This window comes from Desulfonatronum thiosulfatophilum (assembly GCF_900104215.1).
Lineage (GTDB): Bacteria > Desulfobacterota > Desulfovibrionia > Desulfovibrionales > Desulfonatronaceae > Desulfonatronum > Desulfonatronum thiosulfatophilum.
This window is the reverse complement of the sequence record NZ_FMXO01000002.1, coordinates 1-57,671: the sequence shown is the minus strand read 5'-3', so window position 1 is coordinate 57,671 and position 57,671 is coordinate 1. Positions and strand designations below refer to the sequence as shown.

50 protein-coding genes and 1 tRNA gene are annotated in these 57,671 nt (G+C 57.1%); 33 read left to right on the top strand and 18 right to left on the bottom strand.

Annotation, left to right across the window (positions count from 1 at the left end; all coding sequences use genetic code 11):
- Positions 1-73 precede the first annotated feature (73 nt).
- The 11 genes from BLP93_RS16865 (at position 74) to BLP93_RS01745 (ending at position 12,158) form a co-directional block, all read left to right on the top strand.
- On the top strand, positions 74-220 hold the full coding sequence (locus tag BLP93_RS16865) for a hypothetical protein (protein ID WP_153304271.1): 147 nt from the start codon (positions 74-76) through the stop codon (positions 218-220).
- Positions 217-1,218 carry a virulence RhuM family protein gene (locus tag BLP93_RS01780; protein ID WP_092116623.1) on the top strand — a complete coding sequence of 334 codons (1,002 nt, stop codon included), beginning with the start codon at positions 217-219 and terminating at the stop codon, positions 1,216-1,218. The genes BLP93_RS16865 and BLP93_RS01780 overlap by 4 nt, the downstream gene beginning before the upstream one ends.
- Positions 1,215-1,376 carry a hypothetical protein gene (locus BLP93_RS16985; RefSeq protein ID WP_161946160.1) on the top strand — a complete coding sequence of 54 codons (162 nt, stop codon included), beginning with the start codon at positions 1,215-1,217 and terminating at the stop codon, positions 1,374-1,376. The genes BLP93_RS01780 and BLP93_RS16985 overlap by 4 nt, the downstream gene beginning before the upstream one ends.
- Complete coding sequence (locus BLP93_RS01775) at positions 1,373-2,734, top strand: restriction endonuclease subunit S (protein WP_161946159.1); 1,362 nt, start codon at positions 1,373-1,375, stop codon at positions 2,732-2,734. Before BLP93_RS16985 ends, BLP93_RS01775 begins: the two co-directional genes overlap by 4 nt.
- Positions 2,735-2,904: 170 nt before the next feature.
- A complete protein-coding gene (locus BLP93_RS01770; RefSeq protein WP_161946158.1) occupies positions 2,905-5,265 on the top strand; it encodes an ATP-binding protein in 2,361 nt (786 codons plus the stop codon).
- 121 nt (positions 5,266-5,386) lie between these two features.
- Positions 5,387-5,527: a hypothetical protein gene (locus BLP93_RS16860; protein WP_153304270.1), complete on the top strand. Its 141-nt coding sequence runs from the start codon at positions 5,387-5,389 to the stop codon at positions 5,525-5,527.
- 223 nt (positions 5,528-5,750) lie between these two features.
- Positions 5,751-6,110: a helix-turn-helix domain-containing protein gene (locus BLP93_RS01765; protein ID WP_208596542.1), complete on the top strand. Its 360-nt coding sequence runs from the start codon at positions 5,751-5,753 to the stop codon at positions 6,108-6,110.
- The gene (locus BLP93_RS01760) at positions 6,107-7,414 is read left to right on the top strand and encodes a type II toxin-antitoxin system HipA family toxin (RefSeq protein WP_092116617.1); all 1,308 of its coding nucleotides are present in this window, start codon (positions 6,107-6,109) and stop codon (positions 7,412-7,414) included. Before BLP93_RS01765 ends, BLP93_RS01760 begins: the two co-directional genes overlap by 4 nt.
- Before the next feature lie 239 nt (positions 7,415-7,653).
- Entirely contained in the window at positions 7,654-8,709 is a 1,056-nt protein-coding gene (locus tag BLP93_RS01755) for a virulence RhuM family protein (RefSeq protein ID WP_092116615.1), read from the top strand.
- Positions 8,706-11,657 (top strand): type I restriction endonuclease subunit R, encoded by a 2,952-nt coding sequence (locus tag BLP93_RS01750; protein ID WP_208596541.1) that lies wholly within the window; start codon positions 8,706-8,708, stop codon positions 11,655-11,657. The genes BLP93_RS01755 and BLP93_RS01750 overlap by 4 nt, the downstream gene beginning before the upstream one ends.
- 159 nt (positions 11,658-11,816) lie before the next feature.
- Complete coding sequence (locus BLP93_RS01745) at positions 11,817-12,158, top strand: M48 metallopeptidase family protein (protein ID WP_092116611.1); 342 nt, start codon at positions 11,817-11,819, stop codon at positions 12,156-12,158.
- Positions 12,159-12,170: 12 nt separating this feature from the next.
- On the opposite strand, the gene cbiQ is transcribed toward BLP93_RS01745, so the two are convergent.
- From cbiQ to BLP93_RS01725, 4 genes are all read right to left on the bottom strand, one after another.
- Positions 12,171-12,932 (bottom strand): cobalt ECF transporter T component CbiQ, encoded by a 762-nt coding sequence (gene cbiQ, locus BLP93_RS01740; protein WP_092116609.1) that lies wholly within the window; start codon positions 12,930-12,932, stop codon positions 12,171-12,173.
- Entirely contained in the window at positions 12,929-13,573 is a 645-nt protein-coding gene (gene cbiM / locus BLP93_RS01735) for a cobalt transporter CbiM (RefSeq protein ID WP_092116607.1), read from the bottom strand. The genes cbiQ and cbiM overlap by 4 nt, the downstream gene beginning before the upstream one ends.
- A complete protein-coding gene (locus BLP93_RS01730; protein ID WP_092116605.1) occupies positions 13,573-13,974 on the bottom strand; it encodes a hypothetical protein in 402 nt (133 codons plus the stop codon). The genes cbiM and BLP93_RS01730 overlap by 1 nt, the downstream gene beginning before the upstream one ends.
- Positions 13,975-14,131: 157 nt before the next feature.
- A complete protein-coding gene (locus BLP93_RS01725; protein ID WP_208596540.1) occupies positions 14,132-14,887 on the bottom strand; it encodes a hypothetical protein in 756 nt (251 codons plus the stop codon).
- A gap of 282 nt (positions 14,888-15,169) precedes the next feature.
- Here BLP93_RS01725 and BLP93_RS01720 point away from each other — a divergent pair, with 282 nt between their 5' ends.
- Positions 15,170-16,294: a KamA family radical SAM protein gene (locus BLP93_RS01720; RefSeq protein WP_092116603.1), complete on the top strand. Its 1,125-nt coding sequence runs from the start codon at positions 15,170-15,172 to the stop codon at positions 16,292-16,294.
- Positions 16,295-16,732: 438 nt separating this feature from the next.
- Here the strand turns inward: BLP93_RS01720 and BLP93_RS01715 are convergent, their stop codons facing one another.
- The 3 genes from BLP93_RS01715 to BLP93_RS01705 form a co-directional block, all read right to left on the bottom strand.
- Positions 16,733-18,736 carry an alpha-1,4-glucan--maltose-1-phosphate maltosyltransferase gene (locus BLP93_RS01715; protein WP_092116601.1) on the bottom strand — a complete coding sequence of 668 codons (2,004 nt, stop codon included), beginning with the start codon at positions 18,734-18,736 and terminating at the stop codon, positions 16,733-16,735.
- 292 nt (positions 18,737-19,028) lie between these two features.
- A complete protein-coding gene (locus BLP93_RS01710; protein WP_161946157.1) occupies positions 19,029-19,757 on the bottom strand; it encodes a HesA/MoeB/ThiF family protein in 729 nt (242 codons plus the stop codon).
- A gap of 4 nt (positions 19,758-19,761) precedes the next feature.
- A complete protein-coding gene (locus tag BLP93_RS01705; RefSeq protein WP_092116597.1) occupies positions 19,762-19,986 on the bottom strand; it encodes a MoaD/ThiS family protein in 225 nt (74 codons plus the stop codon).
- Positions 19,987-20,391: 405 nt separating this feature from the next.
- Here BLP93_RS01705 and BLP93_RS01700 point away from each other — a divergent pair, with 405 nt between their 5' ends.
- From BLP93_RS01700 to lptA, 4 genes are all read left to right on the top strand, one after another.
- A complete protein-coding gene (locus BLP93_RS01700; RefSeq protein ID WP_341844726.1) occupies positions 20,392-22,002 on the top strand; it encodes a DegT/DnrJ/EryC1/StrS family aminotransferase in 1,611 nt (536 codons plus the stop codon).
- A gap of 57 nt (positions 22,003-22,059) precedes the next feature.
- Entirely contained in the window at positions 22,060-23,061 is a 1,002-nt protein-coding gene (locus BLP93_RS01695) for a Gfo/Idh/MocA family protein (protein WP_092116595.1), read from the top strand.
- A 112-nt stretch (positions 23,062-23,173) separates the two neighbouring features.
- Positions 23,174-24,343, top strand: a complete 1,170-nt coding sequence (gene lpxB, locus BLP93_RS01690) for a lipid-A-disaccharide synthase (RefSeq protein ID WP_092116593.1) — start codon at positions 23,174-23,176, stop codon at positions 24,341-24,343.
- A 383-nt stretch (positions 24,344-24,726) separates the two neighbouring features.
- Positions 24,727-25,248 (top strand): lipopolysaccharide transport periplasmic protein LptA, encoded by a 522-nt coding sequence (gene lptA, locus BLP93_RS01685; RefSeq protein WP_092116591.1) that lies wholly within the window; start codon positions 24,727-24,729, stop codon positions 25,246-25,248.
- 318 nt (positions 25,249-25,566) lie between these two features.
- Here the strand turns inward: lptA and lptE are convergent, their stop codons facing one another.
- Together lptE and BLP93_RS01670 are read right to left on the bottom strand one after the other, a co-directional pair.
- Positions 25,567-26,064 (bottom strand): LPS assembly lipoprotein LptE, encoded by a 498-nt coding sequence (lptE, locus tag BLP93_RS01675; protein WP_092116587.1) that lies wholly within the window; start codon positions 26,062-26,064, stop codon positions 25,567-25,569.
- 102 nt (positions 26,065-26,166) lie between these two features.
- Complete coding sequence (locus tag BLP93_RS01670) at positions 26,167-28,578, bottom strand: LPS-assembly protein LptD (RefSeq protein ID WP_161946156.1); 2,412 nt, start codon at positions 28,576-28,578, stop codon at positions 26,167-26,169.
- Positions 28,579-29,335: 757 nt separating this feature from the next.
- On the opposite strand from BLP93_RS01670, the gene BLP93_RS01665 reads away from it, so the two are divergent.
- Entirely contained in the window at positions 29,336-29,779 is a 444-nt protein-coding gene (locus BLP93_RS01665; RefSeq protein ID WP_092116583.1) for a hypothetical protein, read from the top strand.
- A 174-nt stretch (positions 29,780-29,953) separates the two neighbouring features.
- On the opposite strand, the gene BLP93_RS01660 is transcribed toward BLP93_RS01665, so the two are convergent.
- The 3 genes from BLP93_RS01660 to BLP93_RS01650 form a co-directional block, all read right to left on the bottom strand.
- Complete coding sequence (locus BLP93_RS01660; protein WP_208596539.1) at positions 29,954-31,300, bottom strand: glutamine synthetase family protein; 1,347 nt, start codon at positions 31,298-31,300, stop codon at positions 29,954-29,956.
- 226 nt (positions 31,301-31,526) lie between these two features.
- Positions 31,527-32,156 carry a shikimate kinase gene (locus tag BLP93_RS01655; protein ID WP_092116581.1) on the bottom strand — a complete coding sequence of 210 codons (630 nt, stop codon included), beginning with the start codon at positions 32,154-32,156 and terminating at the stop codon, positions 31,527-31,529.
- Positions 32,153-35,350 (bottom strand): HAD-IA family hydrolase, encoded by a 3,198-nt coding sequence (locus BLP93_RS01650; RefSeq protein WP_161946155.1) that lies wholly within the window; start codon positions 35,348-35,350, stop codon positions 32,153-32,155. The genes BLP93_RS01655 and BLP93_RS01650 overlap by 4 nt, the downstream gene beginning before the upstream one ends.
- Positions 35,351-36,016: 666 nt before the next feature.
- Here BLP93_RS01650 and BLP93_RS01645 point away from each other — a divergent pair.
- Positions 36,017-37,252 carry a radical SAM family protein gene (locus BLP93_RS01645; RefSeq protein ID WP_092116577.1) on the top strand — a complete coding sequence of 412 codons (1,236 nt, stop codon included), beginning with the start codon at positions 36,017-36,019 and terminating at the stop codon, positions 37,250-37,252.
- Between the two features lie 52 nt (positions 37,253-37,304).
- On the opposite strand, the gene purM is transcribed toward BLP93_RS01645, so the two are convergent.
- Positions 37,305-38,354, bottom strand: coding sequence for a phosphoribosylformylglycinamidine cyclo-ligase (gene purM / locus BLP93_RS01640; protein WP_092116575.1), 1,050 nt, complete (start codon positions 38,352-38,354; stop codon positions 37,305-37,307).
- A 184-nt stretch (positions 38,355-38,538) separates the two neighbouring features.
- Here purM and BLP93_RS01635 point away from each other — a divergent pair, with 184 nt between their 5' ends.
- From BLP93_RS01635 to BLP93_RS01620, 4 genes are all read left to right on the top strand, one after another.
- Positions 38,539-38,916, top strand: a complete 378-nt coding sequence (locus BLP93_RS01635) for a hypothetical protein (RefSeq protein WP_139162884.1) — start codon at positions 38,539-38,541, stop codon at positions 38,914-38,916.
- A 19-nt stretch (positions 38,917-38,935) separates the two neighbouring features.
- Positions 38,936-39,991 carry an AmmeMemoRadiSam system radical SAM enzyme gene (amrS, locus tag BLP93_RS01630; protein ID WP_092116571.1) on the top strand — a complete coding sequence of 352 codons (1,056 nt, stop codon included), beginning with the start codon at positions 38,936-38,938 and terminating at the stop codon, positions 39,989-39,991.
- Positions 39,988-40,494: a cob(I)yrinic acid a,c-diamide adenosyltransferase gene (locus tag BLP93_RS01625; RefSeq protein WP_092116569.1), complete on the top strand. Its 507-nt coding sequence runs from the start codon at positions 39,988-39,990 to the stop codon at positions 40,492-40,494. Before amrS ends, BLP93_RS01625 begins: the two co-directional genes overlap by 4 nt.
- A gap of 115 nt (positions 40,495-40,609) precedes the next feature.
- A tRNA-Pro gene (locus BLP93_RS01620) sits at positions 40,610-40,686 on the top strand.
- A gap of 185 nt (positions 40,687-40,871) precedes the next feature.
- Here BLP93_RS01620 and era read toward each other — a convergent pair.
- Together era and BLP93_RS01610 are read right to left on the bottom strand one after the other, a co-directional pair.
- Entirely contained in the window at positions 40,872-41,855 is a 984-nt protein-coding gene (era, locus tag BLP93_RS01615) for a GTPase Era (protein WP_092116568.1), read from the bottom strand.
- Between the two features lie 59 nt (positions 41,856-41,914).
- A complete protein-coding gene (locus tag BLP93_RS01610) occupies positions 41,915-43,207 on the bottom strand; it encodes a biotin--protein ligase (protein WP_139162883.1) in 1,293 nt (430 codons plus the stop codon).
- Between the two features lie 362 nt (positions 43,208-43,569).
- Here BLP93_RS01610 and BLP93_RS01605 point away from each other — a divergent pair, with 362 nt between their 5' ends.
- The 6 genes from BLP93_RS01605 to BLP93_RS01580 all read left to right on the top strand — a co-directional run bounded on the left by BLP93_RS01605 (position 43,570) and on the right by BLP93_RS01580 (position 52,632).
- The gene (locus tag BLP93_RS01605; RefSeq protein ID WP_092116564.1) at positions 43,570-46,239 is read left to right on the top strand and encodes a valine--tRNA ligase; all 2,670 of its coding nucleotides are present in this window, start codon (positions 43,570-43,572) and stop codon (positions 46,237-46,239) included.
- A 75-nt stretch (positions 46,240-46,314) separates the two neighbouring features.
- A complete protein-coding gene (gene cobA / locus BLP93_RS01600) occupies positions 46,315-47,862 on the top strand; it encodes a uroporphyrinogen-III C-methyltransferase (RefSeq protein WP_092116562.1) in 1,548 nt (515 codons plus the stop codon).
- Complete coding sequence (purN, locus tag BLP93_RS01595) at positions 47,859-48,539, top strand: phosphoribosylglycinamide formyltransferase (RefSeq protein WP_092116560.1); 681 nt, start codon at positions 47,859-47,861, stop codon at positions 48,537-48,539. The genes cobA and purN overlap by 4 nt, the downstream gene beginning before the upstream one ends.
- A 277-nt stretch (positions 48,540-48,816) precedes the next feature.
- Positions 48,817-49,359, top strand: a complete 543-nt coding sequence (gene amrA / locus BLP93_RS01590; RefSeq protein WP_092116558.1) for an AmmeMemoRadiSam system protein A — start codon at positions 48,817-48,819, stop codon at positions 49,357-49,359.
- A 344-nt stretch (positions 49,360-49,703) separates the two neighbouring features.
- The gene (locus tag BLP93_RS01585; RefSeq protein ID WP_092116556.1) at positions 49,704-52,106 is read left to right on the top strand and encodes an EAL domain-containing protein; all 2,403 of its coding nucleotides are present in this window, start codon (positions 49,704-49,706) and stop codon (positions 52,104-52,106) included.
- A gap of 25 nt (positions 52,107-52,131) precedes the next feature.
- Positions 52,132-52,632, top strand: coding sequence for a C40 family peptidase (locus BLP93_RS01580; protein WP_092116554.1), 501 nt, complete (start codon positions 52,132-52,134; stop codon positions 52,630-52,632).
- A 73-nt stretch (positions 52,633-52,705) separates the two neighbouring features.
- Here BLP93_RS01580 and BLP93_RS01575 read toward each other — a convergent pair whose 3' ends face one another.
- Entirely contained in the window at positions 52,706-53,482 is a 777-nt protein-coding gene (locus BLP93_RS01575) for an RNA methyltransferase (RefSeq protein WP_092116552.1), read from the bottom strand.
- 18 nt (positions 53,483-53,500) lie between these two features.
- Positions 53,501-54,526, bottom strand: a complete 1,026-nt coding sequence (locus tag BLP93_RS01570; RefSeq protein WP_092116550.1) for a DUF933 domain-containing protein — start codon at positions 54,524-54,526, stop codon at positions 53,501-53,503.
- A gap of 443 nt (positions 54,527-54,969) precedes the next feature.
- Here BLP93_RS01570 and BLP93_RS01565 point away from each other — a divergent pair, with 443 nt between their 5' ends.
- From BLP93_RS01565 to BLP93_RS17325, 5 genes are all read left to right on the top strand, one after another.
- Positions 54,970-55,332, top strand: coding sequence for a diacylglycerol kinase (locus BLP93_RS01565; protein WP_092116548.1), 363 nt, complete (start codon positions 54,970-54,972; stop codon positions 55,330-55,332).
- A gap of 210 nt (positions 55,333-55,542) precedes the next feature.
- The gene (locus BLP93_RS01560) at positions 55,543-56,013 is read left to right on the top strand and encodes a YbhB/YbcL family Raf kinase inhibitor-like protein (protein ID WP_092116547.1); all 471 of its coding nucleotides are present in this window, start codon (positions 55,543-55,545) and stop codon (positions 56,011-56,013) included.
- Between the two features lie 134 nt (positions 56,014-56,147).
- The gene (locus tag BLP93_RS01555; RefSeq protein ID WP_092116545.1) at positions 56,148-56,426 is read left to right on the top strand and encodes a type II toxin-antitoxin system Phd/YefM family antitoxin; all 279 of its coding nucleotides are present in this window, start codon (positions 56,148-56,150) and stop codon (positions 56,424-56,426) included.
- Complete coding sequence (locus tag BLP93_RS01550; RefSeq protein WP_092116543.1) at positions 56,416-56,685, top strand: Txe/YoeB family addiction module toxin; 270 nt, start codon at positions 56,416-56,418, stop codon at positions 56,683-56,685. The genes BLP93_RS01555 and BLP93_RS01550 overlap by 11 nt, the downstream gene beginning before the upstream one ends.
- A gap of 625 nt (positions 56,686-57,310) precedes the next feature.
- Positions 57,311-57,487, top strand: a complete 177-nt coding sequence (locus tag BLP93_RS17325; protein WP_482156185.1) for an ATP-binding protein — start codon at positions 57,311-57,313, stop codon at positions 57,485-57,487.
- Here BLP93_RS17325 and BLP93_RS17140 read toward each other — a convergent pair.
- The coding region (locus BLP93_RS17140) for a hypothetical protein (protein WP_208596549.1) at positions 57,458-57,671 on the bottom strand (214 nt) is incomplete at its 5' end. The two genes, BLP93_RS17325 and BLP93_RS17140, sit on opposite strands and share 30 nt — an antisense overlap.

Genomic DNA, 57,671 nt, shown 5'->3' with positions numbered 1-57,671 from the left:
TTGTCCGGAAAACCCGGGCAACTGAAGCCAAAGAATTCATACAGAGGGGAGGCAAAGCGTGAAGATGGAAGATATGAAAACGCAGATAGCGCAGATGGACGCAGATTCAGACATTGAGAAAATCATCTGCGCAAATCTGCGCAATCTGCGGTTAAGCTACTCTCTGGCGCGGGCGACGGACAAGGCGTTGAAGAAGATTCTGGAGGAGATCGGGGTATGAGCGAAATGGTTCTTTACACTTCCGACGACGGGCGCACCCGGCTCGACCTGCGCATCGAAGGCCGGACGGTCTGGCTCACCCAGCTTGAAATCGCCGAGCTCTTCCAAATAACCAAGCAGAATGTCAGCCTTCATGCCAAGAACATATTTGAGGACGGAGAGTTAGCCGAAGACTCAGTTGTCAAGGAATCCTTGACAACTGCCGCCGACGGCAAGCGCTACCAGACCAGGCTCTACAACCTCGACCTCATTCTGGCGATCGGCTACCGCGTGCGCTCCCCGCGGGGCGTCCAGTTCCGCCAGTGGGCCAGCAGCCATCTCAAGGAATACCTGATCAAGGGCTTCGTCATGGACGACGAGCGCCTCAAGAACCCCGGCGGCCTGGACTACTTCGACGAACTCCTGGCCCGCATCCGCGACATCCGTGCTTCGGAAAAGCGTTTCTATCAGAAAGTCCGCGACCTCTTCGCCCTGAGCAGTGATTATCAGGCACGCGAAAAGGAAACCCAGCTCTTCTTTGCCGAAGTGCAGAACAAGCTGCTCTACGCCGCCACCCGCCAGACTGCTGCCGAGCTCATTGTCGACCGTGCTGATGCAAGCCAGCCCAACATGGCCCTCACCACCTGGAGTGGTTCCCGTGTCCGCAAGCACGACATCCTCGTCGCCAAGAACTACCTCACCGAAGACGAAGTCGACACCCTCAACCGTCTCGTCGTCATCTTCCTCGAACAAGCTGAACTCCGCGCCAAACAACAGAAGGATCTCACCCTCGACTTCTGGCGCAACAGCGTAGACCGCATGCTCGCCTCCAACGACCAGCCCCTGCTCGACGGCCCCGGTTCCGTTAGTCACGAGACCATGAAAACCATCGCCACCGAACGCTATGAAGACTTCGACGCCAAACGTCGGAAAAAGGAAGCCATCGCAGCCGATGCCGAGGATCTGGAAGCCATCGAGGAGTTGGAGAAGGAACTCAAACGGAAGGGAGAAAGGGTGTGAAGATGGAAGAGATGAAACCGCAGATGACGCAGATGGACGCAGATTCAGGCATTCAGAAAATCCTCTGCGCAAATCTGCGCAATCTGCGGTTAAATCACTCTCTGGCGAGGGCGATGGACAAGACCCTGCGGAAGGTTCTGGAGGAGATCGGGGTATGAAGATCCAACAGTTCCAATTTCCTTCCGATTGGAAGCTCGGTCCAGTCGCCGAGTCGTTTGACTTTACCGGCAAGCCTCGCGGTCTCGATCTTTCAAAGAATGGCGACGAAATCCCGTTTTTTCGGATGGATCAAATTCCCTTAGGTCGGATTCACGTGTCCGAATTCACGCCAAAGCCTTTGGCCCAGCTCGGAAGCGGCACCTATGTCGAAAACGGTGATCTCATGGTCGCAAAGATCACGCCGTCGTTCGAGAACGGGAAGCAGGCTATTGTCGATATCGAGACTGACTTTGCTTATGCCACAACCGAAGTGATCCCGATGCGTGGCCGGAAAGGACACTCAGATACGCTTTACTTGTTCTTTTATCTCTTGCATCCCGAAGTCCGCTCCGACCTTGCCGGCAAAATGGAGGGCAGCACGGGTCGTCAGCGTTTGAGCAAAACCGTTCTTGGCGACCGATTCATTCCGCTCCCCCCACTCCCCGAGCAGAAGAAGATCGCGCACATCCTTTCGACGGTGCAGCGGGCGATCGAAGCGCAGGAGCGGATCATTCAGGCCACCACCGAGCTGAAAAAGGCCCTCATGCACAAGCTCTTTACCGAAGGCCTCCGCAACGAACCCCAAAAACAAACCGAAATCGGCCCCGTCCCCGAAAGTTGGGAGGTGGTGAATTTGGCGACCAAGGCTGAATCCTTTCAATACGGCACATCCGTGAAATGCGGCTACGACATAGATGGGAAACCCGTCTTGAGAATTCCGAATGTTGTTGGTGGCCATATTGACCCTAAAGACCTAAAGTTCGGTAAACCCAAAAAGAGCGAACTTGGTAAGCTTTCACTCGAACTTGGTGATCTCCTTTTTGTTCGAACGAATGGCGTGAAGGAGAATGCTGGAAGATGCTCAAAATTCAATGGTGAATTGTCCGACTGTTATTTTGCATCGTATCTTATCCGAGTCCGCTTAGATCCGTCTGTCCTCAATCCCGATTTTCTCAACGAGTATTCGAGAACCGAAGTCGGGATGTCATTTCTCAGCGAAAAAGCAATCCGAACCGCCGACGGGAAGTTTAATATCAACTCGGGAACGCTGAAGACGATGCTCGTTCCGGTTCCAGCAATCGAGGAACAAGAGGAGATTGCACGAACACTGGCGCTCATCGACGATAAGGCGAACAACGCCATTTTGAAAAAGGCGACTCTCCAAAACCTCTTCCGCACCCTCCTTCACGAACTGATGACCGCGAAGACCCGCGTACACGCTTGGAATTTCAAAAATCACAATCAACGGAATAGATATGGAATCAACGACTCCGCAAGAGGCAGAAAAACCAGCACCGCAGCGAGATCTACGAGTTGAATTGTTCCAGAACCTCTCGGCGCAATTTACCGTCGCGCTCAGTTCGGCCGCTTCACTTCCCATCGCTGCGCAGGAGGCACTAGTCCGGTTGCTTGATTCAGAGACTCCTACAGCAGCCGAAGTTATCGCCGCCGCTTCGAAAAACGATTGTGTGGAAGATGAGGTGGGTAATGAATGAGAGAGTCCGGATGATCAAATTCGAGCATTTCCGAGGGCTCCCAGCGAATGAGTTTAAGCTCAAAGGCAAGAACCTTGTCATCCTCGGAACGAACGGAAAAGGTAAGAGCGCTTTTGTAGACGGAATTGAGTTCGTCTTTTCGGGACAGGTCGCCCGTTTTACGGGTGCCGGCACAGGTAGCATTTCTCACGACGACGCGGTTAAGAACGTCCGAACTGGCGGAGACCCGAAGGTGGTTATCGCCCTAAGCCCTTCTAACGGAGAAATCTCTCGAAAACTTTCCTCTGACACCCTCGAACTCACCAATCGGCAGCCGATCAATGATTTCTTTACACAGCACCCGAAGGTTGATGGGTTTGTTCTCCGTCGTGCGAAGATCTTGGACTTTGTTTGTGATCAAGATGCGGATCGATACCAGAAGTTTGTCCAACTCCTCGGGATCACAAAGGTGGATCGGTTTCAACGCAGTTTTGTCGAGGCTGAACGCCAAGCGAACATAGCAGTCGGTCGAACGAAGACCTCCCATCAAACAAATCTCGCGTTGTTCAAAGATCCGGTTTCTGGGTTCGTTCCCACCAATCTTGCACAAGTCTTTGCTCAGATTGCGAAGACGGTTAAGGCATTCGGTTTGGAGATCGAAAAGTGGGAAGATTTGGAATCTCGGCTTCCACTGCTCAAGGCCAAGAGGCCTCAGGCCAATCGAAAGAAAATAGATGCGATCACCCGTGCCCTAGTCAGCATTGAGACCCCGCTGGCAATTGTGCCTGACGCCGACGTAAAGACCGTCAACGAACTGCGAGGAAAAATCGCCGAATTGGCCGTTTCTTCTGCTGATGCCCCACGCAGCAGTATCATTGAGGAGGGCAGGTGCTACTTCGCTGGACACAACGACGAGACACATTGCCCTCTATGTGAAACCCAACTGGAGCAACCGCTGGACGCTCTGCTCGCCCGGCTCAAAGAGCGAGGCGAGGCGCTTCAAGAGTTGCGTAATGCAATGTCCAAGCGAGCGGCTGCATTTGGGCGCCTCAAACAATACGCGGTGTCGATTGCGGATCTGCTCAAGAAGGACCTCGCTCATTCGGGTTTGTTCGAGACGGCCACTCTTACGGAGTTAAGGGGTGCGCGTGCAAAGGCACTCCGGTTTACTCGATTCCTCGCCCGTGCCGAAAAGGATGACTTTGTCGAATACGTTGTGGTTCCCGAAGGTCTTCAAGCCATCGCTGAAATTCGGAAAGCGGTGGCAGTTGCGCTGAATAAGCAAAAAGATGCATTGGTCCCTCCAGACTCTGCGAAGCTGGAGGCTGCAATTGCCCTACTGGAACGCGGCATCGCCTCTTGGCAGGATGTGGAGAAGGCCGAATCTGCCTTCGCGGGCTCCAGAGAAATCCTTCGCCGGACGACCATCGCAAGGGAGTGTTTCTCCTCGGCTCGGGAAGGCGCGATTCAACAGGTCTTCACAAAGATTTCGGGCAAGGTTTTGGATTATTACAAGGTTCTGCATGACTTCGCCGATGGAGGAGAAGCCTCGGAATGCACAGCACTTGAATTCAAACCTACCTCCCGGGCAGCCACTGGAGGCCTGCGCCTTGCCATTCAGTTCTTGGGCCTCGCGAACTCGAAAGATCCACGCGCGTTCTTAAGCGAGGGACACCTTGATTCTCTTGGTCTTTGTCTGTTTCTGGCGGCAGTTCGCATTTTCAATCCTCCGGGAACCCTCCTCGTGCTGGATGATGTGCTGACGAGCATCGACAAGGAGCACAGGCGACGTGTCGGCGAGCTGTTGTTCACGGAATTCAAAGACTTCCAGATTATTCTGACAACCCATGATGACCATTGGAACGAGCTTCTGCAGAAGAGCGCCCGCGTGATGGGGCTGCAGAATCAATGGCAGTATATTCAGATCAACGGCTGGTCCGTGGACACAGGGCCGGTCATTTCAGTGTCAGAAAGCTCCTGGGAATTCATCACGGAAAATTTGACGGAAGCCAACTACCGAAATCTCGGTGGGCCGTTTCGTGTGGTTCTGGAGGACTTTCTCGCCCGCTCTGCTGCGAAGATTGAACTGAAAGTGAGGTTCAAGGCAGATGGGAAATACACCGCAGGCGACTTTGTTCTCGCCGGCATCGCAGACGAGTTGCGGAAGCTGCTGATTAATGCCGATTCAACCAAGGAAGGTGCGATTGGGATAGACCTCGCAAGAGTGCTGGGCCAAGGGGACCTAATCAACTTTCTTTGCCACAACAATCCGGGACGGCTGGAAGTGACATTTGATCAGGCCAGAGATTTTATCAGCGGGCTGCGCAGCCTGTTGACACGTTGCGAGGAGCACAAACTCATCAAGGGGAAATAGCATGCCCACCCCCTCCGAACATAAAACCGTCCAAGCCCGAATCCTTGCCTACGCCGAGGCCATCGGTTGGACATTCGTGTCCCGCGAGGAAGCCGAGTAGCGGAGCGGATTTGAACCGCAGATGAAAAAACTCCAAAAACTAATCTGCGCACATCTGCGAAATCTGCGGTTCGCCATAACTTCGGATGGCAAGGGGTTAACGCTGTTCTTCGACGACCTTCTCGACGCCAAGGTGCGGGAAATCAACCCCGCGCTACGCTGAGGCTGAGGGCCGTTGTTCGGGCAGTTCCGTGATCTGCACATCGAGATCTACGGCAACCGGGGCAAGCTCATAAAGCATGAAGTATATATCGTAAGAAATTATGACTAAGTATGAATAAAATTATTATATCGCCATTTATTGCGAATTGACTAAAGAAAATTACCAAGATATATATCGAAACAGTTGACGATTTATAGAGATTTAACCGACATATTCGTAATGTATGACGACTGTGGAAATCACCAGTTTACTCACAGATGACGCCGTGCTGGCCGAATTGGGGGCACGTATTGCCGCTCGCCGGGTTGAATTGGAGCTGACCCAGGCGGCAGTGGCCGAACAGGCAGGTATCGCCAAGCGCACCCTCGAGCGTATGGAGGCAGGACAAACGTCGCAGTTGACCACCCTGATTCGGGTGCTGCGGGTGCTGGACGCCGTATCTGGGCTGGATGGCCTGATTCCGGAGTCCGGGCCCAGGCCGATGGATTTATTAAAGCGGAAGGGCAAGGTCCGACAACGGGCTTCGGGTCGACGTGCCGCAAAGGCGACCGACAAACCCTGGCGCTGGGATGATAATTCATGAGCACGCTTGCCGAAGTCAGGCTGTGGGGTAAAACCATCGGCGCTGTCTCACTACAGGATGGGGAGGAAGTCGCCAGCTTTGAATACGATGCGGAATTCGCGCGAAGCGGTATTCAAGTCGCGCCGATTGTGATGCCGCTGTCCCGACGCGTGTACCGCTTCCCCGAGCTTTCTCGCCCGACATTTCTTGGGCTGCCCGGCCTGCTGGCCGACTCGCTGCCTGACAAATTTGGCAACGCGCTGCTTGATGCCTGGCTGGCATCGCAGGGGCGGCAACCGGATTCCTTCAACGCGGTTGAGCGGCTTTGCTATACTGGTGAACGCGGCATGGGTGCGCTGGAATTTGCCCCGGCCATCGGCCCCGAGGCAAAGCAGACCACGCCCATTGAGGTCAGCCGGTTGGTGATGCTTGCATCGGAGATATTGACCCACAGGAATAACCTCCAGGCGTCCTTTACGGCAGAAGGCAAAGAGGATGCGCTGAGGGATATTCTTCGCGTGGGCACATCCGCCGGTGGCGCGAGGGCGAAGGCGGTTATCGCATGGAACCCAAAAACTAATGAAGTGCGGTCTGGTCAGGTCAAAGCCGGCGAGGGGTTTGAATACTGGCTGTTGAAATTTGACGGCGTCAGCGGCAATAAGGATAAGGAACTGGAAGACTCAAAAGGCTACGGGCTGATCGAGTACGCATATTACCTGATGGCGCTTGAATGTGGCATTGAAATCAGTGAATGCAGGCTGTTCAAAGAGAATGGCCGGTCGCATTTCATGACGCGCCGCTTTGATCGTCTTGCTGCCGGCGAAAAACTTCACATGCAGTCACTCTGCGCCCTCGCACACTACGATTTCAATATGGCAGGCGCTTACAGCTACGAGCAGACGTTGCTGGTGATGCGGCAACTGCAGTTGCCAATGCAGGCCATCGAGCAACTGTTTCGGCGCATGGTCTTTAATATCGTGGCCCGCAATCAAGACGACCACGTGAAGAATATTGCCTTCCTGATGAATAAATCCGGTGAGTGGTCGCTGTCACCGGCCTTTGATATGACCTACAGCTTTAATCCCGCGGGTGCGTGGACGGCAAGCCATCAGATGATGATGAATGGAAAGCGCGACAATTTCACGCTGGAGGATTTCAAGGCCTGTGCAAGGACTGCTTCAATGAAACGGGGACGCGCCGCGAAAATCGTTGCCGATGTGCAGGCAACGGTGTCGAAATGGAGATCGTTTGCGGAAAAGGCAGGCGTTCCCGATGTTGTGCGCGAAAAAATTCAAACTACGTTGAATCTCCAACCCTATTCATGAAACTGATTTCTCGTTATATGTCGGCATCACGATTATATTTTCCTTGTAACTCAAAAATGTGAAGTAGCGAGTCGCAATTTATGGTCGTGTCTCACATATGAGTCGCAAAATCCGATGGCAAGGGGTTGGCGCTCTTCTTCGACGATCTGCTGGATCCCGAAATTGGAAAATCAGAACTCTGAGGGGTCGGGCTGATGTCTGATTTCAAGCCTTTACGTGCCGGAAGGAGGTGTCCAAGGATGAGTAAGAGCAAGTATCCGAAGGTCTCCGGAAAGATTGAGAAACCCCTCGTCCGTTCCTCGGCGGCGGAATATTTGACCTTTGTCGCGGCTAGCGGCACGGGCGGTGTGGAGGTGGTTTACGCCGGTGAAACCATCTGGCTGACACAGAAGATGATGGCCACGCTCTATGATGTGGATGTGCGAACCACCAACTATCACCTGAAAAAGATTTTCCGCGACAGTGAGTTACAGGAAGATTCAGTTATCCGAAATTTTCGGATAACTGCCGCCGATGGCAAAAGTTACAACACCAAGCACTACAACCTCGCCGCCATCATCGCCGTCGGCTACAAGGTCAACTCCGAACGTGCCGTGCAGTTCCGCAAATGGGCGACCACCATTATCGAGGAGTTCACCATCAAGGGCTACACGATGGATGACGAACGCCTGAAAAGTGGCGGCTCCGTCCTCAATAATCAATATTTTGAAGAGCAGTTAGAGCGCATTCGCGAGATTCGCCTCTCCGAACGCAAGTTCTACCAGAAAATCACCGACATCTACGCGACCTCCATTGACTATGACGTGACGGCCCAGGCCACCAAGCGATTTTTTTCCACTGTACAGAACAAGCTGCACTGGGCGATTCATGGGCAGACGGCGGCGGAGGTCATCCATACTCGTGCCGATGCCGAAAAAGAGCACATGGGCCTGACCACCTGGAAGGATGCACCGCGAGGTAAAATCCAGAAATTCGACGTCGTCGTGGCCAAGAACTACCTGACCGAACATGAAATGGCGCAACTGGTACGGCTGGTTTCGGCCTATCTGGATGTTGCGGAGGATATGGCGCTGCGCAAGATCCCCATGACCATGCAGGATTGGGAAACCCGATTGAACCGCTTCATTGCGGCGACCGACCGTAAGATTTTGCAGGACGCGGGAAAGGTGACGGCGGAGATCGCCAAGGCCCACGCCGAGAGCGAATTTGAGAAGTACCGCATCGTGCAGGATCGGCTGTTTGAAAGCGACTTCGACCGGATGGTGAAGCAGCTGGATACAAAACTGGATGAGTGACCAATAAAATGCCCAAACCCGGCGAACATAAAACCGTCCAAGCCCGCATCCTCGCCTACGCCGAGGCCATCGGCTGGACATTCGTGTCCCGCGAGGAGGCCGAGCGGCGGCGTGGGTTTGATCCTGTCGTGCCGACAGCCGATCGCGCCAAGAACCGCTCGCTCTTCTTCGACGACCTGCTCGACGCCAAGGTGCGGGAGTTCAACCCGCGCTATGCCGAGGCCGCGGGCGCGTTGCTCGGGCAGTTTCGCCACCTTCACGCCAACATCTTCGGCAATCGGGAATTCGTCGAGCATCTGCGCAACCGAGGCAAGTTTTTTGATCATGAGGAGAGGCGCGAGCGTGATCTGATCCTGATCGATTATGATGATCCGGAGAGGCAACCGAAGGCTCGCCGGAATGTTTACGAAGTCACCGAGGAGTGGGCCTTTCACAACGGCCACTACGGCACGCGGGAGGATGTGGTCTTTCTGATCAACGGCATCCCGGTGCTGGTGATCGAGTGCAAGAACGCCGGCAAGGATGAGGCGATTGCCCTGGGAGTGGACCAGATCCGCCGGTATCACCGCGAGACGCCCGAGCTGTTCGTATCCCAACAGCTCTTTACCGCCACCGACGCCATCGGCTTTTCCTACGGGGTCACCTGGAACACGGTGCGCCGAAACATCTTCAACTGGAAGGATGAGGAGGTCGGCAAGCTGGAGTCCAAGGTGATGAGCTTCTGCGCCATTGGGCAAGTGCTCGCCTTCCTGAAGGACTACATCGTCTTTGCCGAGAAGGACGAGGAGCTGAACAAATACATCTTGCGCCAGCACCAGACCGGCGCGGTGGAGGCGACCGTCAGCCGGGCACTCGATTCAAGGCGCTCCCGCGGGCTGGTCTGGCACACCCAGGGCAGCGGCAAGACCTTCACCATGATCAAGGCGGCGGAGCGGCTCTTTCGCGCACCCGAGGCGGACAAGCCGACGGTGCTGCTGATGATCGACCGCAACGAGCTGGAAGACCAGATGCTCAAGAATCTGGCCGCGCTGGGGCTGGGCAATCTGGAACATGCCGGCAGTATCACGCGGCTGAACAAGCTGTTGCGCGACGACTACCGGGGCATTATCGTCACGATGATCCACAAGTTCCGCGACATGCCGGCGAATATCAACACCCGATCGAATATCTACGTGCTGATCGATGAAGCGCACCGCACCACGGGCGGCGATTTGGGCAACTTCCTCATGGCTGGGTTGCCGAATGCCAGCTATATCGGCTTTACCGGCACGCCGGTGGACAAGACCGCCTACGGGCGCGGCACCTTCAAAACCTTCGGCTGCGAGGACGACAAGGGCTATCTCCACAAGTATTCCATTGCCGACAGCATCGGCGACGGCACCACGTTGCCGCTCTACTACAGCCTGGCCGAAAGCGAGCTGCTCGTGCCGCACGAAACCCTGGATAAGGAATTTCTCTCCCTGGCCGAAGCCGAGGGTGTGGCGGATATCGCGGAGCTGAACAAGATCCTGGAACGGGCGGTGAACCTGAAGAATTTTCTCAAGGGCACGGACCGCATCCAGAAGGTGGCGCAATTTGTCGCACGGCACTACCGCGAGAATGTCGAGCCGTTGGGGTACAAGGCCTTTCTGGTGGGCGTCGATCGCGAGGCCTGCGCCCTGTATAAGCATGCGCTGGATCAGTTTTTGCCGGCCGAATATTCCGAGGTGGTCTACACCGGCAACAACAACGACTCCGCGCTGCTCAAGGAGTTCCACCTCGACCCGAAGCGGGAGCGGCAGATCCGCAAGAGCTTCGGCAAGCTCGACCAGCAGCCGAAGATCCTGATCGTTACCGAGAAGCTGCTCACCGGTTTCGACGCGCCCGTGCTCTACGCTCTGTATCTCGACAAGCCCATGCGCGACCACACCTTGCTGCAGGCCATCGCCCGGGTGAACCGGCCTTTTGAGAACGAGCAGGCCGAGATGGTCAAGCCGCACGGCTTTGTGCTCGATTTCGTCGGCATCTTTGAGAAGCTGGAGAAGGCCCTGGCCTTTGACAGCGAAGAGATCAACGCCATCATCAAGGATCTGAAGCTGCTCAAAGTGCTGTTCAAGAACAAGATGGAGCAGCAGGCGCCGGAATACCTGGCGCTGATCGAGCGGAACTTTGACGACAAGGATGTCGATGCCCTGATCGAGCATTTTCGCGACCCGCAACGTCGCAAGGCGTTTTTCAAAGAATTCAAAGAGATCGAGATGCTCTACGAGATCATCTCCCCGGATGCCTTCCTGCGGCCCTTCATTGAAGATTACGGAACGCTCGCGGCGATCTACAACGTCGTGAGAAAGGCCTACACCAGGCGGATCCAGGTTGATCGCGATTTTCAGAAAAAGACTCGTGAGCTGGTCCAGAAGCATGTCGGGACCGGCTACATTCAGCCCGTGATCGATGTCATCGAAATCAATGAGAATACCGCACGATATATTGCCGAGAACAAAGGCGGGGACGGGAACAAGATCATCAACCTGGTCAAGAGCATTGAAAAAAAGGCCGAGGAGGAAAGCGACGACCCGTATCTCATCGCCATGGCCCAGCGGGCCCAGGCTGTACAGGAGAGTTTCGAGGATCGTCAGACCAGCACGGCTGATGCGCTGGATACGTTATTGCGGGAAGTGGAAGCGAATGAGGCGCGCAAAAGGGAGCAGGCGGAGAAGGGTTTTGATGGGCTGACCTACTTTGTCTATCGAACGCTCCTGGATGCGGGAATCACCAACGCGGAAGAGGTGAGCCGCAAGGTCAAGCATGCCTTTGTGGAATTTCCCAACTGGAGAAAGAGCGAAAACGCGCTGCGTGAGCTGCGCAAGAAAGTGACCTTCGCCGTTTACGCCAACAGTGACGACCTGGAGCGGGTGACGGCCCTGGTGGATCAGCTTTTCACACTGCTGGAAAAGGCGGACAGGATCTGACCAGCCCCCTGATAAACTCCCATTTGCTGCATCGACGCAAAAGTTCAAACTCTTACTGTATGAAAAGATATGCATCGAGCTTGAGCTTTTATTGCTTCTTGCACTGGGGGTTTTTGACCGAACTGCCGGATAAGGACTTTTCTACACTCAGGTTATGTGATGACAGAACCGGATCGAAAGCGCGCGTTTAAAGATCGAGTCCATCACTGGTCGGAAAAACTGGGCGTTGACGTGGTCTGGCTTGGCGTGCGCCCGATGCGGAATAAATGGGCCTCCTGCTCCACCAACGGATACCTCAACTTCAGCACGGATCTGCTCGGACTCAGGCAGGAATTGTGGGACTACGTCATCGTCCACGAGCTGCTCCACTTCTTTATTCCAAACCATGGAAAGCTCTGGAAAAGCCTGATGCGTGCCCATCTGGGTGAGTATGAGGCCCATGAAATCGAGTTAAAGAAAATAGTGCATGACTTTGCGCTGCAGCAGTCGCGTCAAAGATAAAGAACTCGGCCGCTAAAGCCGGAATTCCAGCAAGACCAGCATCAGGACCGCCGCGGATACGGCGCACAGGCAGGCGATGTCCGTGCGGGTGGCTTTGAATTCGTCGGGCCGGGCATCGACGTGTCCATAGCCGCGCAGCCGCATGGCTTTATAGACGCTCTGGGAGCGTTCATAACTGCGCAGGATCAGGCTTCCGGTCAACCAGGCCATGGTGCGCAGATTCTTCCAGGAGAAGGATTGCTCCGCATGGCCGCGAAGGCGCATGGAGATCCGCATCCGGCGCAGATCCGCCGACAGCACCTCAATGTAGCGCACCACCAGGAGGGCCATGTCCGCCATGATGTACGGCAGGCCCATGGCCTGGATGGCCTTGATGTTCACCAGGAGGGGAGTGGTGCCCAGAAAAACAACGGCCAGCGAGAGGATGCAGAAGAACCGCGTGGTCACGAGCAGCGCGGCCTGCAACCCTTCCGTGGTCACACGCAGGCCGCGCCATTCCAGCAGCGCAGTGTAACCGCTGATGAACGGCAGGAGCAGGACAAGGAAGAGAACGATCAGGGAAGGATAGCGCAGACGCCGCAGAAGCAGGCGGAGCGGATATCCGGACAGGAGAACGATTGCCAAGGTGATGCCGACCATTGCCGGCAGAACGCGAAGATTGTCGATAAAGGAAAAGGTAAAGGCCAGCAGGAGCAAGGCCACGAGCTTCAGCCTGGGGTCCCAGCGATGAAGAAAGGAGTGGTGGGCCGTGCCGGACATGGCCTGAGCGTTCATACGCCCTCCAGAATTGCGGGGCTGGCCCGGAGCAGGAAAACAGCCAGCAGGGCGGTCAGCGTGCCCTCGAGCAGCGCCAGCGGGATGTGCGCCAGAACCAGGGCCGTGATGGCCGTACGTTCGGCCTCCGCACTGAGGTGCGCCGGCATGTTCGTGAAGAGGATCATGGAAAAGATGAGCACGGACAGGCAGATGGCCGTGAATGCGGCCAAGAATCCGAATACGGCGGTCTTGCGGGGGCCGGCGGTCCGGGAATGGCCTTTGCGCAGATGGAAAATGGCGTAGGCGGCCAGTGCCGGCAGACCGAGGATGATGCCGTTGACGCCCAGGGTGGTCAGGCCGCCGTGGCCGAACATCACGGCCTGGAAGAAGAGGCCGATGAGGATTGCCGGAAACGCAAAGGGCCCAAGCAGTGCACCCAGCAGCCCGTTGAGCACCAGGTGTACGCTGGCCGGCGGGATGGGGATGTGGATCAGCGAAGCGACGAAGAAGGCCGCGGTGAGCAGGGCGGCCTTGGGAATGTCCTCGCGCGGATCCTCCCGTTGTTTGATCTTGCGGATACAGAGCCAGGCTATGGAAACGGAAACGGCATACCCCCCCAGAGTGACGGGCAGGGGGAGAATTCCGTCGGGAATATGCATCAGGTACGCCTCCGGCATGAAAAGAACAGGGCTGTACCGACACATCCCCAGACGATGGCTCCTGCCATAAGTCCCTTTTGGATGGGCGTAATTCCCTGTGAGGTCTGATTAAACTGCGGTGTTGTGGTGTTCACCATGGGGTCAGGAATGTCGCTCCGGGTCTCATCCGTAGAGATGTGGATTATCGCGCCGTGCCCCGCCTGTCTGGCCTGAACAGCCCAGGTTCCGGGGATGGCCGGATCCGGAACAAAAGCGAATCGTCCCTCCGGATCAGCCTGCCCCACCAGCCACGGCCGGGCCGGATTGTCAGGCGCATAGACCGTGATCTGCGCTTCGGACATGGGTTGGCCGTTGTCGTACTTGGCGTGAACGACAATGCCCGGCGCAGGTGTAAACTTCATGAGCGCACCATGGCCGTGGAGCAGATTGGGGCATTGCCCGATAAACAGGATTACAGCCAGGAGCGTAAGAGTCGACGTTCGGAATGATCGCATTGGACGGTATTCGGGGGCAAGAGAGGGAATGTGTCCTTTCCCTCTCTCGACTTCATTGAGTCAATTAATGCCACTCCACGGCACAGTGGCCTTCCCCGGCATGCCCGATGTGCAGTCTCCGGAGCTGGATGGCATATTTTTTCGAACCGTCGGCAAAAGGCGCGAAACCGAGAGCCTCAACGTTCATTTCATCGTCAGCGGGCTTGTCGGCCCGGCCGAAGATGTGATCCAGGTGAAACGTCAATTCCAGGTCCGCAGTGCCACCCTCTTCAAGAAAGCCCTTGCGCTCGTCGCCGACATATTCGCCGCAGCGGTAGGTCCGCTCTTCATTGGAGTAAAGCTGGAAATTGACGCTCTGGCCGTCCTTCTCCGCTTTCCCTGTGAGAACCATGGAATAACCGGCCAGCATGCCCGACTCGGCGTTGGTCATCCTCCAGGAGACGGCGTTGTAGTGGCCGGCGGGGGCCTGGACTTCGCCGATGCGTACCAGGGAGTTCTCATCGGCTCCCATGACCAGGTCCAGGGTATGGACGCCCTTTAGAGAAACGGTCGTTGTTGCGCTGATTTCGCCTCCTTCGTAGGCATTATACGGCGGATCAGTTTGGTAGGCGGTGATATCCGAAAGAGTTACAAAAATATGACTGAACGTCAGGGTCCAGCCGTCCTTGGTCAGCTTGGGCTCGATGAAACCCTCCGTGGCCAGCTCCTCTCCATTGGCGAAAAATTCTAACGTTCCGGATTGAGCCAGAGCGGTCATCGCTGAAAACATGGCGACACAGCCCAGGAGCGTGCCGAACAGGATTCGCTTGCAGAGATTCATGCGGTCTTCTCCAAATTTTGCAAGTTAAAAGGATTATCAGCGGCAATGCCGAGAAGACTTTGACAGTCAACTCCTCGACAGCAAATCGAAAAACAATCCTAATCCTTGATATGAGTTTCTGTCAATTGTGTAAGTTGTGCCATATTTTGTGTTTTTTTATGTAGTCATGAGGTGGGTAAGTTTTTTGCGGAAAGTTTTTTGCTTTGGTTTGAATGTTCTTTAAGGATTGATTATGAGATATGGGAAAGTCCCATAACTGATAACCTTCATCCAGGAGAATCAATGGCCTATCCTGAAAACATCACCAATCTTAATGGAATCAGCCAGATGCCCCAGGCTGACCGGGAGCGACTGCGACCGGTCATGGAAAAGTTCGATTTTCTTTCCAATGAATACTATCTTTCCTTGATCGACTGGGACGATCCGGATGATCCGATCCGCAGAGTCATCGTGCCCTGCTCCGAGGAACTCGAGCAGTGGGGGCACTTGGATCCTTCGAATGAAGCCAAATATTCGGTGATGCAGGGAGTGCAGCACAAATACGAGAGCACGGCGGTCTTCCTGGCCAGTGAAGCCTGCGGCGGCTACTGCCGTTTCTGTTTTCGCAAACGACTGTTCATTCATCCGGAACAGCGGAATTTTCTGACGGACTATGACTCGGCCTTTGCGTATGTGCGCGATCACAAGGAAATCAATAATGTTTTGATCACCGGCGGAGACGGGTTGATGCTGCCCACGGACCGCCTGGAACGCATCGTCGCGGGACTGCGGGCGATTGATCATGTGCGCATTATCCGGATCGGAACAAAGCTCATGGCCTACAATCCGTTCCGGGTGCTCAACGATCCCGAGTTGATCCGGCTTGTACGGCAGTACAGCCTGCCGGATCGCAGGATGTACTTCATGCTGCATTTCAACCACCCCAGGGAGATCACCAGCCAGAGCATCGAAGCCTGTGACAAGCTGCTGCGCGCTGGGGCCGTGCTTTGCAATCAGACGCCCATGCTGCGCGGGGTCAACGACAAACCCGAGGTGCTGGGGGAACTCTTCAACAAGCTCTCCTACATCGGCGTGCCGCCGTACTACGTTTTTCTCTGTCGCCCCACGGTGGGCAACCTGCCCTTTGCCGTGCCCGTGGAGGAAGCGCACCAGATTTATCAGGAAGCCAGGAACATGTGTTCAGGACTGGGCAAGCGCGCCAAGCTGACCATGTCCCATGCCACGGGCAAGATCGAGGTCCTGGCCTCCACCAGTGATCAGATCATTTTTCGCTATCACCGGGCGGCGATTCCGGAGCAGAGCGGGGAGGTCGTCATCTGCAGAAAGAATCCGGAAGCATACTGGTTTGATGATTATCAGGAAATCATGGAAGTGGTCAGCCTGAGCGACGGCTGGCTTGCGGAGTGAGGGGGGTGCCTTTCAGGCGGTAGATGCACGGCGCTCCGACTTCATCCGGAGCGCCGTGTTCATGGAGGGATTAGTGACTTTATTCCCTCGATCCTGTCACAAAAAACAAGTTTGAACCGCAAAGACGCCAAGGACTTGAAAATTTAAGGCCTGATGCAGGAGTTTGTCTGAAGCTTGGTGACGAGCATGAGATAACCGCCCGCTTCGCTCAAGGCGCGGAGGACGCCAAGGAAAACATTTTAAAAAGTAGGGAATGAGCTGCTTTTTAAAAGAATGCCTCACCCCTGTCGGTGTGATGTCTCTTCGCCGTCAGGCGTGAAGCCTTTTGCCTTCCGCATCTTTCCAGCGGAAGGCAAAAATTCTTCTTGGCGTCCTCCGCTACTTGAGCGAAGCGGGCGGTTCAAATGCCTTCTGTTTGGGTTGCGGACAGGGCTCGCTTTAGAGGAAATAATCGAAGTCCTGTTCGCGTTTCATGGTCCGCTTCAGGCTCAGGATGCGCGCCGGGAGCGAGTGGGGATTGAGGGCCAGGATCGGATACCGGCTTTGCCAGATGAACCGTTCGCCGGTGAGTTCGTCAAACAGTAAAAAAGGTCTGCCCTCGGCCAGGCCGAGTTCTTCCATGGGCAGATTCAATTGTCCCGTTTGCGGCTGGAAAGGGTCAAGGGTGACCACGACCAGCAGCGTGTCCTCCCCGTCCGCCGAATATTTCAAATAGCTGATGATGGAGTCGTTGTTCACGGGGACGAACTGCAGATTGTCGGTGCGTTGCAAGGCGACATGGTTGCGGCGGATTCGGTTGACTCTGGTGATCAGCTCCTTGAGATTTCCCGGCTGGTCCCAGTTCCACTGCCTGCACTCGTATTTCTCGGAATGCAGATACTCCTCCTTGCCCGGAACGGCCTCGGCCACGCACAACTCGAAGGCCGGGCCGTAGATTCCGTAGCTGCTGGAGAGGGTCGCCGCGAGGATCAGGCGGATCACGAAGGCCGGACGCCCGCCGTACTGCAGGTATTCCGGGAGGATGTCCGGCGTGTTGGGCCAGAAGTTGGGCCGGAAGTAGTCCCGCATGTCCGTGCGGGTCAGTTCGGTCATGTATTCGGTCAGCTCGTATTTGGTGTTGCGCCAGGTGAAGTAGGTATAGGACTGGGAAAAGCCCAGTTTGCCCAGACGGCCCATGATCCGGGGCCTGGTGAAGGCTTCGGCCAGGAAAATGACGTCGGGATGCTCTTTGCGGATGGTGGCGATCAGCCAGTGCCAAAAGGCGAAGGGCTTGGTGTGCGGGTTGTCCACCCGGAAAATAAGGATTCCCTTATTGATCCAAAAGCGGACCACGTCGGCCAGTTCCTGCCACAAGGCCTCCCAGTCATGGGTTTCGAAGTGGAAGGGCAGGACGTCCTGGTATTTTTTCGGCGGATTCTCCGCGTACTGCACGGTGCCGTCCGGCCGCCATTGGAACCAGTCCGGATGGTCGCGGACATAGGGATGGTCCGGGGCACACTGGTAGGCCAGATCCAGGGCAATTTCCAGATCGTGGGAACGCGCGCGGGCCACGAGTTCATCGAAATCATCCCATGTGCCCAGCTCCGGATGCAGAGCGGTATGGCCGCCTTCTTCCGCGCCGATGGCCCAGGGTGAGCCGGGATCGCCGGGCTGCGCCTCGGTGGCGTTGTTCTTGCCCTTGCGGTTGCTCCGTCCGATGGGATGGATCGGCGGCAGGTAGAGCACGTCGAATCCCATTTTCGCGATTTCCGGAAGCAGCCTGGCCACGTCGCGCAAGGTTCCGTGTTTATCCGGCTCGGGCGACCAGGAGCGGGGGAAGAGTTCATACCAGGTGCTGTACAGGGCTTTGGGGCGCTCCACATACAGACGCAGAATGCGCGGGTAGGTGGTGATCAATTCCGGGTCAGGGCAGGCATGGACAGCCCGCTGGAGACGCGGATCTTCCAGGAGGGCCAGGCCCTGCTTGGGGCTGAGCCCCTTTTCCAGTTCCGCGGCAGTCTCCAGAAGCAGGCTCGCCGCCTGTTCGGAGATTCCCTCGGCCCCTGCTCTGGAGGCGGTGGAGCGGAGCACGGAGGCAGCGATCAGCAGGTCCACGGAGATGTCCTGACCGGCATCAAGTTTCTTGTGGATCCCGTGCAGCACCGTGCTGAAATGATCGACCCACGCATCAAGAGTATATTCATATTCGCCGGGTGATTCCGGCACGACACGCGCCTCCCAGAGATCGTTGGGCAGGGCCTTCATGGGATGGATTTCCCACTTTTCTTCGCCCAGGGGCCGGAAGTGCAGGCGGGCCTGGATCAGATCGTGGCCGTCCGTGAAAATATCAGCGCGAACGAGCAGGTCCTCGCCCGCGACACGCTTCGCGGCAAACATGCCTTCTTCAATTTCCGGGCGAACATGTTCGATGACGACGCGTCGTCGTCCGTTGAATCGTTGCATGTTTCCTCCTGGATTCAGTTTTGACGTCAAGATGACGTCCGTCAATGCGAATGGCTGTCTCGGTTTTTACTCCAAGGCAGTCTCTTGCTGGAATCGTACCATCGGGCTTTGCGTGCATGGGATGGGGCAATTCGCTGAGCGTTGTGGCAGGGGGTAGTCGTTAATGGTTGCGTGTCTGGAAATGGCCCAAAAATGGATTCGGGCTCGGTCCGGCAGAGACCGGGCAAAGTCCAGACAAACCGGACCACGTCCCTGTCTTTGAATCAGAATTTTGCGGACTGCTGAAAAAAAACTACTCAGCAGATTCTGGCATGAGCATTATCCGTTCCCAGCCGGCATCGGTCAGATCCACGATGTGCAGGCTGCCGTGGAACAGCGGCGGATGGCCGCAGGCCAGGGCAACGGCCTCGCGGCATTGCAGGGCGGCGATCAGCCAGACGCACGGGGCTAGAGTTCCCAGGGACACTTCCGCGCCTTCGCCCTGGGCGAGAACGCCCTGGAAAATATCGGAATACATGTCGTTGGGGAGATGGGTCGTGATGAATCCCGTCCATCCGGCCACCCCGGCGCTGACCACCGGCAGTCCCGCGGCGGCGGCGGCTCGGCGCAAGGCGAGCTTGCTCGGGAGATCGCCCAGGGCATCCAGGACGATATCCGCTCCCTGGATGAACCCCGGCATTTCATCAGGCATGACGACGGTCTGCCGGGCAGTCAGATCGATATCCGAGTTCACGGCCTCAATTCGGGTCATCGCACCTTCGGCCTTGGGACGGCCGATGTTGGATTCGAGGCAGAACAACTGGCGGTTCAGGTTGCTGTCCTCGAAAACATCGCCGTCCGCCGTCCTGATCCATCCCTCGCCCCTGCGGCCGAAACCCATCCTGGCCAGCATTTCCAGCAGCGTCCCACCCAGGCCGCCCAGCCCCAGCTGGCAGATTTTGCTGGAATGCAGGCGCTGCTGGTCCTGCTCGGTGAGGGTGGTGAAGTGACGGACGTACCGCCTGCTGAACGATTCGGCCATGGCCTCATCCTCCTCCCACGGCGGGAAAGAGCCCGATCCGGTCGCCCTCCTGAAGTTCATAATCCGGACCGACCACGACGCCATTGGCAAAAGAAATCTTCACCTCGCCCTCGGCAATGCGCAAAAAAGCAATCAGATCGCGCATCATTGGATGAGGTCCGAGATGGAATTCATTTTCCGTGGGTTGAAACTTGGAGAGGGTGGCGTAACATTTTACTTCCAGCAGCATGTACAGATCCTTTGTTGGCGTTGAATAGGAGGTAGCTCATGGGCTACATTGTTCGTCTTCGGCTCGATGAACGAGTACTGGCTCAGTCAGACATGCGAGGCGCAAAATTAAGGCAAGGCGGACCAGTCATGTCGTTCGTCGAAATTAGCTGAATGGTTGCAAACAACGAAATAATATTCGATGTCGTTGGACGCGGTGACGGCGTTGATGAAAAGCTGATTCAAAACAGACTGCTCAAATCGCTAATCAATGTCTCGTTAGTGAGAAGCTATCAAAATGTAAGGAAGGCGAAGCCGATGGTCAACCGCGCCATGGTCGGCGTACTAACGAATATTTTGACATCCGTTCATCAACATCCTAAATTCCCCCTCTTTCTTTTTTCAATCCACCAGAGGTGCCATCAGAATGCAACATTTCGTTTTGGATAAAGATATCCTGGACATGGCAGTGCATGCCGAGGAACAAGAACAGGGCGCGGTTTCTTCCTTATTGGAAATGGCCGGGAATGATACCCTGACATTATGGGTTCATCCGCAGTCAGTCACGGATTGCCTGATGCGCGGGATTGCTTCCGCGGAAGGCGGCCGCAACGATTCCGCTGCCCTGGCGAGCCGCATGGCCGGGCTTCTGGAGACGGTTCGGCTGTTGCCGGCTCCTGGCGTGCAGCTCTTGCAGATACTGCACCAGGATACTGTTGACCCGTTGCTGGACCTGACCATTCTCGCGGCTGACGAGTACCTCGATGAATACGTTCTGGTCAGCAATCGCCAGATTGAATCGCCCTTGCAGCCTAAGACATGTTCACCGGAGCAATGTCGGCTGATCGTCAGCGACGAACAGGATGCGCGCCAGATTCCTTTTGTGGACCTGAAGGCCCAGCAGCAGGCAATTTATCCGGTCCTGGAAGCGAACATGTTTCAGGTGATGAAAAGTTGCAAGTTCATTCTGGGACCGGAAGTGGAGGAACTGGAACAGAGGCTGGCTGCATATACGGGAATGGAGCACGTGGTTTCCTGTTCCTCGGGCACCGAGGCCCTGGTTCTGGCGCTGATGGCCTACGACGTCGGCCCCGGAGACGCCGTGTTCACAACGCCGTTTACTTTCATCGCCACGGCGGAAGTTATTTCCCTGCTCGGCGCCACGCCGATTTTCGTGGACATCGATCCCCGCACCTTCAATCTTGACCCGGACAAGCTGGACGCGGCTATTTCCGCACTCGTCGACGGATCATCCGGCCATACCCTGCCCGGAAACACAAAAGGGCTGACTCCCCGTGCCGTGATTACCGTCGATCTGTTCGGCTTGCCCGCGGACCACGGACGGATATCGGCCATCGCAAAAAAACATGGTCTGGCGTTGATCGAAGACGCGGCGCAGTCCTTTGGCGGCGAGGAGCACGGCCGCCGGGCCTGTGCTCTGGGCGATATCGGCTGCACCTCCTTTTTTCCGGCCAAACCCCTGGGCGGATACGGCGAGGGCGGGGCCTGCTTCACCAACAACGCCGACATGGCGGAAGTGATGCGCTCTATTCGCGTGCATGGCCAGGGAACCTCGCGCTACGAGCATGCCCGGCTGGGCACCAATGCCAGACTGGACGCCCTGCAGGCCGCCGTGCTGCTGGCCAAGATGGATGTTTTCCCTCTTGAACTGGAGCGGCGTCATGCCTTGGCCGCGAACTATCCCCCCCTGCTGGAACCATGCGATTTGACCCCGCCGTACATTCCGGAAGGTTTCAGCTCAGCCTGGGCCCAGTACTCCCTGCTGGCCAGGGACAGGGACCACCGCGACGCCTGTCAGAAGGCCCTGGCGGATGCAAAAATCCCCAGTGTCGTCTACTATCCCATTCCCCTGCATTTGCAGCGGGTGTTTCAGCCCCTGGGATACAAGGGAGGGGATCTTCCGGTGTGCGAATCGGTTTCCCGTCGCATTTTCAGCCTGCCGATGCATCCTTATCTTCAGGCCAGGGATCAGGAACGGATCGCCGACGTCCTTTGCGGACCGGGAGCGAGGACCTGACTGATACCGGTTTACGCAATCCCGTTCGCTATCCGAAAATATCCAAATGAGAGAATCATGAACGAATCACAACCACTCAAGGTCGGCCTGATCGGTGTCGGCAAAATGGGCCGCAACCACCTGCGCGTTCTTTCCTACATGAAACCGGTCCAGGTTGTTTTCATCCATGACAACAATAAGGACACGGAGCTTCAACTTGCCGCGGAGTACGGCACCCGGGCCGCCGGCAACCTGGAAGAGGATCTGGCCGGGGTGGATGCCGTTGTTTTGGCCACACCGACATCCACGCATCTGGAATACATCGAGTTGATAAGCCGGTATGTCTCGAACATTTTTGTTGAAAAGCCGCTGACGGACAGTTTGGAATCAACCCGTGCCGCCGCCCGTCTGGCCCGGGAAAAGAATCTGCGCATTCAGGTCGGCTTCATCGAGCGCTTCAATCCCGTGGTCACGGAGCTGGTCAAGATTGTCGGGCGTTCCACGGAAGTGGTGAACATGGACTTGACCCGCACGGACAAGGTCTTGGATCGCAACCTGGATGTGGACGTGGTCCTGGACCTGATGGTTCACGATCTTGATTTGGCTCTGTATCTGCGCGGGCCAGTGGAGCATGTCCAGGCCTTCGGTCAGGCCCGGGACGGACTGACGGCTTTGGCACACGCCGTCCTGGTGCATACCAACGGTTCCATCTCACGCATCATGGCCAGCAAGATCACCGAGAAACGCATCCGCCAGATCTCCGTGACCTGTCCGGACCTTTTCGTCGAGGCGGACCTGCTGCAAAAGGAACTGGTCCTGCATCGCAAAACCGTGGAGCAGCGCTATGCCGATGTTTCCCTGGCTTCGGTCCGCGAAGCGGTATTCGTGCGCCACGAGGAGGCCCTGCTGGCACAGCTCCTGGCTTTTGTCGGCTACTGCCGGGGGAGCGACTGCGTGGCTCCGGCCCATGTGCCGGATGTCGGAGCGGCTCTGGCTTCCATGGAGCTGGCGGAACTGATCCGCGAAAGCATCTCCCACAACGCCTCGATCCCCTCATCCCTCAACCCCATTGGATTCTGATTCGCAGTAAACTCATAATTACATTTCGATCTCAATGGCAATCGAATCCCATCGCGGTTTGGATTACACCCTCATGATACTGCCACCTGAGTGAACTCGGAACAAACCTGCCATGCCCCCCCCTCGAATCTGGATTAATGCCTGCGAACCGTCCGGGGATATGCATGCCGCGATTCTGGCCAAAGCGCTGCGCAGCATGCATCCGGGGGTCCGGCTTTCCGGAATGGGCGGTTCGGCCATGGAAGAGCAGCAGGTCGATTTGAAGCTGCGCATGGAAGGCCTTTCGGTGATGGGCATATCCGAAGTCTTCGCCTATCTGCCCCGGGTATTGGGGATGTGGCGAACGATCCGCAAGCAGCTTGCCGATGCCAAACCCGACGCCATCGTGCTTGTCGATTCCCCGGATTTTCATTTTCGTGTGGCGAAAATGGCGTCAAAGCTTCAAATCCCGGTCTTCTACTACATCAGCCCGCAGGTCTGGGCATGGCGGCGCGGCCGGATCAACTTTCTGCGCCGTCATGTGCGCCGGGTGCTCTGTATCCTGCCCTTTGAAGAGCAGTTCCACCGGTCCCACGGTCTGGAGGCGGAGTATGTGGGGCACCCGTTGCTGGAGCAGTTGCTTCGCCCCGAGATTCTTGATGTTTCGCCTGAAACAAATCGAATAGGAATCCTCCCCGGGAGCAGAAAGTCCGAGATCGAGCGCATGATGCCGGTGTTCGCGCAAACCGCGGCCCGTCTCCTGCAGCTCGATCCTGCTCTTGAATTCTGTGTTTTCAAAGCGCCAGGGGTGAACGAAGACCAGATTCGCGTTCATTGCCCCCCGCAGCTTCCGCTGCGCTTCATTGACCATCCGCGGCGATACGAGCAAATGCGTTCATGCGCGTTGATCCTGGCCACATCCGGGACCGTGACCCTGGAGAGCGCCCTGCTGCAGGTGCCGACCATCGTCGGCTATAAATTCTCGCGGTTGAGCTTTCTGGTGGGGGTGCGGCTGGTCAAGGTGCCGGCTGTCAGCCTGGCGAATCTGATCCTGCGCAGAAATGTTCTGCCGGAATTCATTCAGAACCAGGCAAATGCCGACAACCTCACCACTCAGGCATGGCAATGGCTTTCGCATCCGGAAGAGATGCGGCGCGTGCGCCGGGAACTCTCCCGCCTGCCCGGGATGCTGACGACCCAATCTACTTGCCCGCGAGACACCGCATGCGGACCCGCGGACAGGTCCGCGGCCATCATTCTTGGTGACCTTGGCTGTCGCTTCCAGCAAGGAGATAGGACGTAAATATCGATCCGGCTTTACAGCACAAGGGATTCGGGAGTATTTGCCTGATAATGAAGTGGATGGGTGAACCGGCACTTCGATCCCCATTGAAGGAAATTTTTAGTCTTATTGCGAAGTCAACATAACTACTCAGCACTTTTGACAACAAAACTCGGTATGTTCCGGTTTGTCTCGATTTTTTGGCATCGCTTGTCTGACTGAGCCAGGATTCGTTCATCGAACCATTGCCAAACGCCTGAAGCGACAATTTGATGTTTATTCGAGCAATGGTTCGATGTTACGAAGCCGGCGAAGGATTTGCGAGGACAAAAATCGAGACAAGCCGGAACGCAACTGAATAGTTACAAGTCAACAGCAAAAAGCAACTTACCAATCAGGAGAACATGATGATACAATCCTTGAAGGTCATGGGCTTCATACTGGCCATGTTTTTTGTGGCCTCCACCGTGCATGCCCAGGGTCAGGTGCCGGTAAAAATCCTCTCGGACCACATGGAATATGTTCAGGAAAGCAGTACGGTGGTCTTCACGGGAAGCGTGCACGTAGACCGGGAAGATTTTCAGATCTGGAGCGACAAGCTGACCGTTTTCATGGCCGCTTCAGGCGAGCAAGCCGGTCCGTCTCTCGGCCCGGACGGCTCCCAGGATATTGAAAAACTGCTTGCCGAAGGCAATGTTCGAATTGAGCGCGAGAACCAGACCGGAACCAGCAGCAAGGCAACATACTGGACCAAGCGCGGCGTGGTGGTCATGGAAGGCAATCCGGTGCTCAAGGACGGCCAAAGCTCCATCAGCGGCGAAGTGATCACCTATCACCTCCAGGACAACAGAGGCGTGGTCGAAGGCGGCCAACGACAGCGCGTGCAAGCCGTATTCATGGCTCCCGCAGGACCGGCTGCACCTTAGAGTTGAAAAAACTAAAGCATCTTTTTCGCATGCCGAGTCTGGCATCCTGAGCGAATCGAGAGGTTTTCTTTTTCCGAGTCCGGTGTACCAAGGAAACCGGTAATCAAGTGAAAGGCATATCGTTTACTTCTCCACACCTGAGCTAGTGGATGACATTTTCAAAACAAAAGGCGACCATACGGTCGCCTTTTTGTTTTGGGGTAGCCAACACGAAATATGTGCAGTGATGCGTTACCTTTTTGTGCTCTTCATTAATCGCGGCATCTCGCATGGCCTGATGCCAATGCCGTTTCACGGGGAAACTGAGACCGCGATAGATCAGTAATCCGCCCCCAGTCCGTCGGCTGTCCGCCGAATAGCATTTTCCAGCGCCCGCTGTCCGGCGGCGATATCGCTGGTTCCCGCTTCGAAGGTTTCGTGTTCAGTTATGCGCCCGGAGGACCAGATCAAGGAGCCATCCACCATGCTGCGGAACTCGGTTTCCATGGTGACGGTGGCCCGTTCCCGCAGGGTCTGATCCCGCGCCCCGGAGAGTTCGGTGTCGGTATAGTAGGCGATTATTCTCAATGTGACGGCGGCCTGGGCTGCTTCACCATCCACCCAGTTGATCCTGGCGCGACGGGTGAACTCATCGCGGAACCTGGCGCGAAGATATGGATCGATCCAGGCTTCGAGGGTCGGATTATCCACATCCTGAATGTAGATGTTCGTCACATTTTGGGGCAAGTTGATGGGTGCGCTGGCGCTGAAGTGGTAGCCGCACCCGGCGACGAATAGCAGCAGGCCGATTGCCGGAATGAAGAGTGTGCGCAACATGGGGAGTCCTTCGGTTCTGATTGTTTGGCGGCCGATCTGTCCTGAGCGGACCACTGTTCGGTTGCTCCACGAATATCAGCTGCTGTTTCAATGGCTTACGATCTAGAAGCTCAAGCCGAGAATGTCTTCAAGTCCTTTAAGGGAAATCTGCACCTCAAAGCGGTTTTCATCAGGCGTCTGGGAAAAAAGAAAATTTAAAAAGTAGCATTGATGCGCGAAGCCGATCCCCAATATTTTTTCAATGTCCTCTTTTGTCTGGAGATCCCTCTTGTAATCCGCACTCAAGTGCCAGCCGCGGGGGAGATTGATCAGGCCGCCGACCCGGAGAATTTCCCGTTTTTGCTGATTACGGCGCCGGAAGTCGTCCGTGACTTCGGAAAGAAAGTCGAAGCCGAAATAGGCACTCCCAAGACCGGGGTAGTTCCCCCGAAGCATGTGCTCATGCTGGGTGATCATGTTGTCGTATGGGGAGTACCAAGTCCGGTTCACCAGGTCGATATAGCGGCCGGGCGAGAAGGTGACGTCCGTCCGGATGTCCGTGAAGGGTCGGCGCTCGTATTGATCGAGTCGGTCGTCGCGTTTCGCCTCCACGAAGTCATAGGCCTGGTCAAACCGGATGCGCAGAAAATCCAGATATGTCGATCTGATTTGGACTGCATCCTCCAAAACGAATCCTTCGGCGCCATCAGGTCTTGGAAGTTCAACGACACGGTCCAGCCGTCTGTTGAAGGTGTTGCGCAAGGTGTATGAGAGCAGGTTACGCTCATTGATCCGGTCATCCCCCGTGAAAAAAGGATTGCTGTCCTGGTTTACTCTGGGGATGTAGGAGTACGAGAGTTCAGGCTGAATCGTATGCTTCATCTTGGTCCACTGCGAATTCCCTGCATTCTCCGCGAGCGGAGTCACTTTTCCCGGTGCGCCAAGATCATGGATGCCGAAAAGGGAAGTAAATGCGTCTATGCGAAAATCTGGAATGCCGCGTTCGTGAAAATCCTTGGATTCATCCACTCCTCTGCGAGAGTTTTCATGCTTGTCAACGGCATAAAAAGTTTGTCGCCAACCGGTGCTGGGCGTCACGGTTCCATAGGCTGTGTTCCACGGCAAGCTCAGGCGGGGGGCTATATCGACACGACCGCCGGTGGTGCCGAATTCTCGCCAGAAATAGACGGCTTGGTTGCGGGCTTCCAGTTCAAAGGGCGAAGTTCCGAGTTGGGTTTTGTAATAATCCAGGTTCAGTTCCGGCAGACGCTGTAATGTGGGATTTTGGGTGGAAGGCCGATTGTCCGTCCAGTATTCAAGGGCCTGCGTGTAATGCAGTCCGCCTCGGAAGCCGAATTGATTCCAGCTGCGGCTCAACTCAAAGGCATTGGCTCTGTTACGGGAGTCGATGTTGTTCATGCCGCGGCCAAAGTCTCGCACCATGCTGTCGTGGGTTCTTTCATAGCCGGTGTAGCCGTGCTTGAATTCGCGCAAGTAGTTCTGATCAGAGACAATATCCACATCAAATTTTGTTTTCCACAACGGGTGAATAAGATAGCCGTCATGCTTGCCGCGGACCCAGTACCTGTTGGTGTTGGGTCTTGTCAGTCCGTCTTCCTGAAACTGCGGGTCCTCATCCGCCTCAGTGGGAGATGTTTTCGAGTCGTGCAACCAATTGGCCTGCCAGACCCCCTTGGAGTCCAGATCGGTGAACTGCCGGTACTCAGCACCCATCATCACACCGCGTTTGCTCATCATGTTGGCGTAGAACGTGGCGTCTTTTTCTTCATCAATGGCCCAATAGTAGGGAAGGTTCAAGCTGACGCCCAGGCGGTTGCTGTAGTATGGTTCGGGAATCAGAAATCCGCTCTGGCGTTGGGTCTTCACCGGAAAAATCAGGTACGGCGAATACAGCACCGGCGTGTTTTTGACCTGAAAGCGAGTGTGCCACATGCGGGCATAGCCACCGGTGGTCACTTCCCCTTCACTGCTTTGAATGGACCAGGCCGGAATCGGACCGTCGCAAGTGGTGATCTGTGCATCCTTGAAAGCGTACGTCTGTTCGCAACGCTTTTCCAGCAACTGGCCGCGGATGTAGAAATTATCCTGGACCAAAAACATTTCACCGTCCGTTACCCATCCGATATTTTGCTGCAGGTCGAAATCCGCTTCCTCGCCCACGAGGATGTCGCCATCCCACTCGATCCTGACATTTCCGCTGAGGTGAGCGAACCCGGTATCCCGGAAGTACCGGATCGAGTCCGCCTGGATTCTGTTCACACCATGGCGGATCATGACATTGCCCGTGGCTACGAATACTTGTTCCTGGCGCAGGCTTTCCACATGATCCGCCTCCAAGGTCCAGGGCTGGTCCGGTTGAACCGAAAATTCCTGCTGAAGCAGTGATTGCGCCCCGGTAAGTTGCGGAATTGCAAGGAAAATGAAGAGCAGGAACCAGATGATGCAATCAATGCACCTGTATCGTGTCGACAATGAGGATAAGACTCGATGGGGACAGGGATGAGGTTTCGTCATGGGCGAAGGACTCCTTGGCGCAAACATGAAAAAAAAGCGAAACAACAAAGCAACTACTCAGCTGAGGTCCGGTTTGCCTTGATTTTACGGCCTCAGACTCCTTCGCCGGCTTCGTAACATCAAACCATTGCGTGAATAAACAGCATTTGGAGCTTCAAGTGCTTGGCAATGGTTTGATGAACGAATCCTGGCTCAGTCAAGCATGCGAGACCGCAAAATCAAGGCAAGCCGGACCAATCCCGTGTACTTTCAGAATATGCTGAATAGTTACACAACAATACCTAAAGCTGCACTGACTTAATCTGTTCATAATTGAATAAAGAATACCCGTAGCTACGAATACTTGTTTCTCTCGCAGGCTTTCCGCAAGGTTCGCCTTCAGTGTCCAGGGCTGTTTCGATTGAGCCGAAAATTCCTGCTGGAGCAGTGATGCGCTTCGACAAGATTACTTTATTCGTTAACGATCGATTGGCGTCATGTCAGACCAAAGTGGCTGGTGCATCATGGCTTGGGTTTCAGGCGAACATGCTTTGGAGGCAGATCGGCAATATCTTGTGATGCAGCATATGTCCATGCCGGAATGCTGAAGGTGAGTTGCCGAAAGTCCATGATGAGTTGACCTTCCGGCACGAGATTCTTGTTTCCGTGGGGGACATGGTTTAGAGAGAGGGCACGTTCGCGGGGTCGTGGTCGAATCCGGGTACTGTGTTGCCGCGGCCAATGAATCAATAGCGTTGAAGGCATGGAGGCAAAGGTGATGATGTTTCGATTGAATAGGGTGTGGTTGCTCCTCTTTGCGTTGGTCATTTTAGGGGTGATCGGTGCCGGGTGCGGCAAGAAGGGCTGGCCTGTGCCGCAGGTTGACGAAGATCGTTTCCATTGGGGTGAGATTCAGCATCAGCGCCAAGACGCGTGTCTGGATGTGCGTGCCCTGGTGCATGGAGCATCCAAAAAGCTGGGATTCGTACACCTGGAATGGATGCAGCTGGAGTCCAACGAGGACTGCCCCGGATGTCCTTTCCAACCCACGGGCCGCATTTTGTTGGGAGATGGTTCCAGCGAATTCAAGCGTCAGAACGGCGTGATCAGGATTTTGCTCTGTGAATGGGAACCGAGTGCATCATATCAGTGGCGACTTGTGGGGATGAATGTGCACGGCGGACTGGGATCTGTGGAATCTCCGGTCCAGTTTTCCCGGTAGGTCTGCGGAAGATGACTTGAGCAAATACTCTCCGCGGTCCCAGTTTCTGGCACCGACTTGAGAGTGAAAAATGCCCGCCCCCCCGGGATCGCACCCAGTGCGTCCTCTCTCATCAAAAACGCCCCGGTTTCAATTGGGACCGGGGCGTTTTCACGTTACGGAAGTTTTTGGATGTTAGAGAAAAGGGAGGTAGCGATCAAGCTCATACTGCGTGACCTGGACTCGATAATCGTCCCACTCCTTTTTCTTGTTTTCGATGAATTTGGAAAAGATGTGTTCACCTAAAGCTTCCTTGAGCAGAGCGCTTTGTTCCATAACCGCCACCGCTTCGCCGAGGCTGCCCGGCAACGCTTCGATTTTATGAGCGGATCGCTCCGAAGTGGTCATTTCAAAGATGTCCTCTTCCACCGGGTCCGGCAGCTTGTAGCCTTCCTCCATGCCCTTGAGCCCGGCGGCGAGCATTACGGCAAAGGCCAGGTAGGGATTGCAGGCCGGGTCCGGCGAACGCAGTTCCACGCGTGTAGCCACTTCCTTGCCCGGCTTGTACAGAGGAACCCGCACCAGAGACGAGCGGTTGCGGCGGGCCCAGGCCAGATAGACGGGAGCTTCATATCCCGGGACCAGGCGTTTGTAGGAATTGACCCACTGGTTGGTGACGGCGCAGAATTCCGGAGCGTGTTTGAGCAGACCGGCAATGTAGCTTTTGCATTCCGCGCTGAGAAAATGTTTGTCGTTGGCATCATAAAAGACGTTTCTGCCGTTCTTGAACAGCGACTGGTGCGTGTGCATGCCGCTGCCGTTCTGCCCGAAAATGGGCTTGGGCATGAAGGATGCGTAACAACCGTGCCTGCGGGAAATCTCCTTGCAAACGGTCTTGTAGGTCACGGCAATGTCGGCCATTTGCAGAGCCTCGGCATAGCGCAGGTCGATCTCGTGCTGGCTGGGCGCGACCTCGTGGTGACTGTACTCCACCGTGATTCCCATCTTGTTCAGGGCGAAAATGATATCCCGGCGGACGTCGTTGCCCAGATCGAGGGGCGGAGCATCGAAATAGCCGCCATGATCAATGATGGTGGGCTGCTTCGATGATTCAAAGAGGAAGAACTCCAGTTCCGGACCGACGTAGAACGTGTACCCTTTTTCCGCGGCTTTGCTCAAAATCCGTTTCAGCACATACCGACTGTCGGCGACATAGGGGGTTCCGTCCGGATTCTTGATGTCGCAGAACATCCTGGCCACGGGACGATCCACCGGCCGCCAGGGAACAAGTTGGAACGTCGTTGGATCAGGAATGGCGACCATATCGCTTTCATGAATCCTTGCAAAACCCAGGATTGACGATCCGTCAAATCCCATTCCCTCGTCAAAGGCCCCCTCCAACTCGCTGATGGTTATTTGGAAGCTTTTCAGCGTTCCAATGACATCCACAAACCAGAATTGAACAAAACTGACATTGTATTCGCGAACCGCCTTCATTACGTCGTCGGCATTCCGGCAATTAAATACGGGCGAATCGATCATTGAAACCTCCAGAGGTTAGAGTGGCGTGTCGGGAGCCTGTAATTCAAGTTTGAGACCAACTTGGAAGCAGTTGGAATTGCTAAAAATTGCAATGACATGCGGCACTATCGAGCATGTCGTTCCACAAAAATGTGAACTCTGGATGGTGGTGGAGGTTTTTCATCGTCAAAATTGTTAATGGTCATGAATGGGCGTGCCGGCAGCCGGAAAGCAGGGTTCATCGTTCTCATTCCGAATATGGCGTATCAGTTAAGCCGAGTTTTTCCAGGGCGTCCGCCAGGGAATCCTCAATTACGCCGTCGGTGTGCAGGATGTGCGTGGCCGCGCACATGTAGAGCGGGCCACGTTGGATATTGCATTGAATGAGTTCCTGCTCCAGCGGCAGATCGGACAGGGGAGGACGATCTTGCCGGGCGGTGGATGATGTCAAACGTTGGAGCAGGGTCGGGATCCTGGTCATCAGGTAGAAGGTCGTGCCGGATTGCTGAATCCGTTTCAGGTTGTCCGGGGCAAGAATGATTCCGCCGCCCGTCGCAACCACCTGCCCTTTTTCATTACAGACTTCTTGCAGAACATCGGACTCAAGGCGTCGAAAGGCTTCCCAACTTTCAGATGCAACGATTTCGGGAATGGAATGGCCGTTTTTTTGGACGACCATTTCATCGGTGTCCACGAACGTCATACCAAGACGCCGGGCCAGAAGTTTCCCCAGGGTGGACTTGCCGCTGCCGCGCAAACCCACCAGGAAAATATTATCCGATCGCGTGTCGAAACTGGTCTTTCCGGAGCCTTGCCGGTGGACCATGGTTGCCTCGGAGTCGGCAACCGGAATTTTGTCCTGAATGAACCTGTTCATACGGAAATGCTCCAATCCATGGGCATGGGATCATCCGGCAACGTAGTTTCGGAACATCTGCCGGGAAGAAGATGCAAGATCTTCTCCCCAACCTGGACGACCCTTTCCTCGCCCTCGCGTCCTGAAATGGACACCCGAGCCCGACCGTGTTCGAGTTCAACATCGTACCAGGTCCGTTGGAGTTGGAAACGGAAGGTCAGTTTCTGCCAATGTTCCGGCAATCTGGGCTGAATGACCGGATGCGGCCCTCCCAGATGGAGGCCGGCGAAGCATCGGAGGATGATATCCAGGGTGGCGGCCATCACCCCGGTGTGAATGCCTTCTTTCGTGGTGCCGCCTTGGGTGTCGTAGACGTCGCTTTTCATCGCTTCCACAAACCAGCGCCACGTGCCGGCATCGGAATGGATGTAGTAGGACACCACGGCGTGGACCACCTTGCTCAGGGTTGAGCCATGGCTGGTTCGCGGTTCATAGTAGTCGTAGTTTTTCTGCAGCAATTCCCGGGGATCATCCACCTCATGGCCGAGTTCGCGCAGGATGTGGGCCACCTCGTCCGGTTCCAGCAGGTAGTACATCATCAGCACGTCGGCCTGCTTGGCGACTTTGTAATGGTCCGGGCTGTCGCCCTCGGCCTTGAGAATGCGGTCCATGCGGTGGATGTCGTAGTACCGCCGCCGGTAGGCGTCCCAGTCAAGCTCGTCCAGGTCCATGTAGCCGTCGAACTGGTGGATGATGCCCTCGGGAGTCATCAGGACGTTGAGCTTCCTGATCATGTCCCGCCACTTCTCGGTTTCCTCGATCTTGAAGTCGATTTGTTCCTGAAGTTTTCTCAGGGTTGCTCCGGGCAGACGGTCCACCAGCTTGAGCGCCTGCTCCAGAAGCCAGACCACCATCACGTTGGTGTAGGCGTTGTCCTTGACGCCGGGCTCATCATTGCCGGGAAGCTCCTCGTGGAATTCGTCCGGCCCCATGACGCCTTCGATGTGATATTTTCCGGTTTCCGGGTCATGGTTCGCGATATCGGCCCAGAAGCGGGCGATTTCCAGCAGCATTTCCGCGCCGTAATCCCGCAGGAACTGTTCATCCTTGGCCAGTTCCACATACCGCCAGACATTGGCGAAGATGGCGATGGACACATGGCGTTGTCTGCGGCTCAAGTCCGGGTCCCAGGTCTTTCCGGCAGGATTGTAGTGAATTTCCTGGGTTTCTTCTTCGCCTCCATCCGCTGTCTGCCATGGATACATGGCGCCCTTGAAGCCGTAGCTGCGCGCATATTCTCGCGCGCCGTTCAGGCGGTGGTAGCGGTAGAGGAGCAGGGAGCGCGAGATTTCCGGGAAGTGCAGGTCGAAAAAGGGAAGGATGTAGATTTCATCCCAGAAGATGTGGCCGCGATAGGCTTCTCCGTGCAGCCCCCGGGCGGGCATGCCGGTGTACAACAGGCGATTGTGAGGGGAAGCCGTGACCAGCAGGTGGTAAATGTGCAGCCTGACGGTGCGCTGCACGAATCGGTCTCCTTGAATCCGGATGTCCGCCTTGTCCCAGAGTGCGGCCCAGGCCCGTTCATGGGCGCTCAGGATTTTGTTGAAGGCTGAATGCTTGCCAAGCAGGGAGGAAGCGGCGCTGCTCAGATCCTGCACTCCGTCCAGCGACGTGTAGACGGCCACGGTTTTTTCCAGGGCATAGGTTCTGTTTTCATAGGCCTGGAACCGGAGTTCTTCTCCGATTTCCGCATTGTTCTTGAAAGTGGAGCGCTCCGGCGAAAGCTTCTTGTTGTCCTCCAGAAGCCGGGTTCTGGCTTCCATATGGATCTGATATCCGGATGCACTGGTTTTGACTCGCAGGCTCAAACCGTCGGCGGTCTTGCCGGAATGGATCAGTTCCAGATGCTTTGAAGTCAATTGGGAATACCTGGGCACGTTGGTGTTTTCAACGTTGCCGTCCAGGCTGACGCGCATGGTGATCGGCGCGGAATAGTTGATCGGAGTCAGTTCATAACGCAACGCGCACAGATGGGGCTCGGCCATGCTGGCCAGCCGGCTGGACTGGATGCGGGTGATCAGGCCGTGGACGTCGCGGCAGATCATGGTGCGATGGAGCACGCCACGGCGCAGATCCAGCTCCTGCTTGTAGCTGAGCAGTTCCATCTGCAGCGGGCTCAAGTACTTGCTGTTGCCGATCTTGAATTCCACGGGCAGCCAGTTCGGGCAGTTCACGAAATCATTGTTGAAGATTTCGCGGCCGTGCACCATGCTTGGGACACGGTTGAAGATGCCGGCCAGGTACATTCCAGGGTAATGATAAAATGAGGCCCGCTCGCCTTCGAAACAGCCTCGGACCCCCATGTAGCCGTTGCCTACGGTGGTCAGCGTTTCACGCAGTTTCTCGTCGCCGCGTTCCAGGCCAGTATAGGAGTGTTTCCATCCGTCGTTTTGCAGATCCTGCTCGAACCACTTCCGGATGTCTTCCGGACACGTCTCGGTGAGATCGCCCAGCACCAGATCGGCCCCGAATTGACGGAACATCTCGCCGTTCCCATTGGTGGCCAGACCGATGATCATCCCGAAGTTGCCGGCTCGCCCAGCCCGAACGCCGGCCAGCGTATCATCCACGACCAGGCATTCGCCAGGGTAGCACTCCATGGCCCGGGCCGCAGCGAGCATCATGTCCGGTTGCGGTTTTTCCTTGAGATTCTGCTCCTGAAGCATTTCTTCGTCCATGCGGACGTCGTACAATCCTTCAAGCCCCGCAAGTTTGAGAATGCAGTCGCAGTTCAGGCTGGAGGATATGATCCCGATCCGAAAGCCTTCGTTTTTGAGCGTCTTCAGCAGATCGACGGACGTGTCGATGACTTTTGGGCCGTGGGTGTTCAACAATTCCAGGAACAGGTCGTTCTTGCGCCGACTCAGCCCATGGATGGTCTGCGCTTCGGGGCCGTCATCCGGTCTGCCGTAGGGGGGCTCGATATTCCGGGACTTGAAGAAACTCAAAGCTCCTTCGAATGCCGGTCTGCGTTCGAGGTGATTCCTGTAATCGTTCTGGGGGTCAAAAGGGCGGAAGGGACTGCCTTCTTTTTCGGCGACGGATTCCAGAAAAGGATTCAGGGTTTCTTCCCAGGCTTTGGCATGGAGATGGTCCGTGCTGGTGAGTACGCCTCCCAGATCGAAAATGGCAGCCTTCGGCTTCACACCGGTCATTGTTCCTCCCTGGTTTAACAGTGGTCGGCTTGATGTGGTCAGAAACAACTTACGGTATCTTGTCGCGGTGCTTATCGCGTACGGAAAGTTTCTTTGACGGCCGAATCCGGAGTTTGATCGGCAACGATCGCAGTGCAATTTCGACATTGCTGTCCGTGCCTTCGGGCACGGGAGATGTCGCCGATGTTTTTGCGGCTATTCTGAGCAACGAAAAGGCTCAGGTCAACCATATCGGCCCTTGCTCTCAAAATCTACGTCGCAATTCATCACGAAGGGGGACTTCAAGGTGAATTATTTGCAACTACTCAGCTGAGGTCCGGCTTGCCTTGATTTACGGCCTCGCAGACTCCTTCGCCGGCTTCGTAACATCAAACCATTGCGTGAATAAACAGCATTTGGAGCTTCAAGTGCTTGGCAATGGTTTGATGAACGAATCCTGGCTCAGTCAAACATGCGAGACCGCAAAATCAAGGTAAGCCGGACCAATCCCGTGTACTTTCAGAATATGCTGAATAGTTGCAATTATTTTTAAAATATCCTTTTGCCGACGCACTGGCACTGGACTTGCCAGTCGGGCGGTTGATGACCTATCGATCAGGCTTGCGAATGCGTATTGTTCTGTCATGGGGGGCAGCATTGTCACGATCACGGAATGTTCATCCACGTATGGTATACGCGGATCAGCGAGGACGTATTTTCGATCATCCCTCCCTGGGGATGTCGTGCCGAGTCGGATTTGAGATCCGGCAGCCACTGGCCGAGGAACTGATTCCGCTGCCGGAGGAGTGCGAGCTGTTTCTCTTGCCGGGGCGGAATGCCGTGGGTTGGGACAGAGCACGCAATGATGTCCGGATCTCGGATCAAACCGCCGTGGCGGCCTTCGTCAGTCCCGGCCATACCCTGAGCGCGGTCTGCGCCTATGCGACGGAAGCAGGTGCGCCGGTGTTGCCGCTTTTCGCCTATGGCGCCGTGGGATTTGCCCGCGATCGCTTCTGGGTTTGCGCGGAAAAGGTGGATCAGGATCCCCGGCAGCAGTTCTCCGGAATCCCGCCGCAACGGATTCACGCCGGTGCAAAGCAGTGGTTGAAGACGTTCCCCGGCAATCGTCTGGTGCGCCATCTTGCCAATTGCGCACTGGTTTCAGCCTGTCCGGCGGCACGCAATCTGGCCCTGGGCCGATATGAGGCGCCTTTGCCCACGTCGAGAACGTGTAATGCCCGCTGTCTGGGATGCCTTTCTCTGCAGCCCAGCGAATCGGGATTTCCGGCAACCCAGAATCGAATTGGATTTCGCCCGAACCCCGAGGAAATCATCCAGGTCATGCAGCGCCATGGCCGGCGTGAGCCCAAAGCCATATTCTCATTCGGGCAGGGGTGTGAGGGAGAACCGTTAACCGAAGCCGACCTGATCGCCGAGTCCGTGCAGGGGTTCCGGAAAGGGGGGGGCGCGGGAACCGTCAATGTGAACACCAACGCCAGTTTGCCGAAGACGATCCCCCTGCTTGCAAGGGCCGGAGTCTCATCGATCAGGGTCAGCCTGAACAGTGCCCGGGATGATGTGTACCAGAGGTATTATCGACCCAACGGCTATGCGTTTTCAGATGTGCGGGAAAGCATCCGTCAGGCCAAGCAGGCAGGGATGTTCGTTTCTCTGAATTATCTTTTTTTTCCAGGGATTAGTGATACGGTCGCGGAATTGAGTGCTCTCACGGACCTGGTCCAAACCGAAAAGGTGGACTTTATTCAGTTGCGCAACATGAACCTCGATCCGGAGCTGTATCTGGGATTGTATCCGGAGATCAGGGAGGAGACCCTGGGGCTGCATGCATTCATGAGCGAGTTGAAACGGCAAGCCCCCTGGATTCGCTTCGGCTACTTCAATCCGTATCTGGCAGGTCGCTGATCAGCTGCAATATTGAACCAGTTCTCGCTATTGCACGGACTTTCAGCGGGGGTCAGAAGACGATCTGAACCTGCTCCTCGTCTCTGCCGATTCGTTCACGCAGCTCCCCGATCAACCAGGCGTCATAATTCTGGGCATTGAGGCGGGAGATGACCTCCTCGGCGTGTTCCTTGTCCACAATCAGGAGAAAGCCGATGCCGACGTTGAAGATCTGGTGCATTTCCTCCCAGGAAAGCCGTGCAGTCTGTTTGATCCAGAGGAAGTCCTGGGCCACGGGCCATGAGCCGAACTGGATGGACACGAGCAGTTGGCGGGGAATGATGCGGGGAATGTTGTCGTAGAAGCCGCCCCCGGTAACATGAACCATGCCCTTGATGGGCAGGTCACGCAGCAGGTTGAGCACGGGCTTGACGTAGATTTTGGTCGGACTGAGGAGGACGTCGGCCACGCTGCTTTGCGTGCCCGGGAACGTGTCCTGGCCCTGCAGCCCGGATTCGGCCAGCGCCTTGCGGACCAGGGAGTACCCGTTGGAATGAAAGCCCGACGAAGCCAAACCAATGACCTGATCGCCTGAAGAGGAACCGGAGCCGTCAATGATTTTCGTATCTTCCACGATCCCGACGCAAAATCCGGCTAAATCATATTCCCCAGGGGCATAAAAATCCGGCATTTCCGCTGTTTCGCCGCCGAGAAGGGCGCATCCGGCCTCCTTGCAGCCCGCCGCGATGCCGGAAACTACCTGTTCCGCCTGTTCCAGATCCAGTTTTCCCGTGGCGAAATAGTCCAGAAAAAACATCGGCCTGGCGCCCTGGACGAGAATGTCGTTGACATTCATGGCCACCAGATCAATACCTATAGTATCATGACGCTGAAAGGCGCAGGCCAATTTGAGTTTAGTACCCACTCCGTCCGTGGATGCGACAAGGACAGGGTCGTTGAACTGGCTCATGTCGGGTTTGAACAGCCCGCCGAAGCCGCCGATATCGGAAACCACGCCTTTTGTATGCGTGGAAGCGATGGCTTTCTTGATCCGGGAGACGAGTTGATTGCCGGCCTCAATGTCGACGCCTGCCTGCTGATAGGCTTTTGAACGGTGGGACATGGAACTGTGGCTCCTTGAAGTAATGGTCGTGAATCAATAGCAATCATAACCTCAATACCTCGCCAACTCAAGGAAAATCATGTTCCGTGATATTGAAATGCGTTTTCAGTCGTTAGAGGCTTCAGGCTCTGGAGAAAGGTGTCGAAGTTGTTGCCCTCAACCAGTGCTCCACCATGTTCCTCTGTTGGTTGTCCTATGCCTTCTCGGTCATCTGTTCCAGGGAGACGTGTGGGCGGGGCAGGCCGCGGGTACCGTTGCCGTGCAGGCCGGGGGAGGCGCATACATCGGCACGGGTGAGGGAACGAGTGATACGGTGATCCGAATCGGTCCGCCAGCCGGGGATCAGGCCGGCAGAATTTACATGGACAGAAATCCCGGTACCGGAGACCGGGTCTTTCATGTCGTTCCGCCTCCCGAAAAGGAGCAACCTCACGACGTGAACTTCGGACCGATGTGGATCTCTCCGGAAATTGTTCTGCCTGTTCCAGGCGAGCCGGTGGATTCACGAAGCCGGCAGCGTGGTTCGAAGCATCCGGGAGGACCCGGCAAGCAGATCCGGTAAGCGTCAGCAAGGAGGTCGTATGGACTCGCCATTAGATGACAAAGCCATGCTCTGGAAGCCATTGCAAAACGGCAAGGTTCATTGCCGATTGTGTTCGCATTATTGCGTAATTCCCGATGCACAGCGCGGGCTCTGCGGCGTGCGGGAAAACCGCGAGGGCGTCTTGTTCACTCTGGTGCGCGACAAGGTAGCGGCGTTGCATCTGGACCCGGTGGAAAAAAAGCCGCTGTACCATTTTTATCCGGGAACGAAGACATTGTCCCTGGGGACCATGGGCTGCAACCTCTCCTGTTCCTTTTGTCAGAATTTCAGCCTGTCCCAACCGCCGCGGCAGGGCAAAGCCGTCATGGGAGAGCGCGTCACGGCAGGGGAAATCGTGGATGCGGCCGTCCACGCGTCCGCATCCAGCATTTCCTATACCTATTCGGAACCGACGATTTTCTTTGAACTGGTCGTGGACGTCGCCGCCAGGGCCCATGAGCGGGGACTGATGAACATCATTGTTTCCAACGGCTTCCAGACCAGGGATTGCCTGGAAGTATGGGGGCCGCTCATCGATGCCGCGAACATCGACCTGAAGGCCTTCACGGAAGATTTTTACAAGAACATTTGCGGCGCCGGGCTGAAACCGGTCCTGGACAACCTGAAGACCATCCACGGTCTGGGCTGGTGGCTGGAGGTCACCACCTTAATCATTCCCGGACTGAACGACGACCCCGGCGAACTGCGAGCCATGGCCGAGTTTATTCACGGCGAGCTGGGTCCGGAGGTGCCGTGGCATTTGTCGCGTTTTCACCCGAGTCATGCCATGAATGATCGGCCGCCAACTCCGCCGGAAACCCTGCGCAATGCTTGGGAAATCGGCAAGCAGGCCGGTTTGCATCATGTCTATGTGGGCAACATTTCCGGAGTCGCCGGGGAACAGACCGATTGCCATGAATGCGGGACAACCCTTCTTCGCCGTTCCGGATTTGGTGTCCGGAACTTGGCGTTGGAGAATGGACTATGCCGTAACTGCGGCCAGAAGGCGGAGGGAAGGGGCATGGAATCGATTTCGCTTGAGGGCAGGACATGATCGTTGTCTACACTGGAGACGGCAAGGGCAAGACCTCCGCGGCCATGGGCCAGATCATGCGGGCGATGGGCCATGGCATGCGGGTGGCATGCGCCCAGTTCTTGAAACGGGGAGGGGTTGCCGGGGAGCAGGTCGTTCTGGCCAGGATGCTGGGAGAGGATTACCATGTCGGCGGGTTAGGCTTCATGCGAGATCAACGGGATTTTCAGCGCCATCGCGACGCCGCCCGCGTGACCTTGAAATGGGCCGCAGACCGGCTTGCGGAACAGGTCCAAGTCCTGGTGCTGGACGAATTGCTCTACACGCTGGGCGCGGGACTCATCGAGCAGGAAGAGGTGCAATCCCTGCTGGATGCGGCGCGATCCAGGAACGTTCACCTGGTCCTGACCGGTCGGGGCCTGCCGGGCTGGCTTCGTGATCAGGCGGACCTGGTCACGGAACTCGTGGTCCAGAAGCACCCATACAACCAGGGCCAGGCTGCCCTGCGGGGCATCGACTTCTGAAGCGCCGCGGCATTGATCGTCACTCTCCGGCAAAACAATCATGGCCGGATTGCCTTTGTCTTGATTTCGGAAAAATCTTGCGTTTTGAGAAATAATTGGTTAGTTTCTGAAGTTTCGGGGCGTAGCGCAGTTTGGCAGCGCACCTGCCTTGGGAGCAGGGGGTCGGACGTTCAAATCGTCTCGCCCCGACCAGAAGAAAATCAAGGGGCCGCGGTAATGAACCGCGGCCCCTTTTTTTCATCCTTATATATGCGCGGCAGTCCAAGCGATGCCGAAAAATCGAAAGAAGCCGGACCTTTTCATTGCCTGAAATGGGGGATGTGCCGAGTAATGACTGCGCGGCTTCCCTGATGCATCAGGAGTCCTCGCTGGAGACGTCATCCCTGCCAATCCCCCATGTCCGGAGCCGAGCCGAAGCCCAGGGAGAGCAGGAAGCGTTCGTCTTCGCTCCATTTGGAACGGATCTTGACCCACAGCTCCAAATAGACCTTCCCCTCCAACAGTTCCTCCAGTTCCAGCCGGGCGTTCTGGCCGATCTGCTTCAGGTTGCGGCCCTGCTTGCCGATGACCATGGCCTTGTGACTGTCCCGTTCCACGAAGATCACCGCGTGAATCCTGGTCAGGCCGGGCTGGCTTGCTTCGTCCCAGTTTTCGATGTCCACGGCGGTGTGGTAGGGGAGTTCCTCGTGCAGGTTCAGGAACAGCTTTTCCCGGATGATCTCCGAGGCCATGAAGCGCAGGGGCACCGTGGACAGCTGATCCTCGGGGAAGAGGGGCTGTCCGGGAGGCAGGGCCGAGGCAATGCGGGTGATCAGCGTTTCCACGTTCTCGCCGGTGGAAGCGGAAATGGGAAAAATTTCCGCTTCCGGCCAGATCCCGGCGATCTGCTCCATCAGGGGCAACAGTTTGGAGCGGTCCTTGACCTTGTCGATCTTGTTCAGCACTACCAGCAAGGGCTGCGGCAATCTGACCTTGGAGGAACGCAAAGGCTGCAGATCTTCCGGCAGGAGATGCGGGCGCTTGTTGTACAGGGCCGCGTCCAGGATGATCACCGCGGTGTCCGCCCTGGATAGGGCCTGCCATGCGGCCTTGAGAAGAAAGGAGTTCATCTTGCCCCGCAGACGGTGCAGCCCCGGCGTGTCCAGGAAGACGACCTGGAGATTGTCCCGGGTCAGAATCCCGGTGACCTGGTTGCGGGTGGTTTGCGGCTTGGGGCTGACAATGCTGACTTTCTGGCCCAGCACGGTATTGAGCAGGGTCGACTTCCCGGAATTGGGCGGCCCCAGCAGGGCTGCCCAGCCGGTATGAAAATCGTCAGTCTGGGATGATCCCGGTGATGCATCGTGGTCTTGATCAGTCATGGTAAAGTCTCTTCGGGTTGTGGTTTGGCTTCCGTAAACCGGCCTTCACGGAAGAAGTTTCAGCTGTCATGTCCTGCCGGTTCGGCCGCCAGCCAGACCAGTTCGTCCAACGATGCGGCCATGCTGCCGAAGAGGCCGCCGTGGCCGGGGAAGCGGCCGATGAGTTCCTTGCGCTGCTCGTGGAGGCGGATCCGGGAATTGAGCTGAGGCGAGTAGGTGGACGTGTGCATGGCCAGGCGCTCTCCAACCAAATAAAATTCCATTTTTTTGCGGAACAGGCGCATCTGGTGCCGCAGCTCGTCGGCAGCCTGGTTCCAGTAGGCCTGGGCCCGCGGGTTGGGTTTCAGGGAGCGGATGGTCTGAACCTGGGCATAGAGCGTCGTGAGCACGAACCCGGGGATGCCGCGCCGCCAGCCCAGGAGCCAGGGATAGCGCCAGAAGAGAAGGAAGTGGCGCGTGCCCAGCCGGATGATCGATTCCAGGTCCTCGGCCAGAGCGGTCAGGCCCGGTTCATCCCAGACGACATTCGTGCCCGCCAGGTCCCAATCCGGAGCTGTCAGGGAATTCGAGAGCCCAAAGGGTTGCCCCGAAAGCAAAGAAAGAATATGGCCCAGCCAGGAATTCGCCATCGGCGAGGCAGGGCTTTCCAGATGCGCGTAAGTGAGGATATACCGGCCCTGTCCCAGCGTGCCGGAAACCACGCAGGGTTCTCCCCGGATCAGTTCCGGATCGAGATTGATGCCGTAGAGCTGTTCGCAGGAGGCGCGTTCTTCCACGGCGATCTGCTCCAGGGGCAGATCCGAAACCCAGAAGTCCGGTCCCGGCTGAACGTAGGAAGCCAGAATCTCCACGCCGGGGCCTTGCGGGGCCGTGAACTGGGAGGGCCACCAGACGGGCAGATGGATCAGCGGGGGACAGTCCCCGGGGACCAGGGCGTGAGGACGCAGGGGCGCTGCCGTCACATAGCCGCTGAAGTTGGGCAGCCGGTCATCCACGGGCTTGCGACACAGCGGGCACAGAGCCAGGCCGCCGTTGTCCGGCAGGGCCAATCCGGCGCCGCCGCAGATTCCGAGATAGGTCCCGCCGGCATGCAGGTACTCGTTGACCGCTCTTCGGCCCTCGGGGCCCAGAGCATGGGCCTTGAGTCTTGCCCAGCCTCCGGGTACGAAGAGCGCGGCCGGAGGGGATTCGCGCAGCAAACCGCGCGCGATGTCGGCGGCCCGCACCAGCCGCAACGGGACATGCCAGGCGGCAAGGCACCGCCAGAGCAGGATGCCCCAGAACTGGGACTCGTCCCACAACAGATAGACAGGACCCTGCCGTTCGCTGTCCGAATGTGATTGAGTCTTCATTTCCATGTCGCATACGTAACAGGACCGCCTTTCCGGGACAAGCAGGCGCCTGCCGCCGACCGCGGCGGATAGTGAAGCCGTTGTGCTGTCGCCCGTGAGGATACATATTCGAAATGCGAATGAAAATCGTATGGATGCGCTCCCGGAGCGCCGCACCCAGTGCGGCCCGGATTGACGCGCAACATCCCAAGTGACGCGATAATCTCGCAACGTGCCGCACTGGGGTGCGGCGCTCCCAGGCGAAGAAATGAGAGCAAATTCTCTTTGCAATACAGGAATATCGTCATGCCCGAAAACGGCTTCACCGAAAAGCGCGGTCGCAGGTTGATGAGCATGACTACCAACGTAGGAGAACAAGCATAATGAATGACACGAAACTGCCCAAGGGCTATGAACCCCGGGACGTGGAAGCCAAATGGCTCGAGTATTGGGAAGAGCAGGGCGTCTTTACCGCGCCGGCGCAGGCTGAACGGCCGGCGTATTCCATGGTCATCCCGCCGCCCAACGTCACGGGATCCCTGCACATGGGCCATGCCCTGAACCTGACCTTGCAGGACATCCTGTGCCGCTTCCATCGCCAGCAGGGTCATGACGTGCTCTGGGTGCCGGGGACGGACCATGCCGGGATCGCCACGCAGAACGTGGTGGAAAAGTCCCTGGCCGCCCAGGGCAAGAGCCGTGAGGAACTGGGCCGGGAGGCCTTCGTGGAGCGGGTCTGGGCCTGGAAGGAAGAATACGGCGGCAAGATCCTGAATCAGGTGCGCCGTCTGGGCGCCTCGGTGGATTGGTCGCGGCTGCGCTTCACCATGGACGACGGTTTGTCCAGGGCGGTGCGCGAAGTTTTCGTGCGGCTGTACGATGAAGGACTGATCTACAAAGGCGATTACATCATCAACTGGTGCCCCCGCTGCCGGACGGCCCTGGCGGATCTGGAGGTGGAGCACGCCCAGGCCGAAGGCAAGCTGCACGCCATCCGTTATCCCCTGGCCGACGGTTCCGGCGATCTTACGGTGATGACCACCCGCCCCGAGACCATGCTCGGGGATACGGCCGTGGCCGTGCATCCCGAGGACGAGCGATTTTCTCACCTGGTGGGCAAGGAAGTCATTTTGCCTTTGGTGGGCCGCAAGCTGCCGATCATCGCCGACAGTTACGTGGACCGTGAATTCGGCACGGGATGCCTGAAGGTCACTCCGGCCCACGACATGAACGATTTCGAGCTGGGGCGGCGGCACAGCCTGGACGTGATCAAGGTCATCGACGATCAGGGCCGGATGAGCGCCGATGCGGGGTCGGAGTATGCCGGGCTGGACCGGATGGAGTGCCGCCAGCGTATCGTTCAGGACTTGCAGGATAAGGGTTTTCTGGTCCGCGTGGAGGATCATCCGCACAGCGTCGGCCATTGCTACCGGTGCCGGGCCGTGATCGAGCCCTCTGTCTCCAAGCAGTGGTTCGTGGCCGTCCAGCCGCTGGCGGCCAAGGCCCGCAAAGCCGTGGAGGATGGACGGACCGAAATTCTGCCCCGCCAATGGGAGCGGACCTATTTCGACTGGCTGGACAACATTCGGGACTGGTGCATTTCCCGGCAGATCTGGTGGGGCCATCGCATCCCGGCCTGGACCTGCCAGGCCTGCGGCGAAATGATCGTGGCTCGTGAGGACCCCCAAAGCTGCACCAAATGCTCCGGGAAGCTGGTCCAGGAAAGCGACGTCCTGGACACCTGGTTCTCCTCAGCGCTCTGGCCGTTTTCCACATTGGGATGGCCCGACGAGACGCCGGAACTGCGCAGCTACTATCCCACCTCGGTGCTGGTCACGGGGTTCGACATCCTCTTTTTCTGGGTCGCCCGAATGATGATGATGGGCCTGCATTTCCGGGAGGACGTGCCCTTCCGCCACGTCTACATCCATGCCCTGGTCCGGGACAGCGAGGGGCAGAAGATGAGCAAGTCCAAGGGCAACGTGATCGATCCGCTGACCATGGTCGATCAGTACGGCACGGACGCCCTGCGCCTGACCCTGACGGCCATGGCGGCCATGGGCCGGGACATCAAGCTTTCGGAAGAGCGGATCCAGGGATACCGGTTTTTCGTGAACAAGCTCTGGAACGCGGCTCGTTTCGCCCTGATCAACCTGCCTCCGGCGGAATCCGCTACGCCGCTTCCGACATTGCCCGCTCCGGCGGACCTGGATGTGCGTCACCGCTGGATTCTGACCCGCCTGGAGCAGAACAAGCGGGATGTGGCCGCGGCCATCACCGAGTATCGGTTCAACGACGCGGCCATGGGGCTGTACCAGTTCGTCTGGCATGAGCTCTGCGACTGGTATCTGGAAATGATCAAGCCGGATCTTTCCGCGGAAGAAGACAAGAATCGGGAAAGCGCGCAAGCCTGTCTGCATACCGTTCTGTCCGAGGTGCTGACCCTGCTGCATCCGATCATGCCCTTCGTCACACAAGAGATCTGGAGCTGTCTGCCGGGCATGAAAGAGCCCAATCTGGCGGCTGCGGCCTACCCCGTGCTTCGTCCGGAACATGAGGACGAGCAGGTCCTGCGGGATATGGCCCTGATCCAGGAAATCGTGGTCAGCGTGCGCAATATCCGGTCCGAGCTGAGCATCGGGCCATCCCTGAAGCTGACCGTTCTGGTCCGGGGAGCGGAGGAGGCCGTCCTGCGCACGCTGGAGACCAACCAGGACACGATCATTCACCTGGCGCGGCTGGATAATTTCCAGGTCGGGACGGAACTCACCCCGCCCAAGGCTTCCGCCAGCGCCGTGGTCCAGGGACTGGAAGTTTTCGTGCCCTTGGCCGGGGCCGTGGATTTTCAGACCGAGCTGGCCCGGCTGGAAAAAGAGCTGGCCAAGACCGCCAAGGATCTGGACATCGTCAGCCGCAAGGTGGCCAACGAGGATTTCATGGCCAAGGCCCCGGCCGAGGTGGTGGAAAAGGAACGCGCCAAGGCCAGGGATTTATCGGAAAAGCAATCCAAGTTGCTCGGACTGCGCACGCGGCTGCAGAGCTTGATGGAGTAGGTTCGCCGCCGATGGCGCCGCGGAGTTCACGGTGCGGGTGATGGAGTGCGATTAAATAATAAATCAGGAGAACAAATGCCTAAAGTCTATCTGCTCGGCGCCGGTCCCGGCGATCCGGAACTGATCACTCTCAAGGCCAAGCGCCTGCTGGAAACCGCGGACACGGTGGTCTACGATTATCTGGCCAATCCGCGATTTTTGGACTGGTGCCGTCCGGACGCGGAGATCCTCTACGTGGGCAAGAAGGGCGGGGATCATACCCTGCCTCAGGATCAGATCAACGATCTGCTGGTGGAGCGGGCCAAGGCCGGCAAGGTGGTGGCTCGGCTCAAGGGCGGCGATCCGTATGTTTTCGGCCGGGGTGCGGAAGAGGCCGAGGAACTGCTGGAGCACGGGATTGATTTCGAGGTCGTGCCCGGCGTGACTTCGGCCGTGGCCGCTCCGGCCTATGCCGGCATCCCTCTGACCCATCGCCGATTTGCCTCTTCAGTCTCCTTCATCACCGGCCACGAAGACCCCACCAAGGCCGAGAGCGCCCACGACTGGGAAGCCCTGGCCCGGGGCACGAGCACCCTGGTCTTTTTCATGGGCGTGAAGAATCTCCCGGATATCGCGGCCAACCTGATCAAGGCCGGACGGCCCGGCACGACACCGGCCGCCCTGGTCCGCTGGGGCACCACCTGCCGCCAGCAGTCCCTGATTTCCACCCTGGAGAACATCGCCCGGGAGGCCAAGGAACGCGGGTTCAAGCCGCCGTCGCTGCTCGTGGTGGGCGAGGTGGTTTCCCTGCACGACAAGCTGAACTGGTTCGAGGTCCGGCCGTTGCTGGGCCGCGGTGTGGTGGTCACCCGCTCCCGGGAGCAGGCCAGCGAAGTGGTGGCCAATCTGGAAAGTCAGGGCGCGTGCTGCCATGAATTTCCGACCATTGCGGTGGAACCCATGGAGGACGCCGCGCCGATCAAGGATGCGGCATCCCGGCTGAACCAGTACGACTGGGTGGTCTTCACCTCGGTCAACGGGGTGCGGACCTTCTGGGATGTGCTGGAAGACCATGGGTTGGACGCCCGGGCCTTTGCCGGGGTCAGGGTGGCGGCCATCGGTCCGGCCACGGCCCAGGGGCTTGCCAGTCGCGGAATCAAGGCCGATTTTGTTCCGGAAAAGTACATTGCCGAGGACATTGTCCAGGGGCTTCTGGCCAGGGATATTGCCGGGAAACGGGTGCTCATCCCCCGAGCCCAGGAAGCCCGGGAGGTCCTGCCCGAGGAACTGCAGCGCGCCGGGGCCCAGGTGGACGTGCTGCCCGTGTACCGGACCCTGCCCGTGACCAAGGGCGCCGAGGACATCGCGGCCGCGCTGGAAAGCGGGGAAATCCACTACATCACCTTTACCAGTTCTTCCACGGTGACCAACTTCTTCGCGGCCATCGACGCCCAACTGCTCCAAAAACACCGTTCCGCGGTGCAACTGGTCTGCATCGGCCCGGTCACGGAACGGACCCTGCAAAGCCACGGCTTTCAGGGAGACATCCAGCCCGAGGATTACACCATTCCAGCCATGGTCGCGGCGATTCTCAACCATGCCCATGCGCAAAAGGACCAGGGCCGAGAGGCCGTGGCGTCATGACGCTGCCCCTGGGCGTACTGATATCCGGGGGCGGATCCAACCTGCAGTCCCTGATCGACCGCATGGAAGCCGGCGTGCTGGATGCGACCATCCGGACGGTCATCTCCAACAATCCCACGGCCAAAGGACTGGACCGGGCCAAACGTCACGGCATCCCGACCCGGGTCCTGCCCCACCAGGACTATCCGGACCGCCGGGAATACGACTTGGCCCTGACCCGGGCGCTTCAGGACGCCGGAGTCCGGGCCGTGGCTCTGGCCGGATTCATGCGCCTTGTGGGGCCGGATCTGCTGGCCGCCTTTCCCTGGCGCGTACTGAACATTCATCCCGCCCTGCTGCCTTCGTTTCCCGGCCTGCACGCCCAGGAACAGGGAGCTGCCTACGGGGTTCGCCTGGCCGGATGCACGGTCCATTTCGTGGATGAAAAAGTGGATCACGGTCCGGTCATCATCCAGGCCGCTGTTCCGGCCCTGGCGGAGGACACCGGGGAAACTCTGGGCCAGCGCATCCTGCGCCTGGAGCACCGCATCTATCCCCAGGCCGTCCAGTGGCTGGCCCAGGGTCGGCTGGAAGTCCAGGGTCGGCAGGTCGTGGTCCGGCCGAACGGCCATCCTCCGGCGGCCCTGGATTCCCTGCCGCCTTGCCTGGTGCATCCCCCATTGGAAGAGGGGTTTTGAGAACGGGAAGAGTGCTCAGCCGTTTCAAAGTTCGGTGACGATTGCCTGTAAATGGAGACATAACCTGACTCCAGTGAAGCGGCGCATCTCATTGCACGATTGAGACATGGTTCACCTTTCCGGATCAAAATTCCCTCTTTTGCTTGCCCGTATTCCCACGGAACTTATATTTTATGTTTCATGTGATTCTGGCATGCATTCTGGAAATTCATCCGTCCACCGATGAGTACGCCGTTTCATGATGCCGGGTTAGCTGATCCGACTCAAGGAGGAGACGATGAGTTTTCATTTCGAACTCACCACCGTGGAGAAGGACTATTTGCAGGAACTGGCTCGGCTGAGCATTCTTCAATGCTTTGATGCGAACGTGATCCTGCCGAAAAACGTCTCCGAGAGGTTGAAACAGCCGTATGGCGTGTTCGTGACGTTGAAAAAGCAAGGTCAATTGCGGGGATGCATCGGGCATATTGTTGGTGACCGGCCCATCACCGAAGCCATTACTCAAATGGCCCAGTCCGCGGCCTTTCAGGATCCACGCTTCCCTCCTTTGACCCGGGAGGAGGTGGCCGAAATCGAGGTGGGCATATCCATTCTCAGCCCCCTGCGACCTTGCATTCCGGATGAGATCGTCCCTGGGCGGCACGGTCTGCTGGTGCGCAGCGGTCTGCATTCCGGTTTGCTGCTTCCGCAGGTGGCGGTCGAATATGGCTGGAATCGGGAAACCTTCCTCTCCCAGACGTGCCGCAAGGCCGGAATGGGGGCGGATTGCTGGCGTAAAGCCGATGTTGAGATCTTCTGTTTCGAGGCAGTGATCTTCTAGGCGCCGTGATCAATGCATCTGCTCCTGCCAACGGGACGCCGTGCAGCGATATGTCTTGTCGAAGCATGGTGCGGTTTTGCCGTAGTGAACTTTCTTGCTTGCATTTTTCTGCTTTCTGCTGATAGGGATTTGAATCTTACAGCAAGTCCACCAAGGCTATGTTTTTCTAACGTTTTTTTTGGCAACTCGAAATCAAACCATGTTTGTTGATCCCATGCATCCAAAAACGGCGTTCAATACAGTGGAGCCAATGATGTGGTGCATGAAAATCCTCTGACTACGAGTGCTGATCAGGGTGGCATTTCTTCATTTCTCATCCTGATCCAACGCCCGGAGCATTTTCAATGCAGGTAGATAAAGCAGCAGCGCCTTTGATTCTCGTGGTTGACGACGAATCCGTGAACAGGCTCATTCTGGAATCCAATCTTAAAAAGCACGAATTGCGGACCATCTCCGCGTCTTCCGGTCAGGAGTGTCTGGAACTGGCTCAAAGGGAGAAGCCGGACCTGATCCTTTTAGACATTATCATGCCCGAGATGGATGGTTTCGAAACATGCCAGGCTCTCAAAAACAAGGAAGAATCCCGGAACATACCTGTCATATTTCTCTCCGCCCTCACTGACAGCGAAATCAAAACCAAGGGTTTCGAAGCCGGAGGAGTCGATTACGTCAGCAAGCCCTTCGACGCCAGGGAGCTGTTGGCCAGGGTGCACACCCATCTGACCCTGCGCAACCAGGAGAAACAACTGCGGCTTTATTCCGAGAATTTGGAAGACATGGTCAACGAGCGGACCAACAAGCTGAAGCTGGCGGAGCAGGAACTGCAGCGTAATTACGACATGCAAACGGCGTTGAATCAGCTTCTGCAGCTTTCCCTGCAGGAACTGCCCCTGGAAAATTTGCTCCAGCAATGCCTGGAAAGCATTCTGGGCACGTCATGGCTGGCCCTGCAGAACAGAGGATGCATTTTTCTCCAGGAAGAGGACGGTACTCGATACCGAATGGCGGCACAGATCAATCTTCCGCAGGCCGTGCTGGACCGTTTCTCTTCGTTTACGCCTGGGGAATATGCATGCGGAAAGGCCATCGAGGAACAGGAAATCATCGTTGTTCCGGATGACGCGCCGGCCCACAAGGTCCCGCCGAATCTCATACCTGACCCGCACAGCCACATCTGCGTGCCGATCCGCTCCAAAGATGCGACCGTGGCCCTGATGAATCTCTACACGGACAAGGATCGCTCATTATCGCAGCAGGATCTGATCTTCATGAGAGCAGTGGGCAGGACGCTGGCACAGGTCATTCTGTATAAGTGGACAGAGCAGCGCATGTTCCATCATGTGTACCACGAGCCGCTGACCAACCTGCCAAACCGCACGGCTCTGCTGGATCGGTTGAGCAAGGAAATCCAAAAGCTGCGCAGTGTTCCTGATTACAAGTTTTCCCTGATCCTGGCCAATCTGGACCGCTTCAACCGGTACAATGAAAGTTTGGGCTACGATCTGGGGGACAAGCTCATTCTTTCCAGCGCTCAGCGCATGCTTGTCGGCCGCAAAGCGGAGGAGGAAGTCCTGCATCTCGGAGGCGACGGCTTTGCCGTGCTGATGAAAGATCTGGGCGAACCGGTGGCTCCCCTCTTCCTTGCGGAAAATATTCTGGACGCCCTCAAGCAGCCGCACAAACTGGACGGCCATGAAATCCAGACATCGGCATCCGCCGGAGTGGTGATCTCCAATACGGGATACGAGCGGGCCGAGGATGTGCTCCGAGATGCGGACATTGCCCTGCATCAGGCCAAGCACAAGGGACGGGGCAGGTTCGAAGTATTCAACTGCCTGATGCATCAAAAAGCCAGGCAGACCATGCAGATGTTCATGGATCTGCGTTTGGCCCTGCAGCGAAATGAATTCGTGCTGTTTTACCAACCCATCATTTGCCTGGCTTCCGGACGTGCCGCGGGGGTGGAGGCGCTCATTCGCTGGTTTCATCCCGCACAGGGGATGGTCAGCCCCGGGGAGTTCATCCCCTTGGCCGAAGAAACCGGCCTGATTCTGCCCATCGGCCGCTGGGTGCTTGAGCGGGCTTGCCTGGACATGCTGCGGTTTGCCGAGGATATGGGCTTTTCAGAACCAATGATGGTCAGCGTCAACCTCTCGGCAAAGCAGTTCGCTCAGGCGGATTTGTACGAACAGGTGGAGGCCATTATCGAGTGTACGGGATTCCCGCCGCAATGTCTGAAACTGGAGATCACGGAAAGCGTCATCATGGAGAATGCCGAGGCGGCCGTGCGCATCCTGGATCGCTTGAAGAAGCTGGGCATCAAGATTTCCATCGACGACTTCGGGACCGGCTATTCATCCCTGTCCTACCTGAACCGTTTTTCCGCGGACATTCTCAAGATTGATCGCTCTTTCGTGAGCCGAATGCATCTGGGAGGAGAGAATCTGGAAATCGTCCGGACCATCGTTACCCTGGCCCAAGCCATGAAGATGCTGGTTATCGCCGAAGGCGTGGAAACCAAGGAAGAACTGGAGGCGCTGACCGCGCTCAAATGCGAATACGCTCAGGGTTTTTATTTTGCCAAGCCGATGCCCCTGGACCAGCTTCAGGGGTTCAATATGTTCGGAGAAATGGAGGAACGCAGGGGACTCTCCGGCGACAGGCGGGGAAGACTCCCGGACCGGAGGAAGAGCAACGGGCGCCGGTCCTCAGACTATTGCACGGAAGATTTGCGTTCCGAAACCTGATTTAAAACACGACCAAGGGGGGTACATGCCGGCATCCAAAGCCGCAATACTTGGCCTGTTCATGGTTTCCCTTCTGATCCTGGCTGGATGCGCCGCCAAGCATGCCCCGCCGCGTCCCGCCATTCCCGGCAGCATTGCCGAGTCCATCATCCAGGCCGCCCAGAGCCAGTCCGGACGTGCGTATGTCTGGGGGGGGAGCACGCCGGAAGCGGGATTCGACTGCTCCGGACTCGTGACCTGGGTTTATGGGCAGAACGGTTTTCTGTTGCCCCGGACCACCCGGGAACAACTGGAGCAGGGATCGGCCATTCCACTGAACCAGCTTCAGGCCGCGGATCTGGTTTTCTTTCGCATCGGCAGGCGAAATTCCTATCATGTGGGCATCGCCACCGGGCGCGGCACCTTTATCCATAGCCCCAAGCCGGGCAGCTGGGTGCGTGAGGAGAGCCTCTTCGTCACCTACTGGCAGCAACGGCTGATCGGCGCCCGCAGAATCATCCCGGTCATTCAGGCTTCCGGGCAATAGCCGCCCGCGGGAAAGCTGTGGACTTCGGCTGGAGACGCGGTTCCTTTCACAACGAATCGCGGAACAAGGCCGATCAGCAATCCCCATCCTCTTTTTTCCTCAACGCCCAGCTCATCTGGCGGCAGATCCCCATCAAGACGTTGTACTCGTCCCGGTGCAGGCCCATGCGGTGCCAGAAGCGGCGCAGGCGGAGCATCCAGTAGTCCGGGTTGTCTTGCGGGATGAAGTCGATTGCCGTGAGCAGCCGTTGCAGCATGGCGAACAGCGCTTCCTGCTCCGCATGGGTCACATGGTCGGAGCGGGGTTTCACCGGCGTGTCTTTCCTGTGGCCCCTGGCGGCCTGCAGGCATTCATAGAGCACCACCAGAACCGCCTGGGCCAGGTTCAGGGAGACGCTGGAGCGGGCGGTGGGGATGGAAATCAGATGCCCGCAGGCCTCGATTTCCGCGTTGGTCAGACCCCGGTCTTCCGGGCCGAAGACCAGGGCCACGTCGTGGCCTTCCAGAAGCTGTTCGACGATTTGTCCGGCGGCCTGGGCCGGTGTAAGCAGCGTCTTGCGCCGGCCGCCCAGACGGGCCGTGGTCCCGTAGACCTGGGTGAAGGGGCCCAGTGCCCGGGGGAGATCCGGGACCGTCACGGCCTGCTCCAGAAGGTGTTCGGCATGCACCGTGGCCAGGGGCAGGGCCCGCTCATGGTCGTAGTTGCGCGGGTCCACCAGGATGATCCGCTTGCAGCCCATGTTCAGGCAGGCCCGACCCACGGCGCCGACGTTTTCCGGATGCTTGGGCCGAAACAGGACCACGGCCAGTCGCTCCAGAAGCGCAACAGCGGGATCTTCGGCCGAGGTCATGACGGGATGAAACGGCGCTTATACATTGAACCGGAATTCCACGATGTCGCCGTCCTTGACGATGTATTCCTTGCCCTCCAGCCGCAGCAGGCCGCGCTCCTTGGCGGTCTTGAAGTTCTTGCAGGCCAGGAAATCCTCCCAGCCCAAGACCTCGGCCCGGATGAAACCGCGTTGGATGTCCGAGTGGATCACTCCGGCGGCTTCCTGGGCCGGCTGTCCGGCACGCAGGGGCCAGGCCCGGACTTCCTTCTCCCCGGCCGTGAGGAAGGTGATCAACCCCAGCAGCTTGTAGACGCCGCCGACCACCAGATCCAGGGCGGACCGCTCCATGCCCAGGTCGCTCATGAAGGCCTGGCGCTCCTCCTGATCCTGCAACTCGGACAATTCCCGCTCCAGGCGAGCGGAAACGGCAATGTGCACCACGCCCTTGTCCTGGCTTTTGGCCGTTTCGGGCAGGCTGAACTCCGCCAGCTTGTCCTCGCTCACGTTCCAGGCCCAGAGCACGGGCTTGGCCGAGAGAAACCGGAATCCCCGCAGTTTCGGCAGGGCCAGCAGGGCCTCGTTCTCGCGCAAGGGCAGTTGCCGGTCCAGATGCTCCTTGGCCTGGAGCAGGGCTGTTTCCTCTTCCGGGTCGTGGAGATGCTTGGCCTTTTTCTTGTCCTGGGCGATACGCTCCAGGCGCTTCTCCACCACGGCCATGTCCGCGATGATGAAGTCCGTTTCCATGGCCTCTAGCTGTTCCGCGGCCACGGCTCCGCCGGAAAACCCGTCCAGCAGGGCCAGCAGGCAGTCATAGGGCCGAACCTCGTTCAGAACCCGGTCGCCCAGACCGCCGCCCTTGGCCCCGGCCGCCCCAGGCAGGTCCAGGAGTTCAATTTCCGTGAAGGTTATCTTTGGCGGTTTGTACAGTTCGGCCAGGGGGACCAGTCGCGGTTCCGGCACCTTGACCATGGCCCGGCCGGCCTGAGATGCCGTCGTACCGGCCAGTGCCGCGAACAATTCGCTCTTGCCCGCTCCGGCAAAACCAATCAATGCTGTTTTCATGATCAACTCCGTAATGTTTGCGATGCAGATGCGGATTAGAGCCAACGGCAGGGATTGTCAAAGACCGGGCTCCGGTTGAGGAGGGTGATGTTGATCCTTCACATCATGGCGGGATGCTGCGAAAGCGCAAGGATGAGAATGTGAACCGCCCGCTCCCGTTCGTCGCTCAAGGCACGAAGGACGCCAAGAAGGGATTTGTCTTCCGCTGAGAAGGACGCGGAGGCTAAAAGCTTCACTCCTGACGGCGATGTTTCCAATCCCCCGCAAGAGCGGTACTCCTCATGAAGCGAAATTGTAATGTTTGTCAGCTTATTGTGAACGGACCGGGTAAGGCATTAAGAGGAGCTTGTTCAGCGGTATATGTCGGTAGTTCGTGCAACACTCACGTTCCGTCCGCAACACATCCGTATTCAGGGCATTCAGGTAAAAAAGAGGGTTATCAAATGGAGAAACGAGGATTGCGGGGAATCCCCCGCCTGGTGCGGGCCGCGGTTTGTTCCGTGCAGGGACTGCGCTTTGCGTGGAAGAACCAGGAAGCGTTCCGACTGGAAGTGCTCGCGGCACTGATATTAATCCCCCTGGCCTTCTGGTGGAGTGAACACGCCGTGGAGCGGATCCTGCTTATTGGCAGCGTTGTTCTGGTCATGGTCGTTGAATTGCTGAACAGCGCCGTGGAGACCGTGGTGGACAGGATCGGACTGGAGCATCACGCCCTGTCCGGAATGGCCAAGGACATCAGCTCCGCCGCCGTCCTGCTGACCCTGCTCCTCGTTCCGTTCGTCTGGGGGATGATTCTTTTGGGGTGATGCGCGACCTTGAGTAGTGCTCGTCAAATTGAAAAAATTATGGAGATTTCCAAGACGTCACCCCGGAGACATCGGGCCAAAAGCCGGGGAGCGGAGGAGTCGGAGCTTTTTTCCTTGTATCCCTCGGTAGCGGTTTTATATGAACGTCACAAGGAACGGTCTTGAGGGTAGACCTAACCAAATCCGGCCACGACAAATGGAGGTGTTCCCATGTTGCAGCTGAAATCTCCGAGCTTCACGGACATGAGCGAAATTCCCGTCAAACACACCTGCGACGGCGAGGATCTTTCTCCGGAGCTGTCCTGGAGCGGCGCTCCGGAAGGCGTCAAAAGCTTCGTGCTGATCGTCGATGATCCGGATGCACCGGACCCGCTCAATCCTCGGATGACCTGGGTTCATTGGGTTCTGTACAACCTGCCGGCGCCCACGAGGTCGCTGCCCGAAGGCATGCGAGAAACGGACCTGCCCCAGGGAACGCTTTCCGGGCTCAACGACTGGAAAAGAACGGGTTACGGCGGCCCTTGCCCGCCAGTGGGCAGCCACCGCTACTTTCATAAACTCTACGCGCTGGACATTGTCCTGCCGGACCTGAACCAACCGCAAAAAGCAGACCTGGAGGAGGCAATGAAAGGACACGTCCTGGGCAGTGCGGAATTGGTCGGGGTTTATGAACGTCGGTAAGAAATGGAATTGAATCCGGGAGGATGCGCTTGGGGATCAGGGGTAAAACAGACATCGCTTATTTTGGTTTTCGTTGACGGAATCCTGCTTGAGTTGTACAAGTTGATTGTACAATAAGATCAGGAGGTCATTCAATGCTTCAAACTACATATAGTAACGCCAGAGCCAATTTCAGCGCCCTTTGCGACACTGTGGTGGATGACAGGGAAGTCGTGATCATCAGCCGCCGCAACGAGAAAAATGTGGCCATGATTGCCGCTGATGAATTGTCGAGCTTGATGGAGACGGCCCATCTTTTGCGCTCGCCGAAGAATGCCAAGCGCCTGTTCACGGCCTTGAACCGTGCCCTTGAGGGCGAAGGCGAGGCCGGCACGCTCCAAAAGCTGAAAGCTGAGGTCGGCATTGCGGAGTAGGCCGAGAATCGCGGTTTTTCAGCCGGAATTTCGAGAAGACCTGCGCCACTGGGTCAAAACGGAGCGCAAGACCGCCCTGCGCGTCCTGGATCTCGTGGAAGCGATCCTCCGCGATCCGTTCCAAGGCATCGGAAAACCCGAACCCCTCAAACACTTCGCCCCCAGCCTCTGGTCCAGGCGTATCACCCAGGAGCATCGCCTCGTTTATCTGGTCCGGGATGAACGGATCGATTTTCTCCAGGCCAGATATCATTATTGATTTCTTGCCTCGCAAACAACTCCGATAGGAGGCTGACATGCTCGCCAAATTGACCTCGAAAACCAGATCACGATCCCCAAGGTCATCATGAACGATCTCCCCCCGGTCGACGCTTTCAATGTCGTCCTTCGAGACGGAAGTTATCTCCGGCGACCCACACCTTCTGAACTGCGTCAATGCACCTGTTTCCAGCGTTCCCCGGCAGTCCTGCTCCAGCGCTTCCCCGATTAATAACGTCTCCTCAGAGGATGATCCGTCGCAGCCCGCATCTCGCGCAGGAAGTCGGCGGCGTCCTTTTCAATGAGCCGGGGCGGAAATGCCGCCCGCACAGTAATGCCGCGTATCTACTTTTCGGATCCAGGTTTTTGGAAAAAACTTTCGGACGGGGAAAAACCTTTGTCCGCTCGGTGGCCGACTCCAGATCCTCGATCTCCCGCATCCACTGACATCCGGACCTCGGCCAGTCAACGATTGAACGGTTCGGCCTTGGGCGAGGAAATGGTTTGTATGATGCGGAACATGGCATCGGTGTCTGTGCAGTCCGTGGCGTATGACTTGCCATTATCAGCCGTAAGTTTCAGTTGTACGATTTTATCGTACAACTCATGATAACCCTTTTTTAAATTTGCGACGCTTTAGCACCGCGCGGGGGACGACAGCCATACTCGGCCGGGTGCTGCACCACAGCCATGTGGTTACCATCCGCGGTGAGAGCTATCGGCTGCGAGAGAAACGACGTTTCGGCATGAAAACGGTGATGACTGCGGCACCATCAACCCAAACCCAGGGGGGTCAATTCTAACTGTCGCCAAGGGGTCAGTTTCTGATGTCGCTTGACACGGGGGGCGACTCCGGCTTTTGACCCGGCCCGGCAGTCCGATTCCAGTTTCAATCCACGCCCCCGCGGGGGGGGCGACGGGATGCACATGTGTGACGTAGGACGTGAGGGACGTTTCAATCCACGCCCCCGCGCGGGGGGCGACCGG

Coding starts and splice junctions, on each gene's coding strand:
- BLP93_RS01730 (WP_092116605.1), bottom strand. CDS start 13,974: ATGAAGTTTACACCTGCGCCGGGCATTGTCGTTCACGCCAAGTACGAC.
- BLP93_RS16865 (WP_153304271.1), top strand. CDS start 74: ATGAAAACGCAGATAGCGCAGATGGACGCAGATTCAGACATTGAGAAA.
- BLP93_RS01575 (WP_092116552.1), bottom strand. CDS start 53,482: ATGACCTCGGCCGAAGATCCCGCTGTTGCGCTTCTGGAGCGACTGGCC.
- BLP93_RS01720 (WP_092116603.1), top strand. CDS start 15,170: ATGGCCTATCCTGAAAACATCACCAATCTTAATGGAATCAGCCAGATG.
- BLP93_RS16860 (WP_153304270.1), top strand. CDS start 5,387: ATGAAAAAACTCCAAAAACTAATCTGCGCACATCTGCGAAATCTGCGG.
- amrA (WP_092116558.1), top strand. CDS start 48,817: ATGAGTTTTCATTTCGAACTCACCACCGTGGAGAAGGACTATTTGCAG.
- BLP93_RS01610 (WP_139162883.1), bottom strand. CDS start 43,207: ATGAAGACTCAATCACATTCGGACAGCGAACGGCAGGGTCCTGTCTAT.
- BLP93_RS01665 (WP_092116583.1), top strand. CDS start 29,336: ATGATGTTTCGATTGAATAGGGTGTGGTTGCTCCTCTTTGCGTTGGTC.
- BLP93_RS01605 (WP_092116564.1), top strand. CDS start 43,570: ATGAATGACACGAAACTGCCCAAGGGCTATGAACCCCGGGACGTGGAA.
- BLP93_RS01780 (WP_092116623.1), top strand. CDS start 217: ATGAGCGAAATGGTTCTTTACACTTCCGACGACGGGCGCACCCGGCTC.
- purN (WP_092116560.1), top strand. CDS start 47,859: ATGACGCTGCCCCTGGGCGTACTGATATCCGGGGGCGGATCCAACCTG.
- BLP93_RS01625 (WP_092116569.1), top strand. CDS start 39,988: ATGATCGTTGTCTACACTGGAGACGGCAAGGGCAAGACCTCCGCGGCC.
- cbiQ (WP_092116609.1), bottom strand. CDS start 12,932: ATGAACGCTCAGGCCATGTCCGGCACGGCCCACCACTCCTTTCTTCAT.
- BLP93_RS01655 (WP_092116581.1), bottom strand. CDS start 32,156: ATGAACAGGTTCATTCAGGACAAAATTCCGGTTGCCGACTCCGAGGCA.
- BLP93_RS01670 (WP_161946156.1), bottom strand. CDS start 28,578: ATGACGAAACCTCATCCCTGTCCCCATCGAGTCTTATCCTCATTGTCG.
- BLP93_RS01770 (WP_161946158.1), top strand. CDS start 2,905: ATGAATGAGAGAGTCCGGATGATCAAATTCGAGCATTTCCGAGGGCTC.
- BLP93_RS01760 (WP_092116617.1), top strand. CDS start 6,107: ATGAGCACGCTTGCCGAAGTCAGGCTGTGGGGTAAAACCATCGGCGCT.
- lptE (WP_092116587.1), bottom strand. CDS start 26,064: ATGTTGCGCACACTCTTCATTCCGGCAATCGGCCTGCTGCTATTCGTC.
- BLP93_RS01725 (WP_208596540.1), bottom strand. CDS start 14,887: ATGAATCTCTGCAAGCGAATCCTGTTCGGCACGCTCCTGGGCTGTGTC.
- BLP93_RS01695 (WP_092116595.1), top strand. CDS start 22,060: ATGAACGAATCACAACCACTCAAGGTCGGCCTGATCGGTGTCGGCAAA.
- BLP93_RS01700 (WP_341844726.1), top strand. CDS start 20,392: ATGCAACATTTCGTTTTGGATAAAGATATCCTGGACATGGCAGTGCAT.
- BLP93_RS01755 (WP_092116615.1), top strand. CDS start 7,654: ATGAGTAAGAGCAAGTATCCGAAGGTCTCCGGAAAGATTGAGAAACCC.
- BLP93_RS01775 (WP_161946159.1), top strand. CDS start 1,373: ATGAAGATCCAACAGTTCCAATTTCCTTCCGATTGGAAGCTCGGTCCA.
- BLP93_RS01650 (WP_161946155.1), bottom strand. CDS start 35,350: ATGACCGGTGTGAAGCCGAAGGCTGCCATTTTCGATCTGGGAGGCGTA.
- BLP93_RS01565 (WP_092116548.1), top strand. CDS start 54,970: ATGGAGAAACGAGGATTGCGGGGAATCCCCCGCCTGGTGCGGGCCGCG.
- BLP93_RS01710 (WP_161946157.1), bottom strand. CDS start 19,757: ATGGCCGAATCGTTCAGCAGGCGGTACGTCCGTCACTTCACCACCCTC.
- lptA (WP_092116591.1), top strand. CDS start 24,727: ATGATGATACAATCCTTGAAGGTCATGGGCTTCATACTGGCCATGTTT.
- purM (WP_092116575.1), bottom strand. CDS start 38,354: ATGTCCCACCGTTCAAAAGCCTATCAGCAGGCAGGCGTCGACATTGAG.
- BLP93_RS01580 (WP_092116554.1), top strand. CDS start 52,132: ATGCCGGCATCCAAAGCCGCAATACTTGGCCTGTTCATGGTTTCCCTT.
- cobA (WP_092116562.1), top strand. CDS start 46,315: ATGCCTAAAGTCTATCTGCTCGGCGCCGGTCCCGGCGATCCGGAACTG.
- BLP93_RS01645 (WP_092116577.1), top strand. CDS start 36,017: ATGGTATACGCGGATCAGCGAGGACGTATTTTCGATCATCCCTCCCTG.
- era (WP_092116568.1), bottom strand. CDS start 41,855: ATGACTGATCAAGACCACGATGCATCACCGGGATCATCCCAGACTGAC.
- amrS (WP_092116571.1), top strand. CDS start 38,936: ATGGACTCGCCATTAGATGACAAAGCCATGCTCTGGAAGCCATTGCAA.
- cbiM (WP_092116607.1), bottom strand. CDS start 13,573: ATGCATATTCCCGACGGAATTCTCCCCCTGCCCGTCACTCTGGGGGGG.
- BLP93_RS01560 (WP_092116547.1), top strand. CDS start 55,543: ATGTTGCAGCTGAAATCTCCGAGCTTCACGGACATGAGCGAAATTCCC.
- BLP93_RS01570 (WP_092116550.1), bottom strand. CDS start 54,526: ATGAAAACAGCATTGATTGGTTTTGCCGGAGCGGGCAAGAGCGAATTG.
- BLP93_RS01705 (WP_092116597.1), bottom strand. CDS start 19,986: ATGCTGCTGGAAGTAAAATGTTACGCCACCCTCTCCAAGTTTCAACCC.
- BLP93_RS01555 (WP_092116545.1), top strand. CDS start 56,148: ATGCTTCAAACTACATATAGTAACGCCAGAGCCAATTTCAGCGCCCTT.
- BLP93_RS01660 (WP_208596539.1), bottom strand. CDS start 31,300: ATGATCGATTCGCCCGTATTTAATTGCCGGAATGCCGACGACGTAATG.
- BLP93_RS01745 (WP_092116611.1), top strand. CDS start 11,817: ATGACAGAACCGGATCGAAAGCGCGCGTTTAAAGATCGAGTCCATCAC.
- BLP93_RS01585 (WP_092116556.1), top strand. CDS start 49,704: ATGCAGGTAGATAAAGCAGCAGCGCCTTTGATTCTCGTGGTTGACGAC.
- BLP93_RS01765 (WP_208596542.1), top strand. CDS start 5,751: ATGACGACTGTGGAAATCACCAGTTTACTCACAGATGACGCCGTGCTG.
- lpxB (WP_092116593.1), top strand. CDS start 23,174: ATGCCCCCCCCTCGAATCTGGATTAATGCCTGCGAACCGTCCGGGGAT.
- BLP93_RS01715 (WP_092116601.1), bottom strand. CDS start 18,736: ATGCAACGATTCAACGGACGACGACGCGTCGTCATCGAACATGTTCGC.